This window comes from Bacillus sp. AFS002410, assembly GCF_002556365.1.
Lineage (GTDB): Bacteria > Bacillota > Bacilli > Bacillales > Bacillaceae_G > Gottfriedia.
Window position 1 is genome coordinate 230,687 of the sequence record NZ_NUEU01000005.1, and the last position, 57,671, is coordinate 288,357.

Consider the following 57,671-nt stretch of genomic DNA (forward strand, 5'->3'; position numbering starts at 1 on the left):
TGCTTGCGCTTTGAATGTCTTGTTCTAGCGAAGAAACTTGTTCTTTTTTCTGAGTAACGCTAGTTTCTGCTAGTTTCTTATTAACTTCAGCTTGTCCAAGTTCAGCTGCTAGAGTAGTATTTTCATAAGAAAAAAGTTTTTGTCCTTTAGTGACTGTGTCTCCCTCTTTTACGAAAATTTCATTTATAGATCCTTTAGCTGGATTTACATAAATTGTATCAGTATGACTTTGAACTACGCGACCGGACACAGTTTCAGTCTTTGTAAAACTTTTAACTGCTGGACTGATAAACTGTAATGTTTCTGATTTACTTTTTCTAACTTCAACTACTGTTACGCTAAGAATCACGGAAACGATTAAAAGAACAATGACTCCTATTAAAATATACTTCTTCTGGTTTGGTGTAATTATTTTTACTTGTTCTTTTTCCTCGTCAATTCTTTTCGCCGATTCCATAACTATACCCCTTCCTCATTACAAAAAAACTACTTCTCCATAGTCTATTGTCTATTTTTTTATATAGTGTTTCAAGGAGATTTTTTAGAAAATGATAAATATTTAATATGTTTTTTTTAATAATCACTTATTATTGCCATTTTGTTCATTTTAATAGGTATATTCGCTCAGTTTACTTATTTATTTGATATTTCAGAATATTTAAATTAGTATAACTGAAAAATTATTTATATTTTTTTATCTCAAATTTTAGAAGAAAAATAAGTTTAGAGACATCTAATTAAAAAGTCGCATTCCCCCTTGATACACCTATGTATTTCAGCATACATTTTAATCGGAAAAGTAAGAAATAATATACGCTCAAACAAAAATACAATATTTAAAAGATTCATACTATTATTGCGTAGTATTATTGAACTATGTTACAATACGAAATAAATCCTCAGGTAATAGGATAATTTTTCCAATATAATTAAAAAGTTTTTAACAAGAAATAGATTACTAGTATTCTAAAGTATTTATCTCTATCAATGAATTTGGGAATTAGTTAAACTCTCCCGCTTCAAATTTATTAATTACTGCACACAATTTTGTTTTACGCGCAGTTATTTACAAAAAATACAGATTATTCACAAAAAGGGGGAGTCATGAATGAATGCATTTTTTAGGAAAAAGTCTATTGAACAGCTTCAACTGGATGGGGCAAAAAACACTGGACTTAATCGCGTTTTAGGCTTATGGCAACTGACTGCCATTGGTTTAGGAGGTATTATAGGTGTTGGTATCTTCGTATTAACTGGTGTGGCAGCATCTAAACATGCTGGTCCAGCAGTACTTTTGTCTTTTATTATTGCAGGATTAGCTAGCGCTGCAGCAGCATTGTGTTATGCAGAATTTGCTGGTTTAATACCGGTGGCTGGAAGTGCCTATACTTATAGTTATGCTGTTTTGGGAGAAGGAACCGCATGGCTAATTGGATGGGATTTGTTACTTGAGTATGCACTAGTTGTCGCTGTAGTCGCGATTGGTTGGTCAGGCTATATGCAGGAGTTTTTATTACAAATAGGTGTTCACATTCCTGTATGGGCACAAGGTGCTCCTGGTTCTGGAGCAGGTCACAAAGTAGACTTAATAGCAGTTTTAGTTAGTTTTGGTATTGCAGGCTTACTTACATTAGGAACCGAAATGGGTTCAAAATTTAATTCATTAATGGTTATCATTAAATTAGGTATTATTCTTTTAGTTATTGGCGTAGGAAGCTTTCATATTAATACTGCTAACTGGCACCCATTCATGCCTTTTGGTTTCCATGGCGTAATGAGTGGAGCAGCTCTAGTATTCTTTGCTGTATTCGGTTATGACACGCTAACTACAGCAGCAGAGGAAGCAAAAAGACCGCAACGTGATTTACCACTAGCAGTCATCATATCATTAGGCGTTGCTTTATGCTTGTATGTTGCAATGTCACTTATTATTACAGGAATGGCTCCATATGAAACACTTAATAACGCAGCACCTGTAGCAAAAGCATTCAGTAATATTGGAATGAAATGGATTACTTTAATTATTTCTGCCGCTGCAATTACAGGGATTCTATCAGTATTGTTCTCATTTATGCTTGCCGGATCACGAATTTGGTTCTCAATGAGTCGTGATGGTTTATTACCAAAATGGTTTACAAAGTTACATCCAAAATATAAAACACCTTATCGTCCTACTTTACTAATTGGGTTAATTACTGCATTCGTAGCAGGCTTTACTCCAATCAATGAAGTAGCTGAGTTAGTTAATATCGGTACATTAACAGCATTTATCTTAATTTGTTCTTCAATTATTGTATTACGTGTAAAACGTCCTGATTTAAAAAGAGGATTCAAAACACCATTAGTTCCAATTATCCCACTAATCGGTATCGGGTTCTCGGCATATTTAATTGCTAGTCTTCCAAAGATTACATTTATTAGATTTATCGTATGGATGGTGATCGGACTTATTGTTTACGCGTTATATGGTAAGAAGAGAAGTGCTTTAGGGAAGGAACAACAAGATCATAAAACTAAAATAAGCTAAATTTATTTCAAAAGCTCATAACGAATGAAAACCACGAGGAGATTAATTCCCTCGTGGTTTTATGCTTTCTATGAGTAACTATTTTTTATATTTTTACTTACTCATGAACCCTTTATGAGTAACACTTTCGTAGATTTCTGCTCTTTTACTTACTCATGAACCTTCTATGAGTAACACTTTTATAGATTTCTGCTCTATTACTTACTCATGAACCTTCTATGAGTAACTGTTTTTCATTTTTCTACCTTTTTAGTTACTTATGAACACTCTATGAGTAACACTTTTATAGATTTCTCCTCTTTTACTTACTCATGAACCATTTATGAGTAACACTTTCGTAGATTTCTCCTCTTTTACTTACTCATAAACCTTCTATGAGTAACACTTTCGTAGATTTCTCCTCTTTTACTTACTCATGAACACTCTATGAGTAACACTTTTATAGATTTTTGCTCTTCTACTTACTCATGAACACTCTATGAGTAACACTTTCATAGATTTCAGCTCTTTTACTTACTCATGAACACTCTATGAGTAACACTTTTGTAGATTTCTGCTCCTTTACTTACTCATGAACACTCTATGAGTAACACTTTTATAGATTTCTGCTCCTTTACTTACTCATGAACACTCTATGAGTAACCATTTTTCATAATTTCACCTTTTTACTTACTCATGACCTTACCTGAGTAACCATTTTTCATATTCAATGTAATTTACGATCGCGTGAATCGATCACTATTAACTTCAATTCTTTTTTCAATATTACCTAGGTTTTCTTTAAACACACTAAAACCACAAGCAGATTAATTCCCTCGTGGTTTTTCTGCACTTCAAACGACCTATTCCACTCTCTAATAAAAAAAGCATGCACCCGGTATTGTACCAGATACATGCTCTTGGGTTATCTATTATTGGTAGAACTTCGAGTATTCAAAGGTCAAAGCTTATTTTCTAGCTCCGTCTTTTCCAACTTTATATTTACCAACTTTAGTATTTACAGCCATTACGCCTGATTTGTTGAAGTAATAATATTTACCACTTATTTTTTTCCAGCCATTGTTAAATCTTGATCCATCGCTGTTTAAGTAGTATTTTTTACCACTTACTGTTAACCAGCCAGTTTTTACTACACCGTTTTTATCGAAGTAGTAGTATTNNATATTTCTTACCACTTACTGATAACCAACCAGCTTTTGCTTTCACACCAGTTGAATTGAAGTAGTAAGTTTTTCCTGAGATTACATTCCAGCCAGTAACTTTTTCACCTTTACTGTTTAAATAGTAAGTGTCTTTACCATCGTTTAACCAACCAGTTTGCATGTAGCCATCTTTATTAAAGTAGTACCACTTGCCACTATTGTTTAACCAACCAATGTGTAAAGTACCATCTTTGTCTGCATAAACCATTTTAGAACCAACTTGTTTCCAAGCTTTGCGTAATAAACCTGATTTTGCATCAAAGTATGCTTTATCACCGTATAAGTTGAAGATACCAGATTGCGCTACACCTTTTGAATCAAAGTAGAAGTACGTATTGTTTTCTGGAACAAACGTGATGTCTGTTGCCATTGAACCGCCTTCGTCAAAGTAATAGCGTTTTCCACTTAAATCTAACCAACCAGTTTTCATTACACCAGTAGATGGGTCGAAGTAGTAAGTAGATACCCAAGTGTAATCGTCTTCTGTTTGTTTTAGCTCTAAGAAGCCTTTGTGCATTTTACCATCTTCGTCGTAGTAGTAAACTTTATTATCGTCATTAACTACCCAACCAGTTGTTTTTGGAGCATCTGCACGATTAATTACTACTTCCTTCACTGTTTCATTACCAGCAAGGTCAGTCGCTCTTAACGTAATTTTGTTTTCTCCCTCTTTTAAAGGAACAGTTACTTTATAATCTTTGTTTAGTGGTTTTACAACATCCACTGGGCTAATTAATGGTATTTCAAATTCGTGGTTTTCACCAACGTAGAAGTTTAAGTAGCTATAGTTATCTTTTAAGTTTACATTGAATGACACTTGATCTACGTTTTTATCAACGCGAGCAGGTGCATCTGTAGTAATTTCTGCTGCATGTGTATCAATATACACGTGACGAGCAACTGAGAAGCTCTTATTCGCAAAGTCTGTTGCTTCAACTTGTACAGTGTAAGGACCATCTTGGTCAAACGTTACAGTTGTTGAATAGTTGTAGTGGTCAGTCTTCGCATCATAAGTAACTGGTACTTCTTTTCCATTAACTTTAACTGCTTTAATACCAATTTCATCTGTTACGAAACCTTTAACTGGTACTTTATTGTCACTATATGCTCCCCATGGTTCTGGAGAATTTGGAACATAACCGCCTTTACCATCTGATGTACCGTCAGTAATGTACACTAATGGAAGATCTACGTCACCAATTGCCGCAGTATCTTCTGCTGCATTACCAGCGTAGTCCATCGCAAGTACTTCAACTACTGATTTATCAGGTGCTGTAGATAAATCAAATGATGATTTTGTAGAGTCAGTTGTTCCTTTAAGAGTTCCATTTACAAAGACACCATAAACTTGAACTCCAGTTCCATCATCTGAACCTTCCCAAGTTACAACTTTTTTATCTGGATCGTAAGTTGCTTTAATACTTGGAGCGTGAGTATCAACGTAAACAGGGATTGTCTTAGATTGCCACTCTGCATCTTTATAGCCAATTACAGATTTAATCTCATATTTATATAAACCGTCAGGAACTACTTGACCGTTTACTTTACCATCCCAAATAGTTGACTCACTATCCTTCATGATCTGGCCTTTACCATTATCATAAGCATTTTTAGTAACATCTGATTGAGCAGATAAACGACGAAGGAATTTGCCGTTGTTATCAAGGATGTTATATTGTACTTCTGAAGCATTTCTTAAGAATGATGGAAGTGCATTGATATCGTCAGCGAATCCATCTGTGTTTGGTGATAACGCATAGAAGTTTTTACCAGGAACAGAATTGTAGAAGTAATTATCACCATCACGTGTCATATCATGAGCACCTGAACCATAAAGCTTTTGTAAATTGAAATAACGTGTTTCACCAAGATCTTTCGTTCCATCAACGATTGGCAGTTTATCCCACTCACCGTAGTAGCCTACGTATGGAGCCGTTAAGTTTGGATTTCCAACTGTACCGATAAGATTTACTGAACCTTCAACAAAAATATTGTCATGAAGAGCTTTAGTAGCTGGTTTACCATCTTTATCGAATCCTGGAATTGTTGCATTCGTTAAATCAACTTTTACAGTGAAATCTACTGATTTACCTGCTGGTACCATAACTGTTTCAGGAGCATCGATTTTAACTCCATCAAGTTTACCTGTTTGAAGTTTATTACGATCAACGCCAGTAACTTGATCAAATTCATCAGTTAGTGCAGTTGTATCTACTTTATAGAATGCATCTTTATCAGAAATATTTTTAGCAGTGAACGTCATTGAAACTTGTTTAGATTGGAAATCTTTCAATTCGTACTTTGCTTCACCTGTTGACTTATTATAGAAATAAACTGGTGTTTTAACAGCATTTTCAATTTGCATCATACCAGCACCTTGACGGCGTGGAGAGTACGGATGACCATCTAAATCGTTTATAACTTTAGCTGTATTCATTAATAATACTTTTGCTAAATGAGTACGCTCGCTAACGCTTAAAGAGCTAAAGCGTGTATCATTTTTTAAGTACTCTTGTACTAATGCAGAACCACCAGCTACGTGTGGAGCTGCCATTGAAGTACCACTCATTACCTCATATTGGTTGTTATTAACAGTTGAGTAAATATTTCCACCTGGAGCAGTGATTTCAGGTTTTAACTCAAGACTTGGTGTAACACCCCATGAAGTAAAGCTTGTCATACGGCCCATTTCAGGACTTTCATTTTTAGCTGTTTGGTTAACATGGATTGTTCCTGAACCATTAATTGCGTTCGCTAATGCTACTCCATCTGCATAAGAGTTAACAAGCATGATTGGAACATCCCAACCGCCTTGGTCAGCGTATTGTACTCCGTTTGTCGCATTCCATACGATAATACCAGCAGCACCCGCTTGAGCAGCATACTTCGTCTTATCTGCAAAAGTATATGAACCACGCGCCACTAATACGATTTTCCCTTTAACATCTACACCTTTATAATCATCTGGTCCACCTAATTTGTAGCTTCCATCACCGTTTTTACCAAGGTTTACAACTGGAATATTTCCACCAAATTTATCTGATAGATCTTTCCAACCATCAATACCTTTTCCTAAGACACTTAAACTATTATTTCCATCAACAGTAATCGCATTTTCATATAGATAAGCTTCATTTCCAGAAGCAGCTACTGAAATTGTATCTTTGTTAAGACCAGGCGCACCTGTTACACCGATATCAGGATTTTGTGATAATGGATTATCCCATCCGTAACCAATATGATTTGAGTTACCAGAAGAAACAGCACATACAATACCGTTATCAACTGCACGAGTAATGGCAAGATCCTCTGCACTATTTGGCTCATAAGAAGATGCTACTGAACCAAGACTCATGTTTAATACATCAGCACCTAGTTTAATAGAATCATCGATTGCTGCAAGATAAATATCTGACCATGTAGATGGGTAACTTGGGTCATTACTGAATACCTTCATCGCAAGAACTTGCGCTTCCGGTGCAACCCCTTTAATACCACCGTTTGCTTCGTCACCGTTAGCAGCTGTAATACCTGCTACGTGCATACCGTGCATTGAAGCCCCTGGTCCAAGGTCTGTTACAATGCTGTTTTGGTCATAATAGTTATAACCATAAGGAACTTTGTCAGTGTAGAATTTACCTGGAAGTCCTTTATCTTTTACAAGCTGAGCTACTGAGTCTTTCGTTAAGTCCTCTTTTGAAGGATCAGTTAATTTAAAGTCGCGGTGAGTAGGGTCAATACCTGTATCGATAATTGAGATAACCATCCCTTTACCGTCATATCCAGTGTCTTTCCAAGTTTCCTTAGACTGGATAAATTGATGACTCTTCGTCATATCTGGCGTAGAAGGCTCAGCAGTAGGACGATTGTATTCGTTCGCTAAATAAACATTTTTTACACCTGAAGTAGCTTCAATTTTTGCTACATCACCGTATTCAACTACACCACTGAAACCATTAAATGCAGTTGAGAATTGTTTCTTATAGCTAATGCTAATTCCTTTTGATTGTAAATTTGATTTTACTGAGTTTTGTTGGCTTTCTACTGTAGCATAAAGACTAGATTTTTGACTTGCAGATAAGTCTTTAAATAATTTACCTTGTTTAGTTGCATATTCAACTGGAGATTGTCCATCAACTTCAACGATAACGCGCACTTTATCTGAAGCTTTTAAATTAGCACGATCAGCAGTTTCTGCTACGTTACTATTATTCTTTGTATTAAGATTCTTTGAATCTAATTGTCTAAGTTGATCTAATTTTGACTGCAAATCACCCGGGCGGTAAGAAGCAGCTGATGTAGGTGCAACAAAAGCTAAATTAGAAAGAGCAAGAGCAGATGCCAGAGCATATGTAGTAACTTTACGATTCTTTTTGTTAGTCATTTCCCATTTCCTCTCAAAAAATATAATTTTTAAATGAATAATAAAATAGATTAGTACAAAAACTTCCCCTGTTAAGTACAGTAAATCGAGGAATATCGACAGATTCATAGAATCGTTTCTCGATCAAGAACGTGCCAAATTACCCCTAACATTTTTTTCCAGATAACCCCCTTATTTCTCCCTTCATCTATACTGTCCTATTAATACCCATACTTTTTTAATAATTCTTTAATAAAGTTTTTAAGTAAATAATAGATAATTTAAATAATTCTTTTTTTGAGTCGAAATTCCTTTATAAAATTCCTAATATTTTTAATTTTTTTAAATTTTTATGTATTTTTAATAAGATTTTGTAAAATTTTGTATTAAATTAGCGTTTTTAGCTTATTTCTATAGATTTAAAGTTCTATATTCAGAATTCTTATAGATAAATATTCACAGAATGTTTAAAACTCAAACGAACCCCTTCAAGACTTTTTGGAAAACAAATTATTAAACTCCTGAATAAAAAGTATGTAGTGCATTTTGAGGAAATGAGTAGATAGTATCTCTAAATAAAAAAGGCAGCACCACATTATGGTCGCCACCTTAAGACATTTGTTTTATTTAAAGAACTTAGGTAAATATTGTTTATGTGCTTCAAGCATCTCGTCTACAATTGCTACAGCAAGTTTATCATTCGCTACAAGTGGATTAATCGTTAAAGCAAGAATTGCTTTTTCACGATTACCTTCTACAGCAGCCTCAATTGCCGTTTGTTCAAACGATTTAATCGTTTGAATTAAACCTCGAACAGGAACTGGTAGTTCTCCCATTGTTAATGGAACTGGTCCATCTTTCGTGATCACACAACTTACTTCTACAGCACTATCATATGGTAAGCCTGAAATTGCTCCTTTATTCACCGTATTCAATGGTTGAATATCTCTTGTATCATTATAAATCGATGAGATTAATCGACATGCCGCATCAGAATAGTAAGCCCCACCACGTTCTTCTAACTCCGGTGGTTTTACATCTAGCGCTTCATCTTTGTATTTTTCAAAAAGAGATGCTTCAATTTTTTGCACGACTTCTGCGCGTGTTTCGTTCGACTCAAAGTCTTTTAATGCTCTTTCTAGCATCTCAGATGTTTTGTAGTAATAGTGATGATATGAACAAGGAATGACATTAATTGCTTTAAGGAATTCAGGTGCCCACTCTTCTGCATCTATATTTTTTACAAAGCTTGCATTAGTTGGGTCCATAATCATTTCAAGTACTTGCTCTTTTACACTAAATCCATCTAAATAAACCTCTACTCCAAATACCATATGATTTAGGCCTGCAAAATCAATTCGTACGCGTGAGTGATCTACATTTAAAAGTTTTGCAATACCCATTTCCATTCCGATCGGTATATTACAAAGACCTATAAATCTTTTAATATTTGAATATCTTAATGCCGCCTCTGTCACCATGCCTGCAGGGTTTGTAAAGTTTAGTATCCAAGCATTCGGGCATAGCTCTTCAACTTCATTACAAATATCTAAAATAACTGGAATTGTACGTAGTGCTTTAAACAATCCGCCTGCCCCATTTGTCTCTTGACCAATTACACCATGTTTAAGCGGAATTCTTTCATCAAGAGCACGAGCAGCTAGTTGTCCAACGCGAAGCTGTGTTGTAACAAAATCAGCATCCTTCAAAGCCTCACGACGATTATAAGAAAGATGAATTTCCATTGGAACTCCGGCCTTTTTGACCATACGTTTTGCTAAAGCACCAACTGTTTCTAATTTTTCACGACCTGCCTCTACGTCAACAAGCCAAAGTTCTGATACTGGTATTTGTTCATAACGGTTAATAATGCCTTCAACCAGTTCTGGCGTATAGCTTGAACCCCCGCCTATTGTAACAATTTTAAGTTTCTTAGACATTATTTTTGACCCCCTTCATACAAGTCAACGAATTCTTTTGCCATGTCTTTTACGGTCATTGCATTCATTAAGTGATCTTGTGCGTGAATCATTAAAAGTGAAATCTCTGTTGGAGTGCCACCAATCTCAGATTGAATAAGGGTTGTTTGAATATGATGTGCTTCATTTAAAGCATCACCCGCTTCTTGCAATTTCTTATGTGCTAATACGAAGTCTTTTTTCTTTGCTGCTTTAATAGCTTCCATTGCTGCACTTCGACCGTTACCACCGTGTAGGATCAGTGTGAAAATTTCCGTTTCATTTTTAATCATAAAAATGACCTCCTCTCTTTTTTATTAAAATTTTTTATTATATACCTCTCGTTTAAGGCAATCATCGTAAATTGCTTGAATAAAGAGAAGAAGAGTCACTTCTCAATAATTAAGACTACTTGTTTTTAATTAATTCGATGGCTTGTTCTAAGATCGCTTCACCATCACACATGCCATAATTCATCATATTAATTACTTCAACCGGAATATTTTTCTCTCCGCAGATTTCTTCCATTTCTTCTAAAAGGAATCGTACTTGTGGTCCTAGTAATAACACATCAGCCTCATCGATTTCTGAACGAACAACTGATTCAGAAACTGCCCATATACGTGCTGTAATTCCGTTTGACTCAGCAACTTTTTCCATTTTTGAAACGATTAGACTAGTTGACATTCCAGCAGCACAGCAAAGTAAAATATTCATGATAATTTCCTCTTTCTTTAGTAAGTTTTTATAATTCGTTCTTATTAATAACGACAAAGCGTCCGATTCGATCGTGTACAGCTAAAGATTTTTTATTAGCAAACATGCTAATAACAGATAAAAAGAATGGGAAACCTTGAAAAATGAACATCGTCAAAAATTTAAAGAAACTTCTAACAATCACTAGTAATATATAAGGTAGTTTTCCTTTTTGGTTATTAATACGTGTTAACTTTAATCGGAAGAGCATCTTTCCAATTGTCGATCCTCTTAACAATAAAGTTGTTACAACGTCATAACAAAAATAGATTATAAGCGATTGTAGAAACGCTTCATTAAAAAGAGCCATTACCTTTACCGCAGCATCTTGACTTGCTGTAGATTTTTGAAGCTCTATCATATTTGCAAGAACTCCTGGAAAGTTTGGCAGTCCCGTTATTCTATATACGATTGACAAGATGATTGAAACAATTATTGCATCAATGATAAAGGCACCGATTCTTTTTAATCGAAACGAAGTAATAATTTTTTGTCGATTTTCCATAGTTGTAGTCCCTTCTAATCAATAATCCGTTTTTTAAAGACCTATCAAATCATCGAAATGATTTGGGTGCCATTCATGTATCGGATGACACCCGAAAGGAGATCGGCTTAAAATTAATTTTTAGCTTTCTCCAATTCCAAATTTTTCTTATCCCACATACGAATGAATGGGAACCAAATAAGTGATGCTACTGCAAAAGCGACTAATTGCATAACTACACCCATAATTTTTCCACCCGTCATAAGATATCCGCTTATGAAATACGGGGTTGTCCAAGGAATTATTGTTCCTGTTGTATGAGGGAAAATTCCCATCGCTGTACCAAAATACGTAACCGTTAACACTGCTACTGGTGCCAGAATATAAGGAACGATTAAAAATGGATTTAAAACGATTGGAACACCAAACATTATTGGTTCATTAACGTTAAATATCGAAGGTCCAATTGCTAGACGTCCTACCTTCTTAAGTAGTTTTGACTTCGCTAAAAACGTCATATAGATTGCTACCGGTAAAGTAGCACCTGATCCACCCATCCAGATTCCATTTTCATAGAATGTATACGTAATGATATGTGGTAGTGCTTTACCAGCTTTTACTGCTGCTAAGTTAGCATCAGCATTTTGTATCCAAATTGGTTCCATAACAGATGTAATGATTGATGAACCGTGGATACCAAAGCTCCATAATAGATGTTCCATTAAACACGCGACAAGCGTACCAATATAAGTTGAACCTAAAATTGTAAATGGTCGTGTCACAACTTTATGAACAAAAGTTGCAAAATCTCCCCAACCTGTATGACTAAATCCATATCTAACTAGTAAGAAGAAAAGGATAATCACAAAACCAGGAATAAGAGCCGTAAATGAACGAGAAACCGATGGCGGTACCGTGTCTGGTAACGTAATAATGATCTTCTTTTGTAAGAAGAAACGATAAATTTCAGCAGTAATAATTGCAATGATTAATCCAACGAACAAGTATTGTGCACCAAAAAGATCAGGTGACCAAGCCGATACAGTTTCCTTACCGACTTTAAAAGTGCTCATAATGTTAACAATTAAATAACTTGCTAACGCTAATACTCCGGCTGGAACTCCGTCAATATTCTTTTTATCGACCTTATAGCTACTAGCTAACGAGTATGCAACACCAAATACTGCTACTAAGGCGATAATCCCCATTGAACCGTTATATACGATGTCTCCAAAAGCATTCCAATTTTCACCAAACACTTTTGACATAAAGTTTTGATACCAATCTGCTTCTAACCAAGCTACGATAATGAAAAATGAACCAATAATCATTAGTGGCATTGCAAACATAATACCGTCACGTAAAGCTAGTAAGTGTCTTTGATTGCCTATTTTAGAAGCAATCGGTAAGAATTTTCTTTCAAAAAAATTACTTTTCATTTTTCTCACCTCTCTGAGGATTAAGGATCTTAGTAAATTTGGAAATTCCTTTTCTACTAAGATCCTTGGAATTTATTCAATAATATTTAGTTTTTTACTTACAATTTATAGTTTGTATTTAACAACTGTTGTGTAATTTCCGTAAACCTTCACTTTACCAACTAGAGTATAAGCACGAACTTTAAAGTAATAAGTTTTACCTTTAACTAGCCCTGTTGCAGTATATGTTCCTGAAGTAGTTGTTTTTGTCACTTTATCAGAGAAGTCACTCTTCGTTGCGCGAACAATTTCATATCCAGAAACACCGCTTACTGAAGCCCAGTTTACTTTAACTGAAGTTGTACTTGCTTTTACTGCCTTTAAACCTGTTGGCGTAGCAACAGTCCATTTTGCGTAAAGTGTTGTATTTGCTGTTACTTTATCAGTCGTAAAATTCCATGCAGTTTTAAGTGCAGCATCTTTGTACCATCCAGCGAAGACAAATCCTTTTCTTGTTGGATTAGCTGGTTTTGTAACAACAGAATTATAGTTTACTGTTTTAGCAGTAACTGCAGACCCACCATTACTATTAAACGTAGCCGTGTACTTGTTAATATTCCACTTAGCATAAAGAGTAGTTGATGCTGTTACTTGATCAGTTGCAAAGTTCCATGCTTGTGTACCTGCTACATCTTTATACCAGCCAACGAAAGTATAGCCTGTTTTTGTTGGTTTTGGAGATGTGATCGATTCGTTGTAACTAACAATCTTTGAATCTACTACAGTTCCACCTTGAGAATCAAATGTAACTGTTTGTTTTGCATCTTTAGATACTGTGCGTTCGTAAACCATCACATGGCTATCATTTGCAAAAGCAGGATCTCCATCTAGTGTCATACCAGAATATACTACTGTTGCAGTGATATTAGCTGGCTTGTCTGTTTTGTACGTAACTTTTCCATCATTATCGACAGTAACGTCGTCTGGTGAAGATGACTCGTAACTAACTTCTACATATTTATTTCCTTCTTCATTTAATCCTGATTCAGCCATTGCATTTTTTAACCAAGTTGGATATGCGAAAGAATTTTTATCAAGTTCAGCTGGAGCAATTTTTTCTCCTTTTGTCATCGGGTCTACAACTTTAATTGTATATGTTACTTTTTTCGGTGTTCTAAAGAACCCATCAATTGTATAGCCAGTAACAGTCACTGTACCTGGTTTTAAAGCAGTTGCGTATGCACCATAGTGCTCACCATCAACACTAATTCCAGTAGCATCTACATTTCCTACTTCATCGTAAGCCGCTAAATTTCTTAAGTCGATTACTGAAGAAACATTTGAATCAGCATTGATTTGCGATGGTGTTCCATTGCTATATCCTGCTAGATCCCAAGCATTCGTTAACCATGCTACGTTTTTCGTATAACCTGTCGCTTTAGCATCCAACTTAACTGAGTCACCTACATTAATCGTGAATGTATGTGTATCCTCATTATATTTAGCGTTTGGATTCATAGCCGCTACATTAGTTGGGTAGTCTAAGCTTTCTGTACCGTTATTTACAGGTGCTGTAACCTTTGAACCTAAATCGTCTACATAAGCAGCATCCTCAGGGTTTTGCGTTAACCAATAAGGCATAGATGTTACAGTTGAAGATTCCATTGATGTGCTGTTACCTGAATCAATTGTTCTTCGATCCATCGTTCCGAAAATGTTTGTATTGTATTTAGACATCATTATTTCATCACGTGGAATAAGTTGGTCAACCATTAAATCTGGTGTAACATGTGTTACGTCATTTCTATTGGCAGAAAGAACATCCCAGTTTACGAAGTTGTTTGGAATACGCGTCATTTGCCATGTTGAACCTGCAAGGTCAACAGTTGAGTTTGCGATACTAAATCCTTTATCTTTCATTGCACCTAAAGAAGCTGCGTAGAAAGTTGACATAAATGGATTTTTCTCTCTTTTTTCGTTAAACCACCATTGGTTCATGCCTTGTAAGATACCTTGAGAAGTTGATTTTTCAGCATGGTGAGATAACGTGTAGTATGATAATGCTGCTTCTTCTTCATCAGAATAGTTCATATATGCTTCGTAAGATACACCACTTACACCGATATCATCTCCGTTATGAGCCGAAATACCAAAGTATCTAGAGTGGTATTGCAATGACATATCCATTAGTGAAGTTGAGTTATATGACTTTGGATATCTTGTTTCGTAATCATTGTGTTCTGACTTTGTAGGCGCTTCCACACCATTCATCACTTTGTATTCGTTTGCAAAATCAAGTGGAGCAATTACTGCAACTCCTTGGTTTTCAAGTGCAGCTTTTTCTTCAGGCGTATAGTTACCCATATCTCTTGCAGCTACAAGCATTTGTAATGCTAATGTTGCATTTAACGGACCATCTTCATAATCATTTCTACCCCAAGCATTTGATACACCATCAAGGAATTCCGGATTTAAATTTGCCCATTTAGTCGGAGCTGAAGGAGCATTTAATCCATTTCCAGGAGCAACTCCATTAAAACGAGATTCAATTGGGTTTTCTCCAGTCACACTTACTTGGTAATAGTTGTTTAAAACCATCGCATTTGTATGGTTAATCAAATCGTTTTTCACAAGAGCCGCTAATTCAGGATCGCTATCTTTGAATGTGTTATAAGCAAGGTCTAATGTGAAGTAATGACCTACTAATTCATCTGTAGACGTTGTTGCTTTGTAATAGACTTTATCTGAGTCTAATGCTTTTGTAGCATCATCTAGACCAGGGTTTTGATCTCTTACAATATTTGTTAAACGTGATGGTACTGCAACAGTGTCATATGCTTTAATGCCTGCAGTTCCCCCATTGTTTTTACCAGGGACAGAATATTTAACTTCTTTTCCATCTACATCTGTAGTAGTTCCAGCGCTTTTTTGTAACCAAGCTTGATCCCATGACTTACTTTCTGTAGTTGTAGAACCATTATTACTACCATCTACTTTGTATGATCTTGCAAAGAATCCAGCAGAAGCAGGTTTTCCTGTATCAGTTAATGTATAATTTCCATCTTGATCAACGAAAACAGGTTTTCCTTCATTTGTTGCAAGCCATGCCTTACCTTCATCAATCGTCGTTACTTTTCCACCAAGTGAGTTAACGATATATACAACGTCATTTACATTGTCTTTTGAAGGTACTTTTAACTGCATTCCAGAAACATAACCAAGTGTTACGATCGCTTCAACAGCACGAATAGCAGAAGCTTTTGCATCGATTGTCCTAGCATCTTTTTCACCAAAGTTTTCTTTCATGTAGTTGTATCTCCAAATTTCACCTGAAGCGTACATTGTAGTCCATAATCCGTCATTATCTGTATCAGAAACTGAAGTTATTGCATCTTTATCGGCAGTCATAAGTGCTTTAATCATATTATTTTGATCAGAAAAGCTCATAGATCCAGATTGGAATCCAAATCGGTCTGCATAGTTTCTAGAAATTTCTTCCTGAACTAATGATTTACCCATTAGAGACATTTGCTTTCTTACAATATGAGTTGCATTTCCTTTTGCACCTAAAATCCAAAGTCCATTATTACCATCAGGCATTATGTTCGTAATGACCTCTTTAGCGTTAAATTGAGTTGGATTACCGTTTTTATCAATTCCAGATCCTGAATTTTCACCAGTTTGCGGAATATATCTTCCACCTTGCAAATATTGAATTTGATCAGCTGGTGCTAAGTTCGGATCATATAAAGTAATTGCATCTGATACAATACCAGTCGTGATTGGATGATCTTTTTCATCACCAAAGTTAACATTACCGTTAGACCTAAATAAAGTATCTTTTGAAATTAACCATTTCACACCATTTTCCCCATTAACATAGCCAACATAGCTTTTAGATGGGAATTTAGTTCCAGATGGTGCAGTTGGAATGTGGCTTGTCTTCCAAGTTGTAGAAGCAAGCGCAGCTGGAATATTTGAGTCGCCCGCTTTATAGTAGTAAACAAGCTTTTCTAGATTAGTATGTGATTGTGTCTCTATTACAGAAACCGTAATGTTTACTGTTGCAGGATTACCACTTCCATCTACTCCAGTACCAGTGATAATTGCAGAACCACCAGATACTCCTAGAATTTTCCCGCTAAAATCTCCCTTTGCATTACCGATTGTATCGACATATGCAACATAAGGATCAGAAGTTGTCCATTTTACTGGTTTAGTTGTATCTAAACCACTTGGTTTCGCATGAGTGATTTGTGTAGTATTCATAAAAATCTTAGTGCCAGTTGAAGTTGGCGCTACTGATTGAGTTGAAATAGTCGGTGCAGCTTTTGCAATAACACCATTAATAGGTGATGCAAACATTGATGCTGCTAATACTGAAGCTGGAAGAGCTCTACCAAAAAGCCATTTATTTCTTTTCATTTATCTTCCTCCAAATAATTTATCTTTTTTTGATTAATATATTGTCTTCTAAAATCTTATCTCTCTATTTAAAAATACTTACAGACCGAACGTTCCCCCACTTATTTCAGTGCATTTCTTATCATTAGGAACCATACTGAAATAAAATTTTTGAAATTTCGTACTGGAAATCGTTGAAATTATTTGACTTTAATACTTTCTGCTTCGCCTCGGGATGATCCATCAAATGTAAAAATAATCGACTTAACTCTTTGTGTAAAAATAAGTCTCCAGCGCGTAGGTTTATTAAAAATAGAATTTGTACGACTTTTCCGTCAATTGTCGGTGGATTTTTAAATATAACGACACTGATTGAGTCTTGAATTGCAACCATTTTTAAAGCGTGTGGTGCGGCAATTCCGTTTTGCAGGATCGTTGATATTTTTTCTTCTCGGTCGACTACTAAATCAGGGTAGTCAGGTGATGCATAACCTAGTTCAACAACTCTATTTGCCTTTTCTTTTATAAAAGCTTTGTAGTCGAATGACTCTTTACTTTCTTCAATCGAAAACAAATCATTATGAAACAGTGATAAGAGCGTTGGTACATCTTCTTTAACTTTATTAGCTGGATATCTTGTAAGCTTGCGTCGGATTCTCTGGACATCCGTTTCTGTTAGGATTGGTGCTACTTGAATATACGGAATTGAAATATGATCAAAAGGTATTGCAGTCGATGATACTAATAAATCATAGTTTTCTAGATTCACTGATTGGAGCTCGCTATACACAACAACCTCAATAGTCGCTCCTTGAAATAGTGACTCTAGTTTCATTTTCATTAAGTCCGCTGAGCCTGCACCTAATCCGTACGAAAGTAGAATTTTCTTATAGGAACTTAATTGTTTTTGTTTCTCTCTTTCCACATGGGCTGCAAGATGCATTGTTATATAGCCCATTTCGTCGCTGGAAAGTTCAAATCCCCATATTTCCTTTATCATTTCAGAAAAATTTAAAGCAATCATGAACACATCGGAATACCTACTGTATACATCATCTATCAATGGATTTGTAAGCTTTAAATTGAAATATAACCTTCTTAACAACGGATACATATGCATGATAAGCGTATTCAAAAGCTGCTGATCACCTGAAAACTGCGTAAAGAATGTTTGATCTAATTTTTCCAAACAATTCTTAAGTTTTTGTTCTAAATCATTCTTTTCTTCTTCCTCAATTTCGTCTACACTCGATTTCCCACTTATGTGAGCAGCTAAATAAATAATCTCACTCTGTGGTAGTACGACATGATAAAGCTCAGAAAGTATCTCACAAATTCTTTTAGCAATATTCATAAACGATGGCTTGATTAGAGATAAATCTAACTTCTTCTCTTGATTAGGCAAGATAAAGTTGTGTTGAGTTACTCGAAACGAAAGTACTTGGATATGAACTAAAATGTTTTCAAGTGCAAAATAACTTATTTTCAAGTGGTTATTTTGAACTTCTTCATTCAAGACAGCCCGAATTTCCTCAAAAGGAAACGCTTTCTCAAAAGTTTGATAATTTGATTTCTTTAACAGCCCTGTTTCTTTTTGACTTAAGAAGTAAGAAAATGCTCTTCTAAAATTTGTTTCGTCACCTATTAGACGAACACCATAGCGCGATTTTGTTTCTACTTTTAAATCAAAAATTCTAACTTGCTTTTCAACTTCAATCATGTCGCTAAAAACTGTTGATCTACTGATCATTAGACTATCAGCAAACAGATCAATCGTTTGAAATTCTGTCGTTTGAAGCAGAAGCATAATAATATTGTTCACACGAACACGAGGTAAGTCAGGAGCAAGTGCACCGTCAATTTCTTTCATATAGTTTTGGACCAGCTCTTGGTTTTCTACATGAAGTAAATAGCCTTCACCGCGTTTTTTTTGAATCACAAATCCAGACTTTTCTCCGATTACATTTAATTCTTTCAACTCGTTTCGTAAAGTCCGATTTGAAATTGCAAATTCTGATTCAAGTTCCTGTGACGAAAGTGACTTTCCTTTTTGATACAAATATTGCAATATTAAATCTCTTCGCATACATTACCTCACCACCCTAGATCCTGCTAATCTAGTAATTTTAGTTTACTTTTCATCAAATCTATTTAACAGTTTGAATTTTTCCAATATAGTTCGCAATTTAAATATAAATACCACTAGTTCATATGTTCAAAGTGACATATGTACCGCCATTGCTATAATACGACTTTAGACCTACGGGAAAATAGAGGTACTTTTTACTAACGCCAATCAGTCTAACTAATTTTGTATACAAATAAAATTCATATTACTTATAAAAGCGCTTGGATAAAGGGATTCACTATTTAACTGTTTTAAGTATTTCTTAACGACGTATTAGAAATTCCGTAATACGGTACTCCTCCTTAAAACCTATGTGCATAAAAAAAAGCGCTCCATAAACTGGAAACGCAATAGATGATCGATATGATTTTAAACAAGCTAATCGAATTCATTTCATTTAATTTTTGAATACAAAATGTAAATTAAATTAACACTTAGCTCTTAACATTACACTCCATAGTACTTTGCAAACAGCTCTTTATTCCATTCATCTCCACCATCAACATTAGAGCTCTTAAATACTGGCGGTACAAGTCCTGCTTGATGATATTTTTTCGCAAGCATTATCGACATCGTCTGAGCTACAAATGCTCCTGCTATCGTTGAAGTCGCTCCCATTCCTGTTTTTGCTTCTTCTACATAAAAAGCAGCATCTCCAGGGCCAGTACAATTATTAACGACTATATCACTAAAGTCACAAAGGTACTTCCCACTACTATGTCTTGATTTTGAGTCTTTCGGATGATCAGGATTTGTAAACGCAATAACCTTTGCACCACATTCCTGTGTCATTTTTGCAAGTTCCACTGTCATTCCATTTCTTCCCGAGTTTGAAGCAATGACGAGTACATCCTTTGAGGTAATTTTGTATAAATCAAAAATTACTTTTGCATAAGCTTCTACACGTTCAATCACAGTGCTTTTTAAAGGATGATCATGTAAAAAGAATTCGTTCGGTAAAATAGGAGAAACTTTGGCAAATCCGCCCGCTCTTACATAAAATTCTTCTGCAAACATATGTGAGTGACCCGAACCAGTAACAAGGAAACGCCCTCCGTTTTGAATTGCTTCAAAAATACACGTTGCAGCTTCATCCATTTTTTGAATTTGAGTCGTATATAGTTTTTCAAGATTTGCCGTCACATATTTAAAATAATTTTCCATCATTCTATACCTTCTTCTATTAAATTTACCAACCGTACTTCTTTTCATTCCACTTTTTGATGACCAGGTCTTGCTTTACAAAAACAAGACTGTTTTGTTCGATATCTTTATCGATAATTGCACCCGCACCGAGCACGCTATAAGCACCAATTTTACAGCCTGGCATAATAATCGTATTAACGCCAGTTCTGCAATAATCACCAAGATAAGCTGCATTTGAAAAATGTAAAGGTACTTCCTTCCGCCCATTCACAACATGCTCAGTTTCTCCGTCATCAAAGCGTAATGTTCCGCAAACCGTTGCAGCTCCGATATCCGTATGACTGCCAATTGCACCATAAAACTCGCCATAGTGATATAGATAAACTTTATCCATTACCATCCCACCGAGGAATTCTGCACAATGATCGAAAATACAATATGATCCAATTGAAACACCATCATAAATGATACAGTAATTACGAATAACTGTTTGTTCACCAATTACCGCATTGCCATTAAAAATCGCTCCATTATCAATGATTGTATTGTCACCTACAATTAAGTTACCGTGAATAACAACTCGATCACCAATCGATGAATTCTTACCCAACTTTACATAACCATGAATGGTTGCTTGTTTTGAAATCGTCGCACCTTCTGCTAGCTCGTTTTCTTGAAGTGCATTACATAAGTAATTCACCATGAACTCATTTGCTTCTAACATATGCCATGGTTTATCAATATCAAAGAAATGACCACTACATTCAATCGCCTGCAATTTTGTTTTCTCTATCCATTTCAGAAGAGCAGCTTCAATATAGCGTTCTTTTGGAGCACCTACGCCTACTTTTACATTTGGAAAATAATCTGGCGTTCTTTTTATTTCATCTAAAATAGCTTCGTCAAATCGAAATCCTGCGAATTGATGGGTAATGCTGTCGCCACGATAGTGAGCACCGATCGACTGAACAAATCCATTTTCCATGCTTGCACCAATCCAATTTCTCGATGTCTCTTCTAATTTTTTCAACAAAACAGCAGGTTTTTTCGAACTAACTAATCTCATTAGATCCTCTTGTTCAATGATTGTATCTCCGTATAGAACTAGAAATTCTTCGCTAGAAGAGAGTTTCTCAATCCCCTTTACTAAACTTTCCGCGCTTCCTAAATTTGTTTGGTCGGTCACAAATTTAACATTCTTTATATCTGATAAAACATTTTCAATTTCTCTTTGATGCTCATCATTAACAACAACTACGATTTCTTCTATTCCCAAATCTAAAATAGATTCAATGTTATAACGTATTAATGGTTTTCCAGCGATATTTATGACTGTTTTAGAGCGAACCGTGTTGAAGGGAAACATTTTACTCCCTTTTCCTGCCGCAAGAATAACTGCACTTTTTACCATTTTAATACCTCGACTATAATAATTTTTACTTATACTCTACTAATCGAAATTTATTTTTACCTGCTAACAGATAAGGTAATAGGTCATGTGCAAATGGATGAACAAAACCAATCACATTATGCTCAACAGATTGCCCCAAATCTTTTAATGAAATTTGTACTTCTCCTTCATATTGTGCACTTCGATTATTTAAAACTGAAACCGAATACTTTCTTCTAGGTGCACAATAGCAATGAGGAACTTCGATTCCCCTTGTATCAGTCGCCCGAATGAGATTTGCAGGTTGATCGACTCTTGAAACAAGTACTTTTTCCAGAATTTTAAGTTTCGTTTGCTCCTGAACATATGGATTAAATACAACTGGAATTTCTATATAATCTTGCTTATAGCATCTTGCCATTTCCATAAGCTCTGAAAGATCTGCAAACGAATCGCCAATCAACACATCATTAAACCCATTTGCGAATAGCTCTAACATAGCAATATGGCTAGGTATGAAACGGTGCTTTTCAATCGTACAAACCCCATGACCCAAATGGTGTAAATCTTTAGGTGAAAGCTGTGATGCAATAAACCCTCCAACAGGCACATCAAATAAAGCAAATAAGTTGTTAATCGAGCGAATATCCTCAAGAGATAGCGCTGTGTCTGGCAAAGGAAAAAAGTTATGACAAGCCGTTAGTTGTCCAATGTTTCCTTCTCTTTCGACTATTTCTAAAAACTCGCGACACTCTCGCAAAGCGTTTCCATCATTATTATCAGAAGAAGACATTGAAGCATTAACTTCTATTTGAATTCCATGCTGATTTTTTGAAAGAAGTGCAACCTCTTCACTCGTAAACCCTCCATCAATACGAAGTCTCGTAATTCCCATCTTTTGTAGCGATGAAAGATCCGTTAAAGTGCAGCCTAGCTCATTGAAGACTTCATCATTCATATCAGCTGAAACAGTCATATTCAGCTCTTTGCAGTAATTCAGTAGTTCATTCCAAGTGTCTGCATTTACATTTTGCGCACCTTCAAATCCATGATTATTTAAAATCAATGAAACAAATACCTTTTTAAAGTCTAGCGAGCTAGCCTTCTTTAAATAGTCTTTGATTTGTTCTAACGGATAAAAGTTGGGATAAACACTAATTCCTATTTCACGCATCATAATCGCCATTCCTTATATTTTTATTTTTATCTTTACTTGTATTTCTCACCAATAATAATGGCACCAAAAACCGGATCATAAAGCGGTGCAGAAAGCTCTACTTGTGGTAAAGTGATACTTAACTTATTCTTCAACGTATCGAAATATTCAGATGACTTAGTTAGTAAACTACCCGCAACAGAAAGACGGAAATTCTCTGATTCCATTTGACGACTGATTCCTACAACTAATCGTACTAACTTATTAAGCTCTCCTTCAACAATCGTACGAGCTGCCTCGTCTCCATTTACCCATGCTTCTAAAATAATTGGTGTACACGAAGCTACCTTATCAACCGGAATTGTATCCTCCAAATATAATAAATCCATAAAATCTTCTGGAGAATTCAGCTGAAAATGACCAAGTAATTTTTCAGTAAATGAAGTAGGGGAAATCACTTTGTCATACTCTTGCATAACAGCTGAAATCGCATGTAAACCAATTTGAAAGCCTCCACCTTCATCACTAATTAACCCACCCCAGCCACCTGAGCGAATCGTATTTCCTTTTGCATCTACTCCCATAACGATTGAACCTGTTCCAGCAATCATTAAAGCATCTTTTCGGTCTCCGTTCCCACCAACAAGAGCGATTTCTGCATCATTTACAACTTCTAGCTGACACGTAAAACCACTCTCTTTTAATGCATTCAAATATATATCAATATCCTTCGGTCGATCTACTCCCGCAGAACCTAGTACAAGAATCGCATTTTGTAAACGCTCTCCAAAACAAGCAAATAGTGCTTCATATATTTCACTAAATACTGGTTTAAGTCCTTCAACGCCGATATTATTGTAATTTGACATCCCAAAATTTTGGTCAAAAAGCGTTTCTCCATCTAGACGTTCCTTTACCATAACTCTAGTTTTCGTTCCCCCGCCGTCCATTCCAATGATTAGTCTATTCATATTTATTGATTCACCCTTTCAATACTCAAATAAGATTCCTTATTGCAATCCAATTGGCACTCCAATGTAAAATCTCTTCGTTTCTTATTTCCTATCTCATTTAAATTTTTATTATGAATGTATGATTGCATTAATTGTAAAGTAAACTTTTTGCTTTTACTAGGAGGATATTTTCTTCTTAAAAAGGAAAAAAACCACTTATTAAAGATGAACTACTGCTCAAGCTCTTTATTCATTCATAGCAGTAGTAGCTTATACTTTTACATCTGTCTGTTTCTGAACTTCATCCGGCTGCGTGGTCGATTGTTGCCTTGGTTGAAGTTAAAGCTTATAGAAAAGTACCCTATAGGTAGACTTGTTTATCAGTCTTTTCTAAAGGGTACTTATTTGGTTTACATATTTAAAATAGTAGTGGCATATTCAAACGTACTTACATTGAATTTCAAATGTCTACTACTCTTATATTTAAGCTGTTTTTATCTTATTCATAATCTGGTTGATTTGAGTTTTTAATGCATAAGCTTTTGTACCGAAAATAGCTTGTAACGTATGATTAACGTTGCCTTTCAGTGTGTCGATATAGTACAAAAACTTGATTTTCAGGTTTTAAGGAGATAACCACTTGAAAAATAGTTAAAAGAATTAGTATTAAAAGATGATGGATTAAGTGTCTCTATAAAAAATAAATCTACTTATATATTTTAAACAACTAAAAGGAGTGCAAAAAATGCACTCCTTTTTTTACATTCAATTAGATTACTTTAGAATATTGTATACCTACATAAACTACTACTTGATGATTTTCCCCATCATTTTCGAGAATTAAGTACTCGCTATTTTCTTGTTTTTTACCATCCACTAACCATGTTGGTTCATCTTGGTTTTGGCCACAACAAACCTCAATTGAATAGACAGAATCACCATATCTGTAATCAATACTAAATGAGTCCCACTCTATAGGAACACAAGGTTGTATATATAAACGGTTTCCTCTACACTTGATTCCCAAAATATATTCTAGACCTGCTTGGTACATCCAACCAGAAGCACCTGTATACCATGACCAACCTCCACGTCCTTCATGTGGAGGTGCAGTGTAGACATCGGCCGACATTACATATGGTTCATTTCCATAAGTTTTAATATCACGAATATTTTTTGTATGTGAGATTGGGTTTAAAATAGAAAACAGATCAAAAGCCTTATCACGACGACCTAAGATTGCCCAAGCTACAATTCCCCAAATAACTCCGTGAGTATATTGTCCGCCATTTTCTCGAATTCCCGGTGGATAGCCTTGTATATATCCTGGACTTGGATATGTTTTATCAAATGCTTTAGTTAGTAAACGTGCCAGATTCAAATCTCGATCTACAAGTTCACGGTCAAACGAGCGCATTGCTCTTTCCTGACGATCGATTGGTGTCCCGTTAGCAATAACTGACCAAGACTGAGCGATAGCATCAATTCGACACTCTGTATTCTCCATTGAGCCAAGCCATGTTCCTGCGTCAGTAAATGCACGACGGAACCAAGTACCATCCCAAGCATTTTTATTCATATTTATTTCCAATTGAGCTACTTCATGTTCAAATTGCTTTACGATATCTTGTGAAAGGATACCCTCTTCAAATTTCAAAAACCTCTTTAAAATATCTAATAAAAACCAACCTAGCCATACACTTTCCCCACGTCCCTTAGCACCAATCCGACTCATTCCATCATTCCAGTCACCTATTCCCATTAATGGAATACCATGTTCACCAAACTTCAAAGAATGTTTAATCGCGCGTAGACAATGTTCTAGCACTGAGCCCTTTTCGTCAGACACAACAGTATCCTCATAGCGCTCCAATTCTCCTTCTTTCAGCACTTCACTATACAAAAATGGTACCTCTTGTTTGAGAATTTCTAGGTCTTCTGTCTGTTCTATATAACGTGAAACAGCATATGGTAGCCACAGTAAATCATCAGAAAACTTTGTTCGAATTCCTTTGTGGGTTTCTTCATGCCACCAATGTTGAACATCACCTTCAAGGTACTGATGCGCTGCATTTATAAGTATTTGGTTTTTTAATATTGTCGAATCAACATGTAAAAAAGCTAGTGAATCTTGCAATTGATCCCTATAACCAAATGCGCCTCCTGCTTGATAGAAAGCAGTGCGAGCCCATAATCGGCAACTAAGTGCTTGGTACAGAAGCCACCCATTCATCATTATATCCATCGCTCGATCAGGTGTTTTAACTTTCACTTGGTCAAGAGTATTTTCCCAGTACTTTTTAACGTTTGAAAATGTTTCTTCATACGCAGAAGTCCTTCCGTATTGCTTTACTAGTGAACACGCTTCTTGTTTGGAAGCTGCACAACCAAGCAATATGCTAATTGTCACTTCTTCGTTAGCTGGAAGTTCGATAACAGTTTGTACAGCCCCACAAGAATTTGAAAACACACCAGTTTTCTTGTTAAGTGTTTCTTCTAATAATGCTGTTGGACACTCTAATATATTGCCCCGTCCAATAAATTCTGTACGGTCACTCGTCCAAGAATACGTATGATGAGATCTCGCTATCGTTTCTGGAAGCGCAATATGTATAAAACCAATCGCGTCACGAAACTTTTCTTGGTACTTGTTTTGTGCAAGTAATGTACTATTATCTGTATTCCATTCAGTAACAATGAATGGTGCTTGAGCCTCTCTTAGTACCCCTAGAACCCATTCAGCATAATACGTAACGGCTATCTTCTTTATTTCATCACTTTTATTAAATAATCGAAGTCTAATAATTTTCAACGGATCATCTAACGGAACCGTTGTATCCATAGTAGAAACTACATCTCCATCAAGTTGTTCGAAACTACTATACCCCCTACCGTGTATAACCTTATATGTCCGATCACCACCTGCAGGTTTTTGAGTAGCTGACCAAACTTGATTCGTTCCAAGATCTTTTATATAAAGACATTCCCCTGGAGGATCAAGGACCGGATCATTATTCCAAGGCGTAAGTTTACATTCACGCGAATTTCGCCACCAACTATATCCCGTACCTAATTCAGTTAGTAAGCACCCAAATCTTGGATTAGAAATTACATTACTCCATGGTCTAGGTAAATACTCTCCATTTTTTACAATCATTTGATACGCATTGCCATCATCAATAAAACTACCTCTACCATTAAAAAATTCACCAGTAGGTATCATGCTATTCGCTGGCTTCTCATGGTGTATTTGTTTTGAAACCTTGATTTTTCGTATTGGATGTAAATCTTTCTCCAATAGTCGTAATTGTGCACGTAAACTTGGCCCTCCAGCCTTCAATACTACTCGGGCAACAGCGAAGAGTAAATTTCTTTCATACTCTGACAATTGGGTTGACTTCAATACAACAATTCGATTCATTTGATAGATTCCACGAGAAATAAGATTTTCATTTAGAGTCCTCATGAACTGATCCTGATAATTGCCAACTGTCTCATCTAATACTACTAAATCAATAGCTAGCCCCATCTTTACTAAATATTGATGCTGACAAGCTAAAAGAGTAACAAAGGGCAAATCAGACTCTTTTTTGATGGAAACTAATATAACTGGTGTATCCCCACTAATACCAAGAGGCCATAAGGAAGATTGTCCCAATGTATTGTGTGAAATTGCCTCACTACGAATTTTTGTTAACGGTGGGTTAAATAGAAGTCTTCCCGCCAACACATTTGCATCAGTAGCATGCTTAGATGTTAAATTCAAATGTCTAAGATCAATTTGTGATCGTACCCAAGCCAAGTGGAATGCTCGATCAACTTGTTTAGAATCATTAAAGCGCTGTACAATTTCAATCGCTTGTTCACGACTTTTTGTAACACCAGTAACAAAATAAATGGTAGCCGTCTCATTAGTTCCCAATTGTAATGAACGCCTCATTGAAAACGCCGGGTCAACAACGGAACCGGTTGAACCTTTTAGTTGTGAGTATATACCTTTTGGTGTTTCAAGCGTATTACCACGTCCTATAAATTCTGCCCGATCTGTTTCAAATTCGTAATCGCCTTTCTCACGTCCATCTACAAAAATTGTATGAACTGCCCAGATTTCATCTTCTTCATCCTCTCGTGGACGACGCTTAGCTAGCAAGCATTGTGCATTTTTATCGAAGCTTGTTTCAATAAAAAGCTTACTAAATGCTGGGTGTGCACTATCTGCAGACTGACTTGCAAGCGCTAGCTCTAAGAATGATGTTACTTCTAATGTACGATTTTCACTACTGTTGTTAACTATCTGAAGTCGTCGTATTTCCGCATCAATCTCAGAAGATATCGTCAAATCGAGTTTATAAGATATCCCTTCTTTCGTTCCTTCATAAGTAGTTTTGTCAAAACGAAATTGTGTTTTCATATCCGTCGTTGTCTCATATGGGAAACCTGATGTACTCCAAGTTTCTTCTGAGTTGGCATCATGAATAAAAATAATTGGCCCAGAAGTGCCTGAAACAGGATCTTCTTTCCATCTTGTGACAGCTAATCCATTCCATAAAATCATGCCTGTTCCATCGTTCACATTTACACTAGTTAATTGTCCATTTGATAAAACATTAACCTCTGGAATAGAACTTGGTCCTGTAAATGTACGTTCCGTGTCATCCAAATTACCATCAAATTCAGGAGCTTTTGCATCAATTCCTATTGGTTTTTCAACTAAAGCTGCTTTTACTGGTACTCTTTCTTGGAGTAGCAAGTCCGCTGCACAAACTCGTGGATCATTGTGGAATCGGTTTACCATAATATCATCAGTCAATAAATTGACAAGGGTTAACATGCTCATACCTTGATGGTGTGCCATAAAACTTTGTATTACTTTATAATCTTGCCCTTTAGGCATTCTAGCTTTTGTAAAATCAACAGCTTCATAAAAGCCATATTCACCTTTTGCACCGTATTCTTTAAATTTTTGAAGGGCCAAAAGAGCATCATCACCTGCATATGGAATAGCCATAATAGTTGCATAAGGTGCTAACACAAGATTTCGCTCTAAACCTCGTTCAAGTCCAAGCCCTGGAACACCGAATGCACGATATTGATAATTTAATTGGTAATCAAACGCGTAATATCCACTTTCTGATATACCAAACGGGAGTTGATATTTATCTGCATATTGACGTTGACGATCAATCGCTCCTCGATAAGTTGATTCCCAAATGGTATTTTTAAATGTCCGCATAATCAAGCTTGGCATCATGTACTCAAACATTGTTCCCGACCATGACAAAAGTGTCTTCTTCTTATTAAAAATTGTCATAGTACGAGCAAGTGTAAACCAGTGAGAAACAGGAATCTGGCCAAGTGCAATTCCTACGAAACTTGCTTGCCTAGCTTCTGAAGCAAGTAAATCGTATAGAATCGTATCTTTTTGATTTGAGTCAACGTGATAACCAAGGCTAAACAAGCGTTCATCATTGTTATATAGGGATTTGAAATCTGTTTGTTCAATAAGTTGATTAATTTCAATAATAATATTTTCAATACGAGATTGAAATTCTTCTTCTCTCTTTTTCCACTCTAATAGACCCTGTCTTACTACCATCATATAAGCAATAAAGTTGCCTGAATCGACAGTGGAAACATATCGAGGAGTAAGTGGCTTTGCAGAACATGTATCATACCAATTAAGCAGATGTCCATTCCATTTTTCCATATTAGAAATAGTTTTCATCGATAATTCGATTCGATCAAGCATTTTAGGTGTATCAATAAAATCTAAATCACGAGCAGCTACAACACAAGTTAAATATAGCCCAATATTTGTTGGCGATGTTCGATGGGCAACGGTTTCATTTGATAGATACTGTACATTATCAGGTGGTAGCCAGGATTCTTCTGATGTAACATATTTTTCATAAAACGACCAAATTTGAAATGCTAATTCCTTTAATTCAGCCCTTGCTTTATCCAACCAATCTCTACTTTCAACCTTTAACGGGCGATTTAATTGCTGTATGATTGGCCTTGCTAAAAACCACATAATTAGTTCCACAGTACCAAATATGTGATTTAAAGTACCTTTGGAAAACCATGCCAATATACCAAACAATATAATTACTGCATATCCAATAGGCTCGTACATAAAGACTCTTATTGTAGCAGGAGTGTTACTAACTTGAGCAAACGTGACCCACTCTAGCAAATTACGACGGCTAATGTATAGCCGGTAAAGAGTTCGTAAAGTAGCATCTACTACAAGAACCGAAGTAAACGGTAATGTTACAAATTTAACCAGATTCTGCATAAAATTAATCTTTATAGAACGAATGCTTCCTCTCCCAATCACACCATGAAAAAGTGAAAAAAGAAAGGGAAGAAAAACAGTTAAAAGTACGATTGTTTCCCAAACCCAAGCTTTACCCGGTAATACACTAAATCCTAGTAAGGCTATTAGTAAAAGAGCTGGTGCAAGTAGACTGCGGCGTAAATTATCAATAATTTGCCAACGTGTTAATCCACATAAATCAACTCGTTTATTTTCACCATTACGATCTACACAATTATTTCCTAACCATTTGATAAGTTGCCAATCTCCTCGGATCCATCTATGCTCTCGACGCTGGAATGAATAAAAGGAGCTCGGATACGACTCAACGACCTCAATATCAGAAGTTAGTCCTGCTCGAAGAAACCCACCTTCTAGTAGATCATGACTAAGTACATGATTATCCGGTATTCGATTTACCAAGGTTTTTTGAAATGATTCTACATCAAAAATTCCTTTACCCACAAAAATCGCATGACCAAATAAATCTTGGTATACGTTTGATACAGCAAAAGAATAAGGGTCAATTCCTGGCTCCCCTGCCCATAAAGAAGTAAAGCGGGACTTTTGTGTTGAGTCAAAACTCACGCCTACTCGTGGTTGTAATAATCCGAAACCTTCAATTACGCGTGTTTCATCCGCATTTAATCGAGGTCGATTATACGGGTAATGAATGGTACCAGCCATTCGGCCAACAACACCAATTGGCAATTGGGTATCCTGGTCTATTGTAAATACATAACGAATCTTCCTTAATATATCTTTATCTCCATGAATTGTTGTAAAACTAGAATTTTCACTACCAGTCAATAACTCAACAAACTCTACTATTTTTCCACGTTTCCGCTCCCATCCCATATAAACATTGTCTGTTGGATTGTAAAGGCGGGATCTGTGAAATAAGAAAAATTTATCTTTCCCATATTCCTTACACAATGCATCGATCCTCGAGGTAACATGTGACAATAATTCATTATCTTCAGCTTTCGATTCAGTCAACGCATCTGTAAAATCACCTAAGATACCGAAATAAATATTTTTTTGACGATTTGCAAGATAATGAACTAAAAGTTGATCCACTATTTCATCTGCATCTTTGGTGCTTGAAAAAATAACTGGAATGACGACCATTGTACTAGCATCTTCCGGAAGTTCTTCTGAATAATCAAACCTCAAAAGTTTTGTAGTCCGACTATATCTACAAATTAGTTTATGGGCAATCGTTATAGCCCACTCGCTAACAGGTAATATAAGAACTACTATTATCGCTATCCACGACAAAGATCGAAAAAATGCCCCAGCTGTTATCCATCCACCAGAGAGAAACAATATTCCTACAAACAATAAAGCTACAGTTGATAAATACAAATACAATGGTTGTTTTCGCAAAGATATTTGCGGAAGAATACGTGGTCTAGTTTTCTTCAAAAGTGCTTTACGTATTTCTATGTTTCCTTGGGCATCAAATAAATAATAATCAATATAAGCATTTCTCGGCATTACATTGATTTGATCTGGCTCTACTATTTTCGATTTAGCTAGATGAAGTGCTGTCTCAGCTACTAACATTTCAGGTACTTTTAACTGATTTGCAATCTCTGCAACACGTCCACGAATTATGTCTCGACTGTCTAAATCTAAACTTTTATAAGTGATAGTTGATGGATTAGAGAGTAAAAATTGTTCGAGATGTGAAATTTTAGTAAATGTTAATCTCCAAGGCTGGCGCTCTAACTTATGTAAGCTCTGAACTAGATTCCCACAACTTACTTGCAAGTCCGCTTGTAATTGGTTCTCAAACGAAACAATTTGCTCAAGGCTAGATTCACTATTCTCTATGTGGGCTGCAAGCCAGTCATGAACAATATGCATATTTGGTTCCAATTCGCTCAAATGTCTCACTAAATGTACAATCTCAATTGGTCCAAACGGTTTTTTACGTGCTTCTCTATCCAATAAAATTCGAATTTTATCGTCTGACAACTTTGTTATTTTTTCAAGAATTGAAGTAATAGAGTCACATATTTCATGACGACGTTGTACTTCACCCATCGCTCCAGACAAACGGCGTATTAAAGTAACTCGCATTGCACTTGGCAAAGCCCAGCATTCTAGATCTTTTAGAACAGATACCTCTTGATAGGCTTTTATATACCCTTCAAATGAGTTCACCTCATATCGGCCACCCACATGCTCTAAGTAATCATTACAAAGTGCATATATTCTTGGCATCCCAGTAGAATTTAATTTTGGTAGTTTATGTAACGTTTCCCGTGGCAGCATACGGAGCACTTCTTGAGCTTGAGTCTCAATAAAATTAATGTGATCAAGGAGCCAGTCTTCTGCTGGTTGCCTACAATGCACCTTATTATTACTCAGTTTTTCTGCAAACGTATGTAGATCAGCCACATCTTTTCGAAATCCTGGCCAATAACGAACAATTAAAAAATTGTTCACAAAAATTTCCTGAGTTAAAGCAAACTCACGTCCTCTTTCTTTTAATTGTTCATTACTAAGTATCATATAAACCTCCTATGTAACTCGAAAAATAGTCCATAGTGGTAAATATCCCCGAAATCTTACTTTTTTATTTATGAAGATTAAACTTTTTGGAAATAGAAGGATGAATTCTGAAAAAATAGAAGGAATAAAAATTTTTGAATCCTAAAATCTAAAAACCTGACCCAAACACTTCAATTTGGCGAATCTCTTAAAAGAAGAAAAAGGCAACGAACTAATTTTCACTGCCTTTTATTTTATATTATCTAGTTTCAAAACAAGTTCTGCAACGCACTCAACATTTGTGGACTGTAATTTACAATACAATAGATTGTGGTGGGTTTATGAATAATGCTTGGTCACCTTAATCAACCTAGCATTTCATTTTCGGTTAATACGCTTCAACAAAAACACCCTTTTATTAAAAGGCTCAAAGTAGTTTATAAGTTTTCTTATTCAACTAACTGACAGGTTAGTTGAATAAGTATTATCTAAATTCCTATGTGCCGAGTGTAGCGAAGAAGGGATAAATGAACAAAAGGACGAATACTATAAGTAACTAGAAAATATTGGAAAGTGCTCCTCGACGTGCTCTTGCTTTGCTTCGTCCGCCCGTGAAAACAGAGTGGAATGACGAAAGAATGAAACGAAGAGCGGAGCGAGCGAGCATAGCGAAGGGAGAGAGTATAGCGATGAAAAAAAGTCGAATTTTACTGAGTATCTTGTTAGTTGCCATATTAGCTTTAGCAGGTTGTACATCAAACGACACAACGAAAAAGAAAACGGTGGATCCGAACATTGCGATGATCAAAACGGTGTTAAAAAAGCAGACAACTGGTCCGGATGCTGAACTAAAGAAAGCACTGGAGTCACAAAATCCACCTGCAGGCATCGAAGCGTACACGAATAAAGAGTACAAGGCGTATTTTACGGAAAAATCGTTCGAATCGTTTGTTGCGGCACACGCACTACGCTTCACGTTTGATGCGCACAAAAATGGGTACACCTTAGCGTACAAAGATGCGAAAGTAAATGCCGTAAAAGGAGAAAAAGGTGCGTATGATTACACCGTCACATTTGTTGCCAAAAAAAGTGGTAAGGATGATCAAACGTTTGACGTAACAGGACGCTTTAACGTCAATGAAGACGGCAAGATCACGTTCGTTCGTTACAGTGACGAGGATTTTGGCAAATCGATGATCCAATAAGGCACGCACTCCTCGCTGCGCTTCGTCCGCGTGTAAAGAACGAAGCGTCGTACAGAGTGGGTGAACAAAGTTGCAATTTAAAAATAGAAATAAACTGAATTTCCTTATTCAACTAACGCATGCGTATGTTGAAGATCACGAGTCATAAAATTGGCTCGTTTTTTATTGAACAAACCGGCTGAATAGTTGAATAAAGAAAAAGGTATTAAATATAAATTCTAGAATAGAAATAATTGGATTTAAATACTAAAATTAAAGCTTTTCTTTGGAGGTTCAAATGAGTAAATGGATTTGGATTTCATTAATGTGTGGAATTTTTTTATTGTTATTGTCTTTTTGGACTTTGTATTACGCATATACACCGAAAGTTGGTCCTATTGGAAATGGAACTAACTATAAATTTGTTTGGTTCCAATTTATTACACAGTTTATTTCAGGAATATGTAGTGTATCTTTAGCAATTAAAATAAGAAAGAAACAAAAAGAGTTATAGAACTGACTAATGCGATTCTTCAATAGGAGACCGATTTTTCTTATACAACAAAATGGCAGTATAGCTCAATAAATAATTGGTATTTTATGGTAAAACATTTAAAAAGGAGGGGAAACTGTGAAAGGTTTAATAACAAATATTGTATTTTTGATATTAGGGGTAGTCATCTTCACAATTGAATTAGTTTTTAAATTTGATGATACATTAGGGTTGTGGTTACCGATCGTCGGTGTCCTACTATTTGGTATAGGGTTATTTTATAAATCTAGAAAGCCAATAAGATTTTTTATTGAGTTTTTTATAAACTACTTCTAAATCTTAAAATAAAATTTATATTAACACCAATTAAATAAAGGTTTTCTTTTTGTGTTAGACGGTTAATAATGATTCTGAAAGATTAGATTCTACAATCTAATTCAACTAACGAATTTGTTCGTTGCATACAGAAAAAAAGAACTTCGCGTTAAACGAAGTTCCCTTTTTTATTCAATTAATCGGCCGCTCAGTTGGATAATCCATTGAGTATTTCTAAGGACTTTTGTTTGCTTATTTCGGATCATAAAAGACTGGAGCTGAATCAACGTTCTTAATCCATAAATGTTCTTTCCCAGTTATTCCATCTTTCATCCATACATCTCCCTTAAACTCCTCTGCCTTCCTTCGAAAAAAAGAAAGATAAGATTTAACTTTTTGAGGATCTTCATCAAGTTCATTCTTCCTTGGAAAAGAGATTTGTTGTTGCTCTCCTGTTCTTATGTTTATAGCATAAAGTGATGTGAACATAGTTGGTACAGGTCCTTCTTTCCACTCCTTGTTTTCTTTCGAACGAGCCACAACTACCAAATCTTTAGAGTACCATTCCAGATCGATGTCTACATATCCTTTTGGTGTGTATTCCTTTTGTTGTTTAGATGTCGGGATATCGGCAATCGTCATTTTCTTGTTTTCAACGAAAAATCTTCCTTCTCCTGAAATATAGGCCAATTGATTGGCTAGTGGAGCCCACTTAAACCAGTCTTTATACTCTAACATTTTTCCCACTGATTGAAAGTGTTTTCCTTGTGATGATAAGACACATAACGTATTGCTATCCGCTGACCAGGCAGCTGTAGGAGTAATTAAAAAGCTAACCCACTTCCCATCAGAACTCCACTTAAAATAATTAGCATCAATCCCAAACAAATCAGGCTCTTTAGTTTGAATAGTATAAAAAGGCTTTATTTTATCTTTAGCAAGGTTTGCATCTACTGGAATTCTATAAATTGGGATTGGACCCCATCCAGTAGGACGTAAGCTGGATTGTGAAGCAACGATAAATTCTTTCCCGTTCGGAAACCATTCAAAACCACTAACCCCAAGTGAGACATTTTCAAACCCCTGTGGGCGACCATTCTTTATATGAGTAACGTTTAAGATACCTTGATCATTGTAAGCTAGTTGATTATTGATCGGTGACCATTTAAAGTCAGAGGTTACGACCCTTATATAAGGTTGGTAGCTTTCTTTTTCTTTTGTATCATAAATATATAAATCCGTTTTTTCTCCCTTCTCATCACCATCGATATATCCAATAAACCGACCGTCATATGACCATTGCAGATTATACACATATCGATTCTGTGTAAGTTGTATTTCTTGATTTCCCCTTTTTATCCATAATTGGTGGTCACGGATAAATGCAGCAGTAAGTGGTGCTTCTGCACTGGCAATTGAAGATAATTTATAACTAAATAATATTAGCAGTAATAATATCCGAAATAACAAGATTATCCCTCCTTCTTTTAGGATGACCATATAGAATACCGCGATACGTATTCATTACATTTTCGTAAATCCTCTAGAAGAACAAAAAAAGGCACCAACCACAAGGGTTAGTTGCCTCCTTTTAATACAAGCTCAGCCACACACTCCACATGACTAGTATGCGGAAACATATCAACAGGCTGTATTTCTAACGTCTTATAACCACCATCTTCAAGCACACGTAAATCTCTTGCTAGAGTTGCTGGGTTACATGATACGTACACTACTTTGCTTGGTTTCATATCAATGATCGTATTCAGCAAAGCCTCGTCACAGCCCTTTCTTGGAGGGTCTACTACAAGTACTTCCGCTGAGATCCCTTGCTTATACCAATTTGGTATCACTTCTTCAGCTTTACCTACTTCAAACTCAACATTTGTCATGTCATTAATCATTGCATTGCGTTTCGCATCTTCAATTGCTTCTGGTACTATTTCTACTCCGTATACCTTTTTAGCTTTTTGGGCTAAGAATAAAGAGATTGATCCGATTCCGCAATATGCGTCGATAACAGTTTCATCTCCATTAAGATTTGCATACTCAAGCGCTTTATCATATAAGACTTTCGTTTGCGTCGGGTTTACTTGATAGAAAGATCGAGCTGAAATTTCAAAAGTAATGTCACCGATTTTATCTTTAATTGTTTCACTTCCATATAAAACAAACGTTTGATTTCCAAGAATCACATTTGTTTTTTCATTATTTACGTTTTGAATAATGCTTGTAATCGTAGGATATTTCTCAACGATTCTAGCTACTAGTTCATCTTTTTTAGGAAAGTTAGCTTTCTTTGTAACAAGAACAAGCATCGATTCATTTGTGTAGTATCCGTAACGTGCCATAATGTGACGTAATTGACCTTTATGGTTTATTTCGTCGTATGGCTCAATTTTTAATTCATCACAAAGATCTTTAACACCTTGAATCATTTCGTCATTTTCTTTACCTTGAATGTGGCATTCATTCATTGGAATGATTTCATGACTTCTCTTTTGATAGAAACCTACTACTAGGCCGCCTTCTAGTTCCCCTACCGGAACCTGTGCTTTATTTCGATAACTCCATGGATTTTCCATTCCTAGAACTGGATGAATTATGACATCGTCAAGTTTACCAATTCGTTTTACTACTTCTACTACTTGTTTATGTTTCGCTGCAAGCTGGCCTTCGTAGCTCATATGTTGAGTTTGACAGCCCCCGCATTGGTGATAGATTGAACAAATTGGTTCAACTCGAACATCACTTTCTTGTTGGAATTCGGTCACTTTACCGAATCCAAAGCCTTTACTTGTTTTTATCACTTTAATTTGTGCTTTTTCTCCTGGTAGCGCGTTTGGTACAAATATTGGATATCCATCTACCTTTGCTACACCATGTCCTTCATGAGTTAAATCGATAAATTCAACATCTATAAATTGATTTTTTTCTACAGGTAACACTCTTTTCGACAAGTCCTTTACCTACCTTTCAAGCTTTTATAACCATTTATTTATTATACAAAATAAATAACCACGTTAACTACCGTGGTTACTTTTTACTAGTATTTACTACTATTTCACTTATTATGGTACATAGATTTCTAGGTGGTTGTAAAGCATATCTACTGTACATGGAGTTTCTCCACCATATTCACCATCAATATTTAATAGTAGTTTTTCATCAGACATAATCTTCAAATGACTTGCTCTAGTATAAAGAACGTGTTCATTTTGTACATGCTGACCTCTTAATAGCTGAGCACATACTCTTATAATTTCGGCTATATTTGATTTCTTTAAGACTAATAAATCAAATTGTCCATCATTAATACTTGCCTCAGGTGCAATTTTCTCAAATCCACCAACTGAATTTGTATTCGATAATAAGAACAAAAATGCTTCATCATCGAAAACTTTTCCATCATACTCAATTTTTAAATGAGTGGGCTTAACTCTTGGTAACATTTCAATACCTTTTAAATAATATGCTAGTTGTCCTAACATTGTTTTTAGTTTGCTAGGTACTTCATATGTTAATTCTGTAATTTTACCGGCAGCTAAAATATTTACAAAATATTTTCCAGCAACTCTTCCAATATCAAGTGGCACAGTTTGCCCGTTTGTTATGACTTCAGCTGCTTCCATAATTGAAACATTGACGCCAATTGCTCTAGCAAAATCATTTGTTGTCCCAACTGGGATTAATCCTAACTTTGGTCGATACTCTTGTTCTGCTAAACCACTAATGACTTCATTTAGTGTTCCATCTCCACCGCAAGCTACAACTAAATCAAATTTACGTTCACATGCTTCTCTTGCTGCGATTGTCGCATCACCTGCACCAGTTGTTGCATGGCAAGAGGTTTCAAATCCTGCTTGCTCAAACAATTGCAAAACATCAGGAAGCTTTTTCTTAAAAACTTCACGACCTGAAGTAGGGTTATAGATAATTCTAGCACGCTTCATCGTTAACCATCCTACTTAATTTATTTAAGTTCTCTACTTTCTATCCTACCCTAAAAAGATTTTGTAGTAAACTTTTTCCATTTTACTTATCTATTTTTCCCTTTATAAAGCAGGTTCAAACACATATTGTACTTACGTTATTGTATTAAATTTATATTACATTCAATTCTTTGCTATATTTTCCATTCTTTTTGAACAACTTAATCATTATAGTACAAATTGATAATAAATACATTAAAGTAGAATTAAGGATTGATAATTTGGAAAACAAACCATTACTAAACGTGGAGTATCTAGCACTAAAGAAACTAAAGGTTTACCGTGAAAGCATTTTTCGTTTTTTATTTAGATCAACAATGGCTAGTATGTTCATAGGATTCGGCATTATCGTAGCATTTAAATCTGGCCATTTATTTAATACCGACCACTCACCATTTGCATACCCTTTGGCTGCCATAACATTTGCTGTAGCCATTCTCCTCATTGCCTACGGTGGAGCTGACCTATTCTTAGGAAACATATTTTATTTTGCCTATACTGCCATTAAAGGAAAAATAAAATGGCCAGAAGTGATTCTTATATGGCTTACGACCTACATAGGAAATATATTAGGTGCAGTTTGCTTTGCTTTATTAATCCATTTAACTGGATTATATAATGATCCAACAGTAAAGTGGATCTCCACTTGCATGCACCAACAAGCCAATCATTTAATCGAGTCATTTTAATGAACTACAAAAAAACTACGAGCTGCTTATAGCTCGTAGTTTTTTTATAGAGTCTTATCTTTTTTGAATTTCTTCCATTAAGATCTTATTTAATAATGGTGGGTTCGCTTGACCTTTAGTCGCTTTCATCATTTGACCGACTAAGAAGCCAATTGCACGATCCTTACCGTTTTTAAAGTCTTCAATTGATTGTGGGTTTGCATCTAACGTTTCGATTACGATTGTACGTAGAGCGCCTTCATCAGATAACTGAACTAATCCTTTAGCTTTTACAATTTCATTTGCATCTCCACCATTTTCAATTAACTCAGTGAAAACTTTTTTAGCAATTTTAGATGAAATCGTACCATCTGAAATTAATTTAATCATGCTTGCTAAGTTTTCTGGTGTTAAAGCAACATCATGTAATTCTTTTTGAGATTTGTTCAAGTATGCTGATACTTCACCCATTAACCAGTTAGATGTTAACTTCGCGTCTGCTCCATTATTAACTGTTGTATCAAAGAAATCAGACATTTCTTTTGTTAATGTTAATACCATTGCATCATAAGATGGTAAACCTAATTGTTCAACATAACGTTTTTGACGAACATCTGGAAGCTCAGGAATACTTTGACGTACACGCTCTTTCCACTCATCATCAATGTATAACTCTACTAAATCTGGCTCTGGGAAGTAACGGTAATCATCCGATCCTTCTTTAACACGCATTAGAATTGTCGTTTTTGTTGATTCATCGTAACGACGTGTTTCTTGTTGGATTACACCACCAGATAATAACACTTTCTCTTGACGAACTTGCTCATGCTCTAATCCTTTTTGAACGAAAGCGAATGAGTTTAAGTTCTTTAATTCAGCTTTTGTACCGAATTCTTCTTGACCAAATGGACGTAATGAAATGTTCGCATCACAACGTAATGAACCTTCTTCCATCTTTACATCAGAAACTCCAGAGAATTGAATAATTGCTTTTAATTTTTCAAGATAAGCATATGCCTCTTCTGGTGTACGCATGTCCGGCTCAGAAACGATTTCAATTAGTGGTGTACCTTGACGGTTAAAGTCTACTAATGAATAACCTTGATCAGTATGATTTAACTTTCCAGCATCCTCTTCTAAATGAACACGAGTTATACCGATACGTTTCTTTTTACCATCTACTTCAATTTCAATCCATCCGTTCTCACCAATTGGTTTATCAAATTGAGAAATTTGATATGCCTTTGGATTATCAGGATAGAAATAGTTTTTACGATCAAACTTTGTTTCTGTTGCAATTTCACAATTTAATGCCATTGCAGCTCTCATCCCAAAGTTAACTGCTTCTTCATTTAATACTGGTAACACACCAGGGTATCCTAAGTCGATTACACCAGTGTTTGTATTTGGATCTGCACCAAACGCATTAGGGCTTGGTGAGAAGATTTTTGATTTTGTTTTTAATTCTACGTGCACTTCTAAACCGATTATCGTTTCAAAATTCATCTTTCCCGCGCCTCCTTATAGTTGTGGTCTTTGTTTTGTAAAGTCTGTTGCTTGCTCGTATGCATGAGCAACTTTGTAAATCGTAGACTCATCAAAATGTTTACCGATAATTTGTAAGCCTAATGGTAAACCATTATGGAAACCACAAGGAACAGAAATTGCAGGAACACCCGCTAAGTTAATCGGAATTGTTAAAATATCATTTGCGTACATTGTCATTGGATCGCTTACTTTTTCGCCTACTTTAAATGCAGGAGTTGGCGTAGTTGGTCCAATAATAACATCATAGTTTTCAAATACTTTCTCGAAATCCTCTTTGATTAATGTACGTACTTGTTGAGCTTTTTTATAATAAGCATCATAGTAACCAGAACTTAATGCATAAGTACCTAACATGATACGACGCTTCACTTCATCACCAAAGCCTTCAGCTCTTGTTTTCTTATAAAGATCAATCAAGTTCTCTACATCCGCTGCACGGTGACCGTAACGTATACCGTCAAAACGAGCTAAGTTAGCTGATGCTTCTGATGAAGAAATTAAATAATATGTAGCTAATGCATATTTAGAATGTGGTAATGAAACCTCTTCCCAAGTTGCGCCTAAGCTTTCTAATAGGTTTAAAGCAGCCATTACAGATGCACGGGCTTCTTCTCCTACTCCTTCACCTAAATATTCTTTAGGTACAGCAATTCGAAGACCTTTTACATCACCTGTTAAGCTTTGAACAAATGAAGGAACTTCTACATTTGCTGAAGTAGAGTCACTTGCATCTAATCCAGAAATAGCTTGTAATAATAATGCATTATCTTCTACATTTCTAGTGATTGGTCCGATTTGATCTAAAGAAGAAGCAAATGCTACTAAACCAGAACGAGATACACGACCATATGTAGGTTTTAAACCAACAACACCACAGAATGACGCTGGTTGACGGATTGAACCACCTGTATCAGAACCTAAAGAGAATAATACTTCTCCTGCAGCAACTGAAGCTGCAGAACCACCACTACTTCCTCCTGGAACATAATCCGTATTCCAAGGGTTGCGAGTGCCACCGAACGCAGAATTTTCATTTGATGAACCCATTGCAAATTCATCCATATTTAATTTTCCGATCGTGATGCTTTCAGCTTTTGCTAATTTCGTTACAACTGTCGCATCATATATTGGATTGAAGTTCTCAAGGATTTTACTCGCACAAGTAGTACGAAGACCTTTCGTAACAATATTATCTTTTACACCAATAGGCATACCAGCAAGAATTCCACGAGACTCATCCCAAGGTTTTTCATCAAGAGCTTTCGCTTGAAGACGCGCTTGCTCTTCATTTAAAGTTAAAAATGATTTTACTTCGCCATCTACTGCAGAGATTCGCTCATAAGATTCATTTACTAATTCTTCTACTTTAATCTCTTTTGTTTTTAATTTGCTATGTAATTCTGAAACTGTATATTCAAATAATGACATTCTAATTTCCCTCCTTAATCCAATATTGACGGCACTTTAACTTGTCCATCTTTGTGGTCTGGTGCATTTTTCAATACCTCTTCAATTGGTAAACCTGTACCTGGCTCATCTTTACGTAATACATTACGCATTTTTAGAACATGTGTAGTTGGTTTCACATTTGTTGTATCAAGTTCACCTAACTGCTCAGCAAAATCTAAAATTGCCCCAAGCTGTTTTGAAAACTTCTCTGCTTCTTCCTCAGTCACCGCTAAACGCGCTAAATGAGCAACGTGCTTAACTTGCTCCATTGTAATTTTTGACATTTATTTGCACCTCCATATTATTCGCACAACATACAATATACTGATAATACCAAATTTCCCATGTGTCGGGCAACATTCCACTAAAATCCAACTAAAATAATTAAAAAAATTTCAGACTGGCAAAAAGACGGTCTCTTTCATCTTAGTTTCGCCGGAATAAGCAATGTTCAATACCTCTAAAATCACTCTGCTCCCCGTCCGATACTCTATTTCGAAAGACAAACATCTTCAATCAGTCTGAAATCAAATATTTTTATACACTGAAACTATTAAATCAAACTCACCATTTCAATTTAAAATAAATCAAACGTTTGTTTAAAATTGAATCTTCTATTATTCGGTAGGAATTCTTGTTAATTCAACTCCATATTTTTTAAAATACTCAATCGAATAATCATCCGGATAACCTACATTATAAACAACCCTAGTAATACCCGCTCCATTGATCATTTTCGCGCAAGCCCTACACGGCGCAGTTGTACAATATATTGTCCAATTGTCACCTTTCGTTTTTTGAATTCCCGATTGGACTAATTGATAAATTGCGTTCTCTTCAGCATGGAAAGCATCACATGGATACTCATCTGAGTATTTACCACTATCTAATATCCCTTCTTGACGAGCAGCAAAGCGTGGGCATCCACCATCAATGCAATGCTTAGCTCCCTTTGGATATCCATTATACCCAGAAGCAATGATTCTATTATCACTTACAATAACTGCTCCGACTCTTCTACTTCCACAAGTTGAACGAAGAGAAGTTATAAATGCTTGTCCTAAAAAATAAGAGTCCCAATCATCACGACTCCCTAAAGGAATTGAATCTACTAATTGAATAATTTTCTGTAAAATTTGCATGGTATCCCTTCTCTCTGTTCACTAAAAGTCTATTTAAAATTATAGCATAATAATATGGAGAAGGGCTTAGTTGGAAATTAAGTTTTACGCTCTTCTCCCATTTTATAAAAAACTTAAATGTGATTTTTTTCATATTTAATTATTTAAAAAATAATTATCGCGTAATTATAAGGTACAACAGTTTTAAAATGATAATCAAAAATATACCAATTGCTATGTATAATAAGATTCTCATTCTCTCTCGAAAAATTTCTTTATCCATATTTACCTTCTGCTTGATTATAGAATATGTATCCACTATAAGAATTTCTAACCGATTGTACTATTCCTATTAAGATCATATTTGATAGTAATGAACTACCACCATAGCTAATAAATGGGAGTGTAATACCTGTTACCGGTAGCAAGCCGATTGTCATTCCTATATTCTGAAAGATTTGAAACGCTAAGACAGATATCGTACCAACGCAGATCATTGAACCAAATAAATTATTAGTATTTTTTAAAGCAGCTAGTGCAATATTAATGATTCTACTTAAGAATAGAAAAAATAAAGTTATGACTACAGCTCCTCCAATGAAACCGAAATCTTCACCTATATTCGCAAAAATAAAATCGGTATGTGCTTCTGGAATGTAGACAGTTCCATTTAAGTATCCTTTTCCTGAAAATTGACCAGTTCCAATTGCAAGTAATCCTTGTTTTGTTTGAAACCCTGCATCACTATTTGCAAATGGATCCAACCAGCCTGTAATTCTACTTCTTTGATGGGGCATTAATAAGGATAGAATTCTTTCTTCAAAATATATTGGAAATTTAATTATGATAACCAAAAGAGTAGATACCATAAGCGCAGGAATTGAAAGTAAACATACAACGATTGAAGCTTTAATCTTGGAGCATAATACGATGGAGAAAATAATGACTAGAAAAATAATAGTCATTCCAGTGTCGGGTTGTTTCAGAACAATTAGAGCAGGTGGCAACGAAATAAGTGCGATTTTCCCTAGCAAAAGTAAATCGCTTTTTATATTATTGATTGGAAATATCTTATAATGCTGGTCGACCAATGCACTAATACTTAATATCAGGCTAATTTTCATAAATTCTGAAGGTTGTAATGAACCAATAATCGGTAGCTGAAACCATGCCTTTGCTCCATTCTTTGGTTTTGCAATACTTTCGGGAGCAAACATTAAAACGATTAATAGCAAAACACAAATTCCATATATAATCCAGTTGGCCCTTTTTATTCGATCAATATCAATTGTCGCAACGATTATTGATATTGTAAGTCCAATAAAATAAAAGACACTTTGCCTTACTACAAAACCTCCCTGATATTGTCCACTTTTACTAGCCGAATAGATTGAAACAATACTCGTAATCATGAGACAAAAAATTAAAAATAACATAATAAAGTCGTAGAATTTAAAGAAATCATTTTTAGGATTCATACTCAAAGTCCTCTAATCTTACTTTTATTAAATTCCTTTCACCCATTATACTAATGGCTTGATTATATTTACTACGGAACAACAGCATGTTTTGAAAAATATTCCATATTTAGACATACTATGGACAAGAGTTATTTAACCTAAGTTTTTTGATTAATGATGATATAAACACAAAGAAACCCACAAAGAAAATTAATTTTCTTTGTGGGTTTCTTATTAAGGGTTGTCCAAAAGACAAGCCTTTCTTATTTATTAAAGCATTTCTGAAGTTGTTTTACCTTGCATGTGAAGAACTAAGTAGTCTGGTCCGCCTGCTTTAGAGTCAGTACCTGACATGTTGAATCCACCAAATGGTTGGTAACCAACGATCGCACCAGTACATCCACGGTTGAAGTATAAGTTACCAGCGTGGAAATCTTCGCGTGCTTTTTCGATGTTTGCACGGTTGTTAGAGATAACAGCACCTGTTAAACCGTATTCTGTGTTGTTAGCAATTTCTAAAGCGTGATCAAAGTCGTTAGCTTTACAGAATGCTACAACTGGTCCAAAGATTTCTTCTTTCATTAAACGAGCATCTTCAGCAACGTCAGCAACGATTGTTGGTTTGATGAACCAACCAGTAGAATCGTCTCCTTCTCCACCTGTTACTACACGGCCTTCTTCACGTCCGATTTGTACGTAGCTCATTACTTTGTTGAAAGCAGCTTGGTCATTAACTGGACCCATGTAATTTGTACGATCTTCTGGGTTTCCAAGTGTTAATTCGTTAGTTAATTCGATTGCACGAGCAAGAACTTGATCATACACATCTTGGTGAATTACTGCACGAGAACAAGCTGAACATTTTTGACCAGAGAAACCGAATGCAGATGTAACGATTGATTTAGCAGCTAATTCTAAATCAGCTTCTTTATCAACTACCATTGTATCTTTTCCGCCCATTTCAGCGATAACACGTTTTAACCAGATTTGACCTGGGTTAACTTTTGCAGCACGCTCATAAATACGGATACCAACTTCTTTAGAACCTGTGAAGCTGATGAAACGAGTACGTGGGTGATCTACTAAATAGTCACCAACTTCAGCGCCACTTCCTGGTACGAAGTTTACAACGCCTGCTGGTAATCCAGCTTCTTCTAATACTTCTAAGAATTTGTAAGCAACTACTGGAGTTGTACTTGCTGGTTTTAATAGTACAGTGTTACCTGTTACTACAGCAGCTACAGTTGTTCCAGCCATGATTGCAAATGGGAAGTTCCAAGGAGAGATTACAACACCAACTCCTAATGGAATGTAGTTGAAACGGTTATATTCACCAGGACGGCTTTCAACAGGAATTCCGTCTTTTAATTGTAACATTTGACGAGCGTAGAATTCTAAGAAATCGATTGCTTCAGCTGTATCAGCATCTGCTTCGTTCCAAGGCTTACCAGCTTCTTTTGTTAATAAAGCTGAGAATTCGTGTTTACGACGGCGAATAATTGCAGCCGCACGGAATAAAATATCAGCACGAACTTCAGGTTTAACTTTTTTCCATGTATTAAATGTTGTATCAGCAATTTGCATAGCTTTTTCAGCTAAGTCGCGGCTTGCTTTAGATACAGTACCGATTACTTCTTTATGATTTGAAGGATTTACAGATACGATTTGCTCTTCTGTAAAGATACGCTCTCCACCAATGATTAGCGGATATTTTTCACCTAAGTAAGATGAAACTGTTGCTAATCCTTGTTTGTATTGTTCTTGATTTTCCTCTAGGCCAAAATTAGTAAATGGCTCATGTTTGTAAGGTATAACCATTGAATAAATCCCCCTTTAAATTAAAAATAGCAATAACTGTAAACGTTTTTATATCAAAGTTTTCAGTCAATTGCTAGTAGAATAACTACTGAATAAAAAACTCACAATTACATAATACATTATTCCTATATATTCTTCAAATATGAAACGCTTACAGATTCTTCCCATAAATAGAAAAAAAGGAAGAGTAGCTCTCTTCCTTTAATCATAAATATGCACACTAGGTTCCTTTGCATCTACATCTTTTACAATGAGAGCTTCCTGCCCATTTGATGAGAATATATTCGTCTCAACCTTTAAGTATGAAGGGAAATGGTCCATCATAAGTCCTGCTACATATTGTGTAAAAGCTATGACTTCTGCCTTACCATAGAATTGCATAGGTATATCAATTTTTAGTTGTATTAATTCATTATCCTTATAAAAACCAGTGCCTACAACACCCGTATAATTCGGAAAATAATTTTCTATATCTGATTTAAAGTTGACCATTTTCATTGCATCATCACGATAATCTGCAGTTGCAGCAGCTGATGGGAATAAATAATATTTTTCATTAATTTTATCCCAATTGCTAATCGAGAAGTCATTTCCTGAGACTGAAGTCATTGCAACGTAATTCCCTGGTACAACAGAAGATTGACTTTGCTGGCGGAAAATAGCAAATGTAATTGGAATATTTTTAAATGCATCCATTTTGCGAACTCGAGTTAAAATTTCTTGAGCGATTGCTTTTCCTTGCTTTAACATATCTTCTTGTGAAATTTTAAGTTCTCTTGGGTAGCCATGCTCTTCTTGATAGTAATAGACAGAGTTCATCGCTAAACCGATTGCTATTCCTTCAACTTTAACTTCTTTTCCATCTTTTTTTAGATAATCCTGCTCTAAAATATGGTTTAAATAGATCGGAGCTTGCTCTGCTTTTTGATCTGCACTTAAATTTTTAGAATCATTTTGAATCGGATTCAATCCGTCATTCGTAATCGATTTTGGATTTAAATTTGCAGCTTTAAGTGCATTTTGCTTTTCTTTAAATTGAGCAGGAGTATATTTCCTATTCAACCAAGATACCACTGTTTCTTTACTTAGTAATTGACCTTCTTGATACAAATAATCTTTTGTTGAATACTGCTCTTGTACAAGTCGCATTAAACCTAATTCAAATTCATTAATATCTAATCTATTATCGATATTTGCAACGACAGCACCTCTTGTTGTACTAGGTTTAAACGGAAGTATTGTCTTGTAGTAATCATTTGAAATTGAATATCGGGGTATAATCGCATCTTCCCCTTTTTTATTATTGTTTTCTTGTACAACCTTATCTTCATTCTTAATCGTTAATGAACAGCCAGATAAGATGAGCGTAAAACAACATAGGAGCATTCCTATACGTTTCTTCATCTAACTCACACCTTCTATTTATTAAGTGAACGAACTAATCCTAACTGTCCGCCCTCTAGTTGATTGAAAGGTTTATTGTGGTTGAAGCTCTTTAATCATTCTCTCTTCATCCCAAACCTCGATATTTAATTTACGAGCAGCATCTAATTTCGAACCAGCTGCCTCACCCGCAATGACTAAATCAGTGCTCTTACTAACACTTCCAGCAACTTTCGCACCAAGCGCTTCTAATTGCTTTTTAGCTTCACTTCTAGTCATCTGTTCTAGCTTACCAGTTAATACTACTGTTTTACCAGCAAAAAGAGAATCCATATTGATATTTTCTACTTGAATTCCTTTATATTCAGTATTTACGCCAACAGATTTAAATGTTGAAATTAGTTCTTTTACTTCGTCTTGTGAAAAATAATCACTAATTGACTGCGCCATCTTTGAACCAATTTCATTAATTCCTGTTAATTCTTCAACTGAGGCTTCCATAATATGATTGATTGTTTGGAAATGCTGAGCCAACGTTTTTGCTGCCTTAGCTCCAACATGGCGAATCCCTAATCCGAACAATAGTTTTTCAAGTGAATTATCTTTTGAAGTTTGTATTGCAGATATTAATTTATCCGCTGACTTTTCTCCAAATCGTTCCAATGCCAATAACTGTTCTTTTGTAAGAAGATAAAGATCTGTAAAAGTTTTAATTAAGTTTGCATCGAATAATTGAGCGACTACTCGCTCTCCTAAGCCTTCAATATTCATAGCATCTCGAGACGCAAAATGAATTAATCCTTCACGAATCTGAGAAGGGCAAAACGGGTTTACACAACGCAGTGCAACTTCACCTGGTACCCTTATTAAGTCATGATCACATGAAGGACAGTGAGTTGGCATTTCAAAAGGCTGCTCGTCACCAGTACGGCGATCTAATAACACATTTACTACTTCTGGAATAATGTCTCCCGCCTTACGAATAACAACTGTGTCGCCAATTCGAATGTCTTTTTCCTTAATTAAATCTTCATTATGGAGCGATGCGCGCTTAACGACCGTACCTGCAACTCGAACTGGCTCTAATATAGCAGTTGGTGTCACTACTCCTGTACGCCCTACACTTAATTCGATATCTACTAACTTTGTAACTACCTCTTCAGCTGGGAACTTGAATGCAATAGCCCATCTCGGCACTTTAGCCGTTGATCCTAATTTATTCTGGGTACTATATTCATCCACTTTTATAACGATTCCATCTATTTCATAAGGTAATGATGGTCGTTTTTCTTTCCATTCCTCAACATATTCAATTACTTCATCAATTGTATGACAAGTTTTACGGAATGTATTTGTTTTAAATCCTAGCTTTTGTAAATAATCTAATGCTTCACTATGTTTTTCAATTGAAAATTCTGCTGCCGTAGGAAATCCGTAAACAAAAAATGATAAATCCCTCTTTGCAACAATTTTAGGATCTAACTGGCGAAGTGAACCTGCCGCTGCATTTCTTGGATTGGCAAATAATTCTTCTCCATTTTTCTCGCGTAATTCATTTACCTTTTCAAAGCTAGCTTTTGGCATGAATGCCTCACCACGAGCTTCGATTGTGATTGGTTCAGAAAGTCTTAAAGGAATGGCTTTAATCGTCTTTAAGTTATGAGTAATATCTTCTCCTACTGTACCGTCTCCACGAGTTGCACCTTTAACAAACAATCCATTTTCATATTGTAATGAAACTGCTAAACCATCTATTTTCAATTCACAAACATAAGATACTATTTGTGTATCCTGTCTAATTCTTTGATCGAAATCCTTTAAATCACCTTCATTAAACGCATTACCTAAGCTTAACATTGGATGACTATGAACGACTTTTTCAAATAGATCAATTGCCTGTCCACCAACACGTTGAGAAGGAGAATCCGGCGTTAAAATTTCAGGATATTGTTCCTCTAATCCAATTAATTCATGTAATACTAAGTCATATTCGGCATCTGGCACTGAAGGCTGATCTAATACGTAATACTCATAGTTGTATTGATTTAATTTTGTTCTTAGTTCCTCAACTTTATCAATGATTTTTTGATCCATGAGCTACCATCCCTTCTATGCTTTCGTAATTGGAGCAAATTTTGCTAATAAACGCTTTATACCAACCGGGCTTGGGAAAGCAATATCCAATTCCATTGCTTCGCCTTCTCCTTTTACACTTACAACTGTACCAATTCCCCATTTACCATGAGAAGCTTTATCTCCAACTCTCCAACCGAGTGACTCGCCACCAGTTGTTTTCATGGCTACTGCAGGTCTTGAAACAGCTCGTCTCTCATTAACAACCTTCTTATTTGCACGATCTAATAGTTCTTCAGGTATTTCATTAATAAAACGAGATTCTTGGTTTACACTAGTGCGACCATAAAGTGTACGTGTTTGTGCATTTGTAATATATAAATTCTTTTCCGCACGCGTTATACCTACGTATGCTAATCTTCTTTCTTCTTCCATCTCTTCTTCATCCATTAAAGAACGGCTATGTGGGAAAATTCCTTCTTCCAAACCGATTAAAAAGACTATCGGGAACTCTAATCCCTTAGCTGAATGAAGTGTCATTAGTATAACTTCGTCGGCTTGTGACTCATCCTTATCGGCTTGATCAATATCTGAAACAAGCGCTAAATCAGTTAAGAATGAAACAAGACTTTTATCTTCACTGCTTTCTTCAAAAGCATTTGTAACTGTTAAAAACTCTTCAATATTTTCAATTCTTGAAGCAGATTCTATTGTATTTTCATCTTTTAACATTTGGATATAGCCAGTTTTATCAAGAACTTCTTCAACTAGTTCTGTTACTGATAAATAATCTAGCATTTGTTGCCAGTTTTTCGTCATCGTGTGGAAATCTCCAATTGCTTTCGTAATTTTACCACTCAAACCAACGAAATCGATTTGCTCTAAAGTATCAGATAAAGATAAGTCATTCATTATGCTATAGTTAATAATTTTATCAACAGACGCTGCACCTACACCGCGTTTTGGCACATTAATAACTCTGGAAAAACTAATCTCATCATTCGGATTTGCAATGAATCTTAAGTAAGCAAGTATATCCTTAATTTCTTTACGATCATAGAACTTAACTCCGCCGACCATTTTGTAAGGAATATTAGATTTAACTAAAACTTCCTCCATTGCACGTGATTGAGCATTCGTACGATAAAGAATTGCACAATCACCATATTGTTGAATTCCTTCTTTTTTCCATTGTGCTAGTTTCCCAGCTACGAAATATCCTTCATCTTGTTCAGAGGCAGCTCTAAAATAATGAATTGGATTTCCTTGTCCATTTTCTGTCCAAAGTTTTTTTGCTTTACGATTTGAGTTATTTGTAATAACCGCGTTCGCTGCATCAAGAATCGTTTGAGTCGAACGATAATTTTGTTCTAACAGAATGACTTGTGCTTTTTCATAATCCTTTTCGAATGAAAGGATATTAGAAATATCCGCCCCACGCCAACGATAAATAGATTGGTCTGAATCACCAACTACACATATATTTTTAAATTGCTCAGCAAGCATTTTTACAATTTTATATTGAGCATGGTTTGTATCTTGATACTCATCCACATGGATATATTGAAACTTTCTTTGATAATATTGCAATACTTCAGGAACGCGTTCAAATAAATTAATGGTCATCATAATTAAGTCATCGAAGTCTAACGAATGATTTTTTCGTAGTCGATCTTGATAAGAAGCATAAATTTCTCCAACGATTTTTTCAAAAGGAGTAAAAGCATTTTTTGAATACTCAGCAGCTGTTTGTAATTCATTTTTCGCACTGCTTATTGAGCCTAAAATGCTACGAGGTTCAAATTTTTTTGAATCTAAGTTCTTCTCTTTAAGAATGTTTTTTATTACTGTTAATTGGTCTGTTGTGTCTAAAATCGAAAAGCTTCTATTAAAACCGATTCGATCAATATCTCGACGGAGAATTCGTACACACATTGAGTGGAATGTTGAAATCCAAATGTCTTCTGCGTCTTTTCCAACTAGGTTAAATACACGCTCTTGCATCTCTCTTGCTGCTTTGTTTGTAAATGTAATTGCTAGTATATTCCAAGGAGCGACGCCTTTTTCTCCTAGCAAATATGCAATACGATGCGTTAGTACTCGCGTTTTCCCTGAGCCTGCACCGGCCATAATTAATAAAGGACCATCCACCGTCTTTACGGCTTCTTTTTGCATTGGATTTAAGCCTTGCAATAATTCTTCTGCTGTTTTCATTACTTTGTCGCTCCTTCTTTCGCAGCTTTCACAGTTAATAAAGCCACTTGTAAGTTTTCATATATAATGTTCCCAACAACAATTGTATCTGCGTATTGTTTCATCTCGGTCGCTTGCTCGGTTGAAGAAATCCCTCCACCGTAGAATAGTTTCGTATTATTTAATACGTTTGATACTTCTTTTACAACCTCTACAGAACCGTAAGTCCCACTATATTCTAAATAAAATATCGGTAATTTTAATAATTGCTCAGAAACTTCTGCGTATGCCACAACATCTTCTACCGATAAATCCGTCACTGCACTTGTAAGCTTAGCGGCCTTACAGTCTTCATTTAAAATACAATAACCTTCCATCACAAGTTCTTCAGCATGAACTAAATGAGCAAATTCTTTCATTGCCTGTTGATGCATCCCAACAATCCATTTCGGGTCATTACTATTCAAAACAGTCGGGATAAAGTAAAAATCATAACCCGGGGTTACTGCTTCAAGATTTGAAACTTCTAAAATACAAGGCACCGCATAACGTCTAATTCTGACTAATAATGATAACGTATCATCTAGCGTTACGTCGTCAGTACCACCAACTAATATTGCATCCGTTCCTGACTCACAAATCTTTTCTAAGTCGTCGTCTGAGATATCTTTATTTGGATCTAATTTAAATATGTGATTCCATTGTGAATAATCGTACATTTTGTCCTCCGGAATTGTTTTTTAACCTAAGTTTAACTCTATATATAAACTAATTTTCATCAAAAATATAAATGTATTGTATCTTAATTAAAAAGGAAAAGTAACCCTTCCTCCCCAACATAAGTCATTACTGCTAATTGTTTCCTATGATATTGCAACATTTTAAGGGAAAAATGGTAAAGAGTGATTTAGTCACTGATACTTATTATAAGGGGAGTTACTGTTGAGACCAAATATTAGCACTATAAACGCACTCATACGTATAACTGCTGGCTTAACAATTTTAGCTTATGGCACAGCAAAGCTCACACGCAGAAGATGTAGTAATTCTGTCATCATTTTGATAATAGTTGGTGCCATGAAAGTTGCTGAAGGAATTTTACGTTTTTGCCCAATGACTGCTCTCGGCAAAAAATGTATGATTATGGCAGAAAAACACGATGAGGAAGATTCATTCGAAGACTGCATTCAACCTTCATAAAAGTAGTTTATCAAATCTACGGTTGATTGTATAGATAAAACAGAACGTTAGTTCTCGTTTTAAGGAGAAAAATAGGTTATCTCAAAAAATTTGTAAAAACCCGCGAGGAAAGATTAACATTCCTAGCGGGTTTTTTGTTTTCTTGAATTGCTATTGTGTCTGTTCAAATCACTGTCATTTCGTCCATTTTCTTCTACTCTTTGATGCTTTTTGTGCCCATGTTGTTCACGTGATAGTTTTCATCAAGCATCACCGTACATTTGTTGTACCAAGCGCCGCGTACGCTGCCATCGTCTTTAAACGTTTTCGTGCATAGCCCGTAATCCATCGATTTCACGATCCGAACGTGTACGTCGTAATCACGATGCAATTTCGCGTGTACTTTGTCGAACACGAGTAACATGCGCAGTGGCTTGAGTTCACCGGTGTCTTTTAGGACGGTCTCTACGACAAGGCGATCGTTTTCTTTTTGAAGGGTGTAGGCGTCAGCCACACCTTCAAACTTCGCTTGTTTATACGCTTTCGCGAATGTTTTCTCGATGGAATGTACTCGTTCGTCTTGAGCGTAAGCGGAGAACGTGATGTGCTTGCTGCACCCAGTTAGTGCGAGTATTGCAGTAAGAATTATGATGAGTAGCGTATGGTGCCGTTTCATTACTTGTCCCTCGTTTTCTTATTTTTCTTTTCTATCTCTTAGTATACAAGGATGATCGTTTGAAAATTAGCTACGATCAGCAGTCAAAAAGAGTCGTCAAAGCTGACGACCCTTTCTGATTAACTATTAACTTTAATTGCTTTATGCCCAATATCATGGCGATAGAATAAACCAGTTGATTGAATCGTATCAATTTGTTTATACACATTTTCGCAAGCTTCATTTATTGAGCTGCCTTTATGTGCAATAATTAGTACTCTTCCACCATTTGTTACGAATTCATTATTTTCAAGCTTTGTACCTGCGTGGAAAACCATTGTCTCATCAGTTACATTTTTTAATCCATTGATAACAGCACCTTTTTCAGGAACTTCTGGATATCCATTTGCAGCAAGTACAACTCCAACAACAGCTTCTTTTGACCATTCTAAGTTGATTTCTTCTTCGTTTAAAATTGCTAACATTACTTCAGCTAAATCACTCTCTAAACGAGGTAATACAACTTCAGTCTCTGGATCACCAAATCGTGCATTAAATTCGATAACTTTAGGTCCTTGGCTTGTTAACATTAAACCTGCATACAGGATACCAGTAAAGTGTCTTCCTTCAGAAATCATTGCTTCTGCAACTGGTAACACTATTTCGTTTAATGATTGTTCAACAATTGCTTCAGGGATTTGAGGTACTGGTGAATAAGCCCCCATACCACCTGTGTTAGGCCCCTTATCTCCGTCATAAGCACGTTTATGGTCCTGCGCGATTACCATAGGGTAAACCTTATTTCCATTTACGAAAGACATTAATGAGAACTCTTCGCCCTCTAAAAATTCTTCAATGACTACTGAAGCACTTGCGTCACCGTACTTTTCATCAAGTAGCATATCGTGAAGACTTACAATTGCTTCTTCAATCGTCATCGCAACTACTACGCCTTTACCCGCTGCCAATCCATCAGCCTTAATAACGATTGGTGCACCAATCTTTTCAACATATGCTTTCGCTTCTTCATAGTCCGTAAACGTTTCATAAGCCGCTGTTGGAATAGCGTATTTCTTCATTAAATCCTTTGTAAAGCTTTTACTTCCTTCAATAATTGCCGCTTCCTTAGTTGGACCAAATACTTTTAAGTTAGCAGCTCGAAATTCATTTACAATTCCGTTCATTAAAGGAACTTCCGGACCAACGATTGTTAAATCAATTTCTTCCTTTTTTGCAAATGCAATAAGTGCTTCATTGTCACTTTCATCAATATTGACAAGTGTTGCAACATCAATCATTCCATCGTTTCCTGGAGCAACAAATACATCCGTTACATTCTCCGATTGATTTACTTTCCAAGCAATTGTATGCTCACGGCCTCCGCGACCAATGACTAATACTTTCATCTTGTCATCTCCTATTTCTTAATGTTTAAAGTGACGAACCCCTGTAAAGACCATTGCAATTCCATATTCATCAGCTTTTTTAATTGAATCTTCGTCCTTGATTGATCCACCTGGTTGAATAATTGCTGTAATTCCAGCTTTAGCCGCTGCTTCTACAGTATCATTCATTGGGAAAAATGCATCTGAAGCTAATGCAGCACCATTTGATTTTTCACCAGCTTGCTCGATCGCAATTTTTGCCGCTCCAACGCGGTTCATTTGACCTGCACCAACTCCAACTGTCATATGATCTTTAGCTAAAACAATCGCATTTGATTTAACATGCTTTACAACTTTCCATCCTAATTTTAAATTCTCCCACTCTTCTTCAGTTGGTTGACGTTTTGTAGGGATTGTAATAGTTGCCTCATCTAAACCGAACGTATCCATATCTTGACGTAATAAACCACCATGAACGGTTGTTAATTTAGGCGCAAATGTTGGTTTAGTATCTAAGTCTACTGTTAATAAACGTAAATTCTTTTTGCTCGTTAAGATTTCTAAAGCCTCTTCAGTAAATGAAGGAGCGATGATTATTTCTAAGAATAATTCATGCATTTTCTTAGCTGTAGCAGCATCAACTTCACGGTTTGTTGCGATAATTCCACCAAATATAGAAACTGGATCTGCAGTATAAGCACGATCATAAGCTTCTTCAACTGTAGTTCCTTCGCCAACTCCGCAAGGGTTCATATGTTTAACAGCAACAACTGCAGGATTTGAAAACTCACGTACGATATTTAATGCTTCATTTGCATCGTTTATATTATTATAAGAAAGCTCTTTACCATGTAATTGTTCAGCATAAGCAATCGATGAAGCTGTTGGCATAGGTGAACGATAGAATGTAGCTTTTTGGTGAGGATTTTCACCATAGCGTAAAGATTGTTTTGATTCATAAGTAACTGTATAGCTTTCAGGATTTTCTTCTCCTACTTGCTCTGTTAAATAATTAGAAATTAATGAGTCATAAGCTGCAGTGTGACGGAAAACTTTAGCAGCTAATCTACGATTCGTTTCAATAGAAACTGTATTATTTTCAGCTAACTCAGCTAAAATTACATCATAATCTGTTGGGTCTACTACTACAGATACAAACTCATGATTTTTAGCTGCTGAACGAAGCATTGTAGGACCACCGATATCGATATTTTCAATCGCATCTTCAAATGTAACATCAGGCTTCATGATTGTTTCTTTAAATGGGTATAAGTTCACACAAACTAAATCAATTGGTTGAATACCTAGTTCATTCATTTGACGCATATGTTCTTCGTTTGAACGAACGCCAAGTAAACCACCATGAATTGAAGGATGTAATGTTTTTACACGACCATCCATAATTTCTGGAAAGTTAGTTACTTCTGAAATACCAATTACATTTAATCCAGCATCTTTTAATAAATTAAACGTTCCACCTGTTGAAATAACTTCAAAGTCATGTTTAATTAATCCACTTACAAATTCAATAATCCCTTGTTTATCTGAAACGCTAACTAAAGCTCGTTTTTTCATGATCTACATACCCCTATCTAATCGATTTCATGCTCTTTATCTTAATCTAGTTAACTAAATAATTTATTTAATGTTTTTACATATAAAACGTGCTCGACATTATGGACCTTCTGTTCAAGAGACTCTTTAGAGTCTCCCTTTTCAATAAGAATTTCCTCTTGCGCTATAATTGGCCCGGTATCCATACCTTCATCGACATAATGAACTGTTACACCAGTCGATTCGACACCAGCTAGGAGAGCTTGACCGATTGCGTCTTTTCCAGGAAATAATGGTAGAAATGAAGGATGAATATTTACGATTTTCCCGGGAAATGAGTCTAAAATTGTCGACCCAATCAGTCTCATATAGCCAGCTAACACGATAAATTCGACATTTAACTCTTTAAGATGGGCAATAATCTTACCTTCATATTGCTCCTTTGATTCATAATCTTTCGCAGTAAAGTTAAACGAAGGAATATTTGCTTGATTT

At 35.7% G+C, this 57,671-nt stretch carries 38 protein-coding genes (2 of these 38 running past the window's edge); 6 read left to right on the forward strand and 32 right to left on the reverse strand.

Annotation, left to right across the window (positions count from 1 at the left end; all coding sequences use genetic code 11):
* Positions 1-457, reverse strand: the start of a protein-coding gene (locus tag CN692_RS05380) for an efflux RND transporter periplasmic adaptor subunit (protein WP_098118109.1). 815 nt of this gene lie to the left of the window's left edge; 457 of the gene's 1,272 nt are visible here — the first part of the coding sequence; the start codon lies at positions 455-457; its stop codon lies off the left edge, out of view.
* A gap of 651 nt (positions 458-1,108) precedes the next feature.
* Here CN692_RS05380 and CN692_RS05385 point away from each other — a divergent pair.
* On the forward strand, positions 1,109-2,527 hold the full coding sequence (locus CN692_RS05385; protein ID WP_098118110.1) for an amino acid permease: 1,419 nt from the start codon (positions 1,109-1,111) through the stop codon (positions 2,525-2,527).
* Positions 2,528-3,474: 947 nt separating this feature from the next.
* Here the strand turns inward: CN692_RS05385 and CN692_RS05390 are convergent.
* The 14 genes from CN692_RS05390 to CN692_RS05455 all read right to left on the reverse strand — a co-directional run bounded on the left by CN692_RS05390 (position 3,475) and on the right by CN692_RS05455 (position 32,727).
* Entirely contained in the window at positions 3,475-3,702 is a 228-nt protein-coding gene (locus CN692_RS05390; protein WP_098118111.1) for a hypothetical protein, read from the reverse strand.
* Positions 3,668-8,221 carry a S8 family serine peptidase gene (locus CN692_RS05395; protein ID WP_098118112.1) on the reverse strand — a complete coding sequence of 1,518 codons (4,554 nt, stop codon included), beginning with the start codon at positions 8,219-8,221 and terminating at the stop codon, positions 3,668-3,670. The genes CN692_RS05390 and CN692_RS05395 overlap by 35 nt, the downstream gene beginning before the upstream one ends.
* A 494-nt stretch (positions 8,222-8,715) precedes the next feature.
* A complete protein-coding gene (locus tag CN692_RS05400) occupies positions 8,716-10,032 on the reverse strand; it encodes a 6-phospho-beta-glucosidase (protein WP_098118113.1) in 1,317 nt (438 codons plus the stop codon).
* Positions 10,032-10,343 carry a PTS lactose/cellobiose transporter subunit IIA gene (locus CN692_RS05405; RefSeq protein ID WP_098118114.1) on the reverse strand — a complete coding sequence of 104 codons (312 nt, stop codon included), beginning with the start codon at positions 10,341-10,343 and terminating at the stop codon, positions 10,032-10,034. Before CN692_RS05405 ends, CN692_RS05400 begins: the two co-directional genes overlap by 1 nt.
* Before the next feature lie 115 nt (positions 10,344-10,458).
* Positions 10,459-10,767 carry a PTS sugar transporter subunit IIB gene (locus tag CN692_RS05410; RefSeq protein ID WP_098118115.1) on the reverse strand — a complete coding sequence of 103 codons (309 nt, stop codon included), beginning with the start codon at positions 10,765-10,767 and terminating at the stop codon, positions 10,459-10,461.
* A 28-nt stretch (positions 10,768-10,795) separates the two neighbouring features.
* The gene (locus CN692_RS05415; RefSeq protein WP_098118116.1) at positions 10,796-11,311 is read right to left on the reverse strand and encodes an RDD family protein; all 516 of its coding nucleotides are present in this window, start codon (positions 11,309-11,311) and stop codon (positions 10,796-10,798) included.
* Positions 11,312-11,424: 113 nt separating this feature from the next.
* Positions 11,425-12,729, reverse strand: coding sequence for a PTS cellobiose transporter subunit IIC (celB, locus tag CN692_RS05420; protein ID WP_098118117.1), 1,305 nt, complete (start codon positions 12,727-12,729; stop codon positions 11,425-11,427).
* 105 nt (positions 12,730-12,834) lie between these two features.
* The gene (locus CN692_RS05425) at positions 12,835-17,133 is read right to left on the reverse strand and encodes an InlB B-repeat-containing protein (protein ID WP_098118118.1); all 4,299 of its coding nucleotides are present in this window, start codon (positions 17,131-17,133) and stop codon (positions 12,835-12,837) included.
* 124 nt (positions 17,134-17,257) lie between these two features.
* On the reverse strand, positions 17,258-19,198 hold the full coding sequence (locus tag CN692_RS05430) for a BglG family transcription antiterminator (protein WP_098118119.1): 1,941 nt from the start codon (positions 19,196-19,198) through the stop codon (positions 17,258-17,260).
* Positions 19,199-19,687: 489 nt separating this feature from the next.
* On the reverse strand, positions 19,688-20,404 hold the full coding sequence (locus CN692_RS05435) for an SIS domain-containing protein (RefSeq protein ID WP_098118176.1): 717 nt from the start codon (positions 20,402-20,404) through the stop codon (positions 19,688-19,690).
* Positions 20,405-20,429: 25 nt separating this feature from the next.
* Entirely contained in the window at positions 20,430-21,797 is a 1,368-nt protein-coding gene (locus tag CN692_RS05440) for a sugar phosphate nucleotidyltransferase (protein WP_218923536.1), read from the reverse strand.
* A 25-nt stretch (positions 21,798-21,822) separates the two neighbouring features.
* A complete protein-coding gene (locus tag CN692_RS05445) occupies positions 21,823-22,953 on the reverse strand; it encodes a MupG family TIM beta-alpha barrel fold protein (protein ID WP_218923537.1) in 1,131 nt (376 codons plus the stop codon).
* 32 nt (positions 22,954-22,985) lie between these two features.
* Positions 22,986-23,903: an N-acetylglucosamine kinase gene (locus tag CN692_RS05450; RefSeq protein ID WP_098118121.1), complete on the reverse strand. Its 918-nt coding sequence runs from the start codon at positions 23,901-23,903 to the stop codon at positions 22,986-22,988.
* A 751-nt stretch (positions 23,904-24,654) separates the two neighbouring features.
* Positions 24,655-32,727: a GH36-type glycosyl hydrolase domain-containing protein gene (locus CN692_RS05455; protein ID WP_098118122.1), complete on the reverse strand. Its 8,073-nt coding sequence runs from the start codon at positions 32,725-32,727 to the stop codon at positions 24,655-24,657.
* Between the two features lie 575 nt (positions 32,728-33,302).
* On the opposite strand from CN692_RS05455, the gene CN692_RS05460 reads away from it, so the two are divergent.
* The 3 genes from CN692_RS05460 to CN692_RS05470 all read left to right on the forward strand — a co-directional run bounded on the left by CN692_RS05460 (position 33,303) and on the right by CN692_RS05470 (position 34,719).
* Positions 33,303-33,911 carry a hypothetical protein gene (locus tag CN692_RS05460; protein ID WP_142317499.1) on the forward strand — a complete coding sequence of 203 codons (609 nt, stop codon included), beginning with the start codon at positions 33,303-33,305 and terminating at the stop codon, positions 33,909-33,911.
* A gap of 277 nt (positions 33,912-34,188) precedes the next feature.
* Entirely contained in the window at positions 34,189-34,404 is a 216-nt protein-coding gene (locus CN692_RS05465; RefSeq protein ID WP_098118124.1) for a hypothetical protein, read from the forward strand.
* A 117-nt stretch (positions 34,405-34,521) separates the two neighbouring features.
* Positions 34,522-34,719 carry a hypothetical protein gene (locus CN692_RS05470; RefSeq protein WP_098118125.1) on the forward strand — a complete coding sequence of 66 codons (198 nt, stop codon included), beginning with the start codon at positions 34,522-34,524 and terminating at the stop codon, positions 34,717-34,719.
* Between the two features lie 231 nt (positions 34,720-34,950).
* On the opposite strand, the gene CN692_RS05475 is transcribed toward CN692_RS05470, so the two are convergent.
* From CN692_RS05475 to CN692_RS05485, 3 genes are all read right to left on the reverse strand, one after another.
* Positions 34,951-36,168 carry a translocation protein TolB gene (locus CN692_RS05475; protein WP_098118126.1) on the reverse strand — a complete coding sequence of 406 codons (1,218 nt, stop codon included), beginning with the start codon at positions 36,166-36,168 and terminating at the stop codon, positions 34,951-34,953.
* A 107-nt stretch (positions 36,169-36,275) separates the two neighbouring features.
* Positions 36,276-37,658, reverse strand: a complete 1,383-nt coding sequence (gene rlmD / locus CN692_RS05480; protein ID WP_098118127.1) for a 23S rRNA (uracil(1939)-C(5))-methyltransferase RlmD — start codon at positions 37,656-37,658, stop codon at positions 36,276-36,278.
* Between the two features lie 111 nt (positions 37,659-37,769).
* On the reverse strand, positions 37,770-38,651 hold the full coding sequence (locus CN692_RS05485) for a diacylglycerol kinase (RefSeq protein ID WP_098118128.1): 882 nt from the start codon (positions 38,649-38,651) through the stop codon (positions 37,770-37,772).
* Positions 38,652-38,911: 260 nt separating this feature from the next.
* Here CN692_RS05485 and CN692_RS05490 point away from each other — a divergent pair, with 260 nt between their 5' ends.
* Positions 38,912-39,379, forward strand: coding sequence for a formate/nitrite transporter family protein (locus CN692_RS05490; RefSeq protein ID WP_098118129.1), 468 nt, complete (start codon positions 38,912-38,914; stop codon positions 39,377-39,379).
* Between the two features lie 54 nt (positions 39,380-39,433).
* On the opposite strand, the gene gatB is transcribed toward CN692_RS05490, so the two are convergent.
* The 10 genes from gatB to CN692_RS05540 form a co-directional block, all read right to left on the reverse strand.
* Entirely contained in the window at positions 39,434-40,864 is a 1,431-nt protein-coding gene (gene gatB / locus CN692_RS05495) for an Asp-tRNA(Asn)/Glu-tRNA(Gln) amidotransferase subunit GatB (protein ID WP_098118130.1), read from the reverse strand.
* Between the two features lie 15 nt (positions 40,865-40,879).
* Positions 40,880-42,334 carry an Asp-tRNA(Asn)/Glu-tRNA(Gln) amidotransferase subunit GatA gene (gatA, locus tag CN692_RS05500; RefSeq protein ID WP_098118131.1) on the reverse strand — a complete coding sequence of 485 codons (1,455 nt, stop codon included), beginning with the start codon at positions 42,332-42,334 and terminating at the stop codon, positions 40,880-40,882.
* 14 nt (positions 42,335-42,348) lie between these two features.
* Positions 42,349-42,639, reverse strand: a complete 291-nt coding sequence (gene gatC / locus CN692_RS05505) for an Asp-tRNA(Asn)/Glu-tRNA(Gln) amidotransferase subunit GatC (protein WP_098118132.1) — start codon at positions 42,637-42,639, stop codon at positions 42,349-42,351.
* A gap of 333 nt (positions 42,640-42,972) precedes the next feature.
* Complete coding sequence (locus CN692_RS05510; RefSeq protein WP_098118133.1) at positions 42,973-43,497, reverse strand: deoxycytidylate deaminase; 525 nt, start codon at positions 43,495-43,497, stop codon at positions 42,973-42,975.
* Between the two features lie 254 nt (positions 43,498-43,751).
* A complete protein-coding gene (locus CN692_RS05515) occupies positions 43,752-44,954 on the reverse strand; it encodes an FtsW/RodA/SpoVE family cell cycle protein (protein ID WP_098118134.1) in 1,203 nt (400 codons plus the stop codon).
* A 252-nt stretch (positions 44,955-45,206) separates the two neighbouring features.
* On the reverse strand, positions 45,207-46,754 hold the full coding sequence (pruA, locus tag CN692_RS05520) for an L-glutamate gamma-semialdehyde dehydrogenase (protein WP_098118135.1): 1,548 nt from the start codon (positions 46,752-46,754) through the stop codon (positions 45,207-45,209).
* A gap of 201 nt (positions 46,755-46,955) precedes the next feature.
* A complete protein-coding gene (locus CN692_RS05525; RefSeq protein ID WP_098118136.1) occupies positions 46,956-48,158 on the reverse strand; it encodes a CamS family sex pheromone protein in 1,203 nt (400 codons plus the stop codon).
* A gap of 72 nt (positions 48,159-48,230) precedes the next feature.
* Positions 48,231-50,231: an NAD-dependent DNA ligase LigA gene (gene ligA / locus CN692_RS05530; RefSeq protein WP_098118137.1), complete on the reverse strand. Its 2,001-nt coding sequence runs from the start codon at positions 50,229-50,231 to the stop codon at positions 48,231-48,233.
* Between the two features lie 15 nt (positions 50,232-50,246).
* Positions 50,247-52,424 (reverse strand): DNA helicase PcrA, encoded by a 2,178-nt coding sequence (gene pcrA / locus CN692_RS05535; protein WP_098118138.1) that lies wholly within the window; start codon positions 52,422-52,424, stop codon positions 50,247-50,249.
* Positions 52,424-53,122 (reverse strand): heptaprenylglyceryl phosphate synthase, encoded by a 699-nt coding sequence (locus tag CN692_RS05540; protein ID WP_098118139.1) that lies wholly within the window; start codon positions 53,120-53,122, stop codon positions 52,424-52,426. The genes pcrA and CN692_RS05540 overlap by 1 nt, the downstream gene beginning before the upstream one ends.
* Positions 53,123-53,345: 223 nt before the next feature.
* Between CN692_RS05540 and CN692_RS05545 the strand changes: the two genes are divergently transcribed.
* Positions 53,346-53,603, forward strand: a complete 258-nt coding sequence (locus tag CN692_RS05545) for a YgaP family membrane protein (RefSeq protein ID WP_216853967.1) — start codon at positions 53,346-53,348, stop codon at positions 53,601-53,603.
* A 193-nt stretch (positions 53,604-53,796) separates the two neighbouring features.
* Here the strand turns inward: CN692_RS05545 and CN692_RS05550 are convergent, their stop codons facing one another.
* From CN692_RS05550 to purN, 4 genes are all read right to left on the reverse strand, one after another.
* On the reverse strand, positions 53,797-54,258 hold the full coding sequence (locus CN692_RS05550; RefSeq protein WP_098118141.1) for a hypothetical protein: 462 nt from the start codon (positions 54,256-54,258) through the stop codon (positions 53,797-53,799).
* 119 nt (positions 54,259-54,377) lie between these two features.
* The gene (purD, locus tag CN692_RS05555) at positions 54,378-55,643 is read right to left on the reverse strand and encodes a phosphoribosylamine--glycine ligase (protein WP_098118142.1); all 1,266 of its coding nucleotides are present in this window, start codon (positions 55,641-55,643) and stop codon (positions 54,378-54,380) included.
* Positions 55,644-55,661: 18 nt separating this feature from the next.
* Complete coding sequence (gene purH / locus CN692_RS05560; RefSeq protein WP_098118143.1) at positions 55,662-57,197, reverse strand: bifunctional phosphoribosylaminoimidazolecarboxamide formyltransferase/IMP cyclohydrolase; 1,536 nt, start codon at positions 57,195-57,197, stop codon at positions 55,662-55,664.
* 50 nt (positions 57,198-57,247) lie between these two features.
* Positions 57,248-57,671, reverse strand: partial view of a phosphoribosylglycinamide formyltransferase gene (gene purN, locus CN692_RS05565; protein WP_098118144.1) — the 3' portion only. The gene runs 140 nt beyond the window's last position; the window shows 424 of its 564 coding nt (coding positions 141-564); its start codon lies beyond the right edge, outside the window; it ends in the stop codon at positions 57,248-57,250.

Excerpts from the sequence above, each read along its gene's own strand:
- CN692_RS05385 (WP_098118110.1), top strand. The coding sequence starts at position 1,109 with ATGAATGCATTTTTTAGGAAAAAGTCTATTGAACAGCTTCAACTGGAT.
- CN692_RS05400 (WP_098118113.1), bottom strand. The coding sequence starts at position 10,032 with ATGTCTAAGAAACTTAAAATTGTTACAATAGGCGGGGGTTCAAGCTAT.
- CN692_RS05405 (WP_098118114.1), bottom strand. The coding sequence starts at position 10,343 with ATGATTAAAAATGAAACGGAAATTTTCACACTGATCCTACACGGTGGT.
- CN692_RS05410 (WP_098118115.1), bottom strand. The coding sequence starts at position 10,767 with ATGAATATTTTACTTTGCTGTGCTGCTGGAATGTCAACTAGTCTAATC.
- CN692_RS05415 (WP_098118116.1), bottom strand. The coding sequence starts at position 11,311 with ATGGAAAATCGACAAAAAATTATTACTTCGTTTCGATTAAAAAGAATC.
- celB (WP_098118117.1), bottom strand. The coding sequence starts at position 12,729 with ATGAAAAGTAATTTTTTTGAAAGAAAATTCTTACCGATTGCTTCTAAA.
- CN692_RS05425 (WP_098118118.1), bottom strand. The coding sequence starts at position 17,133 with ATGAAAAGAAATAAATGGCTTTTTGGTAGAGCTCTTCCAGCTTCAGTA.
- CN692_RS05430 (WP_098118119.1), bottom strand. The coding sequence starts at position 19,198 with ATGCGAAGAGATTTAATATTGCAATATTTGTATCAAAAAGGAAAGTCA.
- CN692_RS05435 (WP_098118176.1), bottom strand. The coding sequence starts at position 20,404 with ATGGAAAATTATTTTAAATATGTGACGGCAAATCTTGAAAAACTATAT.
- CN692_RS05440 (WP_218923536.1), bottom strand. The coding sequence starts at position 21,797 with ATGGTAAAAAGTGCAGTTATTCTTGCGGCAGGAAAAGGGAGTAAAATG.
- CN692_RS05445 (WP_218923537.1), bottom strand. The coding sequence starts at position 22,953 with ATGATGCGTGAAATAGGAATTAGTGTTTATCCCAACTTTTATCCGTTA.
- CN692_RS05450 (WP_098118121.1), bottom strand. The coding sequence starts at position 23,903 with ATGAATAGACTAATCATTGGAATGGACGGCGGGGGAACGAAAACTAGA.
- CN692_RS05455 (WP_098118122.1), bottom strand. The coding sequence starts at position 32,727 with ATGATACTTAGTAATGAACAATTAAAAGAAAGAGGACGTGAGTTTGCT.
- CN692_RS05465 (WP_098118124.1), top strand. The coding sequence starts at position 34,189 with ATGAGTAAATGGATTTGGATTTCATTAATGTGTGGAATTTTTTTATTG.
- CN692_RS05485 (WP_098118128.1), bottom strand. The coding sequence starts at position 38,651 with ATGAAGCGTGCTAGAATTATCTATAACCCTACTTCAGGTCGTGAAGTT.
- gatB (WP_098118130.1), bottom strand. The coding sequence starts at position 40,864 with ATGAATTTTGAAACGATAATCGGTTTAGAAGTGCACGTAGAATTAAAA.
- gatA (WP_098118131.1), bottom strand. The coding sequence starts at position 42,334 with ATGTCATTATTTGAATATACAGTTTCAGAATTACATAGCAAATTAAAA.
- gatC (WP_098118132.1), bottom strand. The coding sequence starts at position 42,639 with ATGTCAAAAATTACAATGGAGCAAGTTAAGCACGTTGCTCATTTAGCG.
- CN692_RS05510 (WP_098118133.1), bottom strand. The coding sequence starts at position 43,497 with ATGCAAATTTTACAGAAAATTATTCAATTAGTAGATTCAATTCCTTTA.
- CN692_RS05515 (WP_098118134.1), bottom strand. The coding sequence starts at position 44,954 with ATGAATCCTAAAAATGATTTCTTTAAATTCTACGACTTTATTATGTTA.
- pruA (WP_098118135.1), bottom strand. The coding sequence starts at position 46,754 with ATGGTTATACCTTACAAACATGAGCCATTTACTAATTTTGGCCTAGAG.
- CN692_RS05525 (WP_098118136.1), bottom strand. The coding sequence starts at position 48,158 with ATGAAGAAACGTATAGGAATGCTCCTATGTTGTTTTACGCTCATCTTA.
- ligA (WP_098118137.1), bottom strand. The coding sequence starts at position 50,231 with ATGGATCAAAAAATCATTGATAAAGTTGAGGAACTAAGAACAAAATTA.
- pcrA (WP_098118138.1), bottom strand. The coding sequence starts at position 52,424 with ATGAAAACAGCAGAAGAATTATTGCAAGGCTTAAATCCAATGCAAAAA.
- CN692_RS05540 (WP_098118139.1), bottom strand. The coding sequence starts at position 53,122 with ATGTACGATTATTCACAATGGAATCACATATTTAAATTAGATCCAAAT.
- CN692_RS05550 (WP_098118141.1), bottom strand. The coding sequence starts at position 54,258 with ATGAAACGGCACCATACGCTACTCATCATAATTCTTACTGCAATACTC.
- purD (WP_098118142.1), bottom strand. The coding sequence starts at position 55,643 with ATGAAAGTATTAGTCATTGGTCGCGGAGGCCGTGAGCATACAATTGCT.
- purH (WP_098118143.1), bottom strand. The coding sequence starts at position 57,197 with ATGAAAAAACGAGCTTTAGTTAGCGTTTCAGATAAACAAGGGATTATT.